This window comes from Streptomyces sp. NPDC001380, from assembly GCF_042895785.1.
Classification (GTDB): Bacteria; Actinomycetota; Actinomycetes; order Streptomycetales; family Streptomycetaceae; genus Peterkaempfera.
On sequence record NZ_JBIAWP010000015.1, the window covers coordinates 1 to 56,713 of the forward strand.

The window sequence follows — 56,713 nt, forward strand, 5'->3', positions numbered from 1 at the left end:
GGCCCGCACCCCTCCCGAACTGCACCGATGGCCGGAGAACACCCACTTCGATCCTTAAACACCCGATTCGCACGAAAACAGAGGTTTATCCGGGCTGCGGATGGGGCGCGGGGGTCTCCTACCGGGCGTCGTAATCCCCCACGGGCGTGTGAGCCTCTTCACGCGAAAACGGTCTTCTCTGGCACTTCAGGCACGAATCGGGCACGCTTTCGCAGTCCGCACAGCACCAGGAGGACCCGCATGACCCCGGCCCCGGAACGCACCGGTCCCCGGCACGCCCGCCCGGCCTCCGGACCCCGGCTGCTGAGCCGCACTCCGGGCCGCCGCGCGGTGCGGATCAACCCCGGACTGGCCGCCATGGCCGTCCTGGCCGCCGGTGCCATCGCCGCAGGCGCCCTGGCGGTGGGGAACGCCGCCGTCCCGGCCGGACCCTCGGCCGCCCGGCCGCCGCTGCCGCCGGACACCGCGTCCGCCGCCCCGAAGACCCCCGGCGGCCCGCTGCCCGCCGCCCCGGTCTCCGCGGAGGCGGCCGCACCGGGGCGGACCGGGTCGACGGCCGGGGTGACGGCCGCCGTGAGGGACGGCGGCTCCGCCACGACCGGCCCGACCGCCCCCGGGGCCCGGCGGGCGCATACCACCGCGCCGCCGAGCGTGTTCGACGCGACGACCCCCGCCCCGGCGGTGGACGCACCGCAGGCCCCCGCCCGCCCGGGGCACGCGCACCGTGCGGCCCTCGCTTCCCCCACGGCGGTACCGCCGCTTCCGCCCCTCGCGGTCCGCAGCACCTCGGTCGCCACGCCGGGGCCGGTCCGGCCCGCGCCGGGGACGGGCACGACCGCTCCGGGCCGCCCCCACCCGGCGGACACCCCGTCCGGCACGCCCGCGCCCGCGCCCACGGCCACGGCCGCCACGACACCGCCCGCGGCGTCCTCGCCGCCCGCACCGTCCTCCGCGCCCCCGTCGACAGCTCCTGCGCCGGAGCCCACCGCCGGCGCCCCCACCGGGCCCGCACCCTCGGATACCGCCTCCGGCCCGGCCGCGCCGTCGGCGGAGCGGTCATCCTCCGACGGCTGACCCGGGGGCGGCCGGGGGCCGCGGCAACGGCAGGCCGGCGGCACAGGGGACGGGGGCGGGGGCCGCTCCGGGCGGCAGGCCGGCCGGGGCGTGCGGCGGTGGCGTCCGGCGGGGGCGTGCGGCGGGGGCGTCCCCGCCGGACGCCCGGGGCGCCGGGCCTCCCCCGCCGCGGCCGTGCACGGCCGTCCCGGCGGCGCCCCCCGGCCGGGGCGGCCGCACCTCGCGTGCGGGCCGGCCACGGCGGGGGCGTGCGGCGTCCGCGAGGACGGCGGGCGGCGGGGCGGGCCTCCGCCGCCGGGATCAGGCGGGGGCGCCGTCCGCGGGCCCGGCCTCCAGCGCGGGAGCGGCGGACCGGATGCGGACCGACGGGAGACCGCGCCGGACCGGGTGGTGCAGCGCCAGGCGGACGGCGGCCACGAGGTCGGGAGCGGTCTCGTGGATGCGGTCGGCCTCCTCCTCGCGGGCCCCGGGCGCGGGCACCAGGATGCCGCGCGCGCCCGCCGAGGCGGCGGCCACGAGGTCGGCGCCTGTGCTGCCGACGACCACGGTCCGGACCGGGTCCGCGCCGAGGCGGCGGCAGGCCGCGAGGACCAGCCCGGGGTCGGGCCTGCGGCAGCCGCAGCCGTCGTGGGGGCCGTGCGGGCAGACGGCCCACACGTCGACGGGGCCGAGGAGCTGCTCCACGCGGCACTGGACCGCGTCGACCTGCTGCCGGGTCAGGATGCCCTTCGCCACGCCGGGCTGGTGGCTGACCACGCCCACCGGGACGCCGAGGCCCCGCAGTTCGGCCAGCGCCTCGCGGGCCCCGGGCAGGGGCCGGACCCAGCCGGGATCGCCGTTGCAGGGGACGTCGGCGACCAGGGTTCCGTCGCGTTCGAAGAGGACCGCGTCCGGGTGCGGCGGACGCCGCGGACCGGGGGCGGTGGCGGCGGTGTCGGCAGTGTCGGCGTCCGGCGAGAGCCACGGTTCCGGCACGGGGGGCCGGGCCGGGCCGTCCGGGGGCTCCGCCGCGGCGGGCGCGGCGGGTGCGGCCGGTATGGCGGACGGGTCGTCCCGGGTGGGCTCACCGGAGCTGGACATGGCGGTCACCTTCCGTGTCTGTCGACGGCCGCGGTGCGGCCGGCGGGTCGGGCGGCGGGGTGTCGGGGTCCCCGAGGGGGACGGGAGAGGCCGTGCAGGGCGCCGGCAGGCCGCCCCCGGGCCTCTCGGGCGCGGCGCACTTCGGGCGGTTCCGGGGTCGGGGACGGTCCGGGGTCGGGGACGGTCCGGGGTCGGGGGTGGGCCGGGGGCGGTCCGGGGTCAGACCCCGGCGAGCATGCCGCTGCGCAGGGTGGCGCAGGAGCGGGCGATCAGCCGGGAGACGTGCATCTGCGAGACGCCGACCACGTCGGCGATCTGGTGCTGGGTCATGCTGCGGAAGAAGCGGAGGAAGAGGATGCGGCGCTCCCGCTCGGGAAGCCCCTCCAGGAGCGGCCGCAGCGATATCCGGTCGACCACCAGGTCCAGGAAGCGGTCCTCGGCGCCCATGGTGTCGGCGAGCGAGCCGGCCTCCAGCCCGGGCACGGGCGCGTCCAGGGACACGGCCGCGTACGCCTGGTACGCCTCCAGTCCGAGGATGACGTCCTCCTCGGCGAGGCCGGTGTAGTCGGCGACCTCGGCGACGGTGGGGCTGCGGCCGCCCAGCGGCTGGAGCAGCTCCTGCTGGGCCCTCCGGACCTGGTTGCGGGCCTCCTGGACGCGGCGGGGCACGTGGAGGTCCCAGGCGTGGTCGCGGAAGTGCCGCTTGAGCTCGCCCACGATGGTCGGGACCGCGAAGGACTCGAAGGCGTGCCCCTGCTCGGGGTCGTAGCGGTCGACGGCCTTGACCAGGCCGACGGAGGCGACCTGCAGCAGGTCGTCGTCGCTCTCGCCGCGGTTGCGGAAGCGGCGGGCGAGGCGGCGCGCCATGGGCATGAGGGAGGCGATGACCTGTTCCCGGAGCCGGTCCCGTTCGGGTCCGGCGGGGAGGCCGGCCAGGCGCCGCAGGCGCTCGGGGAGGTCCGCCGGGGAGCGGTCGTCCGCCGCGCGGGCGGGGCGTCCGGCGTCTCGGGGACCGGGACGGGGGCGGGCGGAACCGAACCCGGGACGGGGCATGGCGGCCTGCTTTCCGTGCACAGCCGACGGCAGTGCGCACTCCGGGGGCGAGGGCGGGACCCGGCCTGCGGACCCGGCGGCGGACGCGGGGCGTCCTTCCGCCCGGGGCAGGCCGCCGGCCGTTCGAGCGACCGGGTCGGCCCGTGGGTGCCTTCTTCATCCGTGGCACTGGCTCGCGCCTTCCCGGGGCGCACCCCGGCAAACCCGCCCCGTGGGCCCCCGGCGGCACGGCCCGCGGCCCGCGGCGGACCGCAGGAGGCTCAGCCGCGGGGCACGGACCGGAACCAGGTGACGGTGCGGCGCAGCCCCTCCCGGAGGCCGGTCAGCGGCTCCCACTGGAGCTTGTCGCGGGCCAGGGCGGTGTCGGGGCGGCGCCCGGCGGGGTCGCCGGCGGGGCGCGCGACGTGGCGGACCCCGGAGGAGGAGCCGGTGAGGGAGACGACCAGGCGGGCCAGCGCGTTCATGCTGATCTCGTGCGGGCTGCCGATGTTCACCGGGCCGGCGAGGTCGGAGGCCGCCAGGGCGAGGATGCCGCGGACCGCGTCGTCGACGTAGGTGAAGGAGCGGGTCTGGCTGCCGTCGCCGGTGACGGTGAGCGGTTCCCCGGCGAGGGCCTGCCGGATGAGGACGGCGACGGCCCGGCCGTCGTGCGCCGGCATCCGGGGGCCGTAGGTGGAGAAGAGACGGACGATCGCGGCGTCGGTGCCGAGGGCGGCCGCGTGGGCTGCGGTGAGCGCCTCGGCGAACCGCTTGGCCTCGTCGTGGGCGCTGCGGGGGCCGACCGGGTCGACGCTGCCCGGGTGGTCCTCGCGCTGCGGGTGGCGCTGCGGGTCGCCGTAGACGCCTGCGGCGGAGGCGAGGACGAACCGGGCCCGGTGGGCGCGGGCCAGGTCCAGGGCGTTGCGGGTGCCGAGGGACGCGGTGCCCAGGGTGTGCAGGGGCAGCCGCAGGCAGTCGGCGTACGAGGCAGGGGACGCGAGGTGGAGCACCAGGTCGACGCGGCCGTCGACCTCGAAGGGCTCGCAGACGTCGGCGCGCAGGACGGTGAAGCCGTCGCGGCGGGCGAGGTGGGCGAGGTTGCCGGGCGCGCCGGTGGAGAAGTCGTCGACGCAGACGACGCGGGTGCCCCGGTCCAGCAGGGCGGTGCACAGGTGGGAGCCGACGAAGCCGGCCCCGCCGGTGACCACGGCGCGCCTCCAGCGGGCGGGAGTGGTGGGCATGCGGCCTCCGGAGGGTGCGCGGCGCGGCAGCCGGATGCGGTACCCCGGTCGGTGCGGTTCATGCCCGCGCGGACGGCGGGGGTGCGGGGCCGGCGCACGGGTGGGAGGGGACGGCGGAGCCCCGGCGGCACGGGGCCCGGGGACACGGACGGCCGGGGTGCGGCCGGACCGCGGTGCGGACCGGCGGGCCCCGGCCGGGCCCCGGAGGGCGGCGCGGGCGGACAGGCCGACGGGAGGGGTCGGCCCGGCGGGAGCGGCCGGTCCGGCGGGAGGGGTCGGCCCGGCGGGAGGCGCCGGTCCGGCGGGAGGGGCCGGTCCGGGAGGCCCGGGAGGGGTGCGGCCGGTCCGGTCAGGACAGGCCGCGCAGCGCGTCCGGGTTCATGGCGTCGGCGTGGCCCCGGGCGCGGGCGCCGAGGCGGGTGCGCCCGGCGGTGACCTGCCGTCCGGGGTGGCGGCGCAGGTACTCCGCCTCGAGCTCGGCCATCCGCGAGGTGTGCCGGTCGAGGGCCTCGGCGGAGCCGTGCAGGAGGGTGTCGTGGCGGGTGCGGTGGATCTGCTCCAGCTCGTGCATGAGCACGCTCTCGTCGAGCTGCCCGGGGTCGATGCCGAGGGCGTCGGGTGCTCCGTCCATCTGTCCTCCAGTCACACGCAGTCACACGCAGTCACGCACAGTCACGCGCGGTCACGCGGTCGGTGCGGCCCGGCGGGCGCCGGGCCGCACCTGCGGGTCACAGCTCCCGGAGCGCGGGCAGCAGGGACTTCTCCGCCCAGTCCAGGAACGGGTACTGGGCGTCGCCGCCGACCTGGACGAGGGCGACCTCGGTGAAGCCCGCCTCCGCGTACGGGCGCACCGCCTCGACGAACGCCTCCACGTCGTCGCCGCAGGGGATCGTCCCCGCGACGTCCTCGGGGCGGACGAACTGGGAGGCGGCGGCGAAGCCGGCGGTGCCGGGGAGTTCGGAGTTGACCTTCCAGCCGCCCGCGAACCAGCGGAACTGGTCGTGCGCGCGGGCGACGGCCGCGCCCCGGTCGGGGTCGTAGCTCACGGGGAGCTGGCCCACGCGGGGCTTGCCGGCGCCGCCGTGCCGGTCGAAGGACTCCAGCAGGGACCCCTTGGGCTCGGTGGCGATGACCAGGTCGGCGAGGCGTCCGGCCAGCGAGCAGGACTGCTCGCCGGAGACCGCGACCCCGATCGGCGGCGGCTGGTCGGGCAGGTCCCAGAGCTTGGCGGACTCCACGTCGAAGTGGGTGCCGTGGTGGTTGACGTAGCCGCCGGCGAAGAGGGCGCGGATGACCTCCACGGCCTCCTCCAGCATCTCGTGGCGGACGTCCACCGGCGGCCAGCCGCCGCCGACCACGTGCTCGTTGAGGTTCTCGCCGGAGCCCAGGCCGAGCCGGAAGCGGCCCTGCGAGAGCAGTTGCACGGTGGCGGCCTTCTGGGCGACCACGGCGGGGTGGTAGCGCATGGTCGGGCAGGTCACGTACGTCATCAGCGGGATCCGGGAGGTGGCCCACGCGGCCGCGCCCAGCACGCTCCAGGCGTAGGGGGCGTGGCCCTGGGAGTCCAGCCAGGGGAAGGAGTGGTCCGAGACCACGGAGAAGTCGAAGCCCGCCTGCTCGGCGCGGACGACGTGGTCCACCAGGTCCCGCGGCCCGGCCTGCTCGGTCATCATCGTGTACCCGATCTGCACCATAAGCCCCGGGTTCCCCGGTTGGGGAGGCGAAAACGGCGCGGCGCGGTGATCGTCGCGGGCCGGCGCCGCCGCGCTCCCCGGTGCTCCGGGTCCGGTGGAGGCGCCGGCCCGGCGGCGCCGCACCGGACCGCGGGGGCCGGCGCCGGGACAAGCAGGCGTCAGCACGGGGGACGGGACGTAGGATCACAGTCCTGATGACTGCGACACTCACCGCCAAGGACCTCGCCGCCGGGCACGGCGACCGGCCGCTCTTCACCGGGCTCGACCTGGTCGTCGCCCCCGGCGACGTCGTGGGCCTGGTCGGGGCGAACGGCGCCGGGAAGTCCACGCTGCTGCGCCTGCTCGCCGGCCTCGACACGCCCGAGCGGGGCTCGGTGCGGACCAGTCCGCCCGCCGCGACCGTGGGCCACCTCCCGCAGGAGACCGAGCGGCGCCCCGGCGAGACCGTCAGCGCCTTCCTGGCCCGCCGCACGGGCGTCGCCGCCGCGCAGACCGCGCTGGACGAGGCCACGCAGGCCCTGGTCGACGGCGCGCCCGGCGCCGACGACGCGTACGCGGTCGGCCTGGAGCGGTGGCTCGCCCTCGGCGGCGCCGACCTGGAGGAGCGGTCCGAGGAGGTCGCGGAGTCGCTGGGGCTGAAGGTCGGCCTGGACCGGCCGATGACGGCCCTGTCGGGCGGCCAGGCGGCGCGGGCGGGCCTGGCGTCGCTGCTGCTCAGCCGGTACGACGTGTTCCTGCTGGACGAGCCGACCAACGACCTGGACCTCGACGGCCTGGAGCGGCTGGAGGCGTTCGTCGCCGGGCTGCGGGCCGGGGCGGTCGTGGTGAGCCACGACCGCGAGTTCCTGGCCCGCACGGCGAACCGGGTGGTCGAACTGGACCTCGCCCAGCAGCAGGTCCGGGCCTACGGCGGCGGCTACGCGGCGTACCTGGAGGAGCGGGAGGTGGCCCGCCGCCACGCCCGCGAGGAGTACGAGGAGTACGCGGACACCCGGGCGGGGCTGGAGGCGCGGGCCCGCACCCAGCGGGGCTGGATGGAGAAGGGCGTGAGGAACGCCCGCCGCAAGGCCACCGACAACGACAAGATCGGCCGGAAGTTCCGCGCGGAGTCCACCGAGAAGCAGGCGGCGAAGGCCCGGCAGACCGAGCGGCTGATCGAGCGGCTGGAGGTCGTCGAGGAGCCCCGCAAGGAGTGGGAGCTGCGGATGGAGATCGCCGTGGCGCCGCGCGCCGGGGCGGTCGTCGCCACCCTGCGCGGCGCCGAGGTGCGGCGCGGCTCCTTCACCTTCGGCCCGGTGGACCTGCAGGTCGACTGGGCGGACCGGATGGCGATCACCGGCGCCAACGGCTCGGGCAAGTCCACGCTGCTGGCGGCAATGCTGGGCAGGCTGCCGCTGGACGCTGGGCAGGCGTCGCTGGGCCCCGGCGTGGTGGTCGGCGAGGTGGACCAGGCGCGGGGCCTGTTCTTCGGCCCGGAGGCGCTGCTGGACGCCTTCGGCGCGGCGGTGCCGGACACGCCCCCGGCGGACGTGCGGACCCTGCTGGCGAAGTTCGGCCTCAAGGCGCACCACGTGCTGCGCCCGGCGGCCACCCTCTCCCCCGGCGAGCGCACCCGGGCGGCGCTGGCGCTGCTCCAGGCCCGGGGCGTGAACCTGCTGGTGCTGGACGAGCCCACCAACCACCTGGACCTGCCCGCGATCGAGCAGCTGGAGTCGGCGCTGGCGTCCTTCCCCGGCACGCTGCTGCTGGTGACGCACGACCGGCGGATGCTGGAGGCGGTGCACACCACGCGGCGCATCGAGGTCGAGGACGGCCGGGTGCGCGAGCGCTGACGGCGCCGGGCGGGACCGCCCCGGCAGGTGCACCCGCCCCGGCAGGGACCTTCGGCCCGGCAGACGGGGGCCGTCCGGAGCAATCCCTCCGGCGGGCTGGTTCGTACCCGAGGTATGCACAGGATGGGCCTGCCTCTGGAGCGGCTGCCGGACGACGTCCTGCTGGACGGTCTGATGACCGGCGACCCGGAGGTCGCCGTGGCGTTCGTCCGCCGGTTCCAGCGGCGGGTGTTCGGCGTGGCGGTCGCGGTCGTCGGCGACGTCCAGCTGGCGGAGGACGTCGCCCAGCAGACCTTCGAACGCGCCTGCCGCCACGCCCAGGTGTACGACTCGCGGCGCGGCTCGGTGCCGACGTGGCTGATGTCGATCGCCCACAACCTGGCGGTCGACACGGTGCGCGCCCGCCGGTCCACGCCCGTGGACCCCGAGGACCTCTCCACCCTCCTCGACGCCGTCACCGACACGCCGGAGCGGCACGCCATCGCCGACGAGGCCTCCGCCGAGCTGCGGGCCGCGGTGTCGGAGCTGCCCCGGCCGCAGGCCCGCGCCCTGGTGATGGCGGGGATCTACGGGATGACCGCACAGCAGGTCGCCGACGCCGAGGGCGTGCCGCTGGGCACGGCCAAGACCAGGATCAGGACGGCCACGGGCAAGCTGCGGGCCGCGCTGGTGCCGGGGCGGGGGGGTGGGCGCGGTGGATGAGGACCGTTCCCTCACCTGCGCCGAGCTGCACGACGCCGCCGCCGAGCTGGCGCTGGGCGTGCTGCCCGCACGGGAGCGGGCCGCGGCCGTGCAGCACCTCGACCGGTGCCCCGGCTGCCGCGGGGAGGTGCACCGGCTGACGCTGGCCGGGGACGCCCTGCTGGACCTGGTGCCGGGCAGCGAACCGCCGGTGGGCTTCGAGGACCGGGTGCTGGTGCGGCTCGGAACGGTGCTCCGGCCGGTGCGGCAGCGGCACCGCAGGCGGCGCTCGGCCCTGCTGGCGGCGGCCGCGGCGGCGCTCCTCGCGGTGGGCGCGGGCGGCTGGGCGCTGGGCAGCAGCAGCGGGCCCCCCGCCGCCGCCGAGCCCGCCGTCTCCACCGTGGGGACGGGGCACACGCTGCGGTCGGCGGCGCTGCAGACCGGGGACGGACGGCTGGGGGACGTCTTCGCGTACGGCGGCGACTCGCCGTGGCTGTACGTGTCCGTGGACGCGGAGCAGGTCGGCTCGTCGGCGGGCGGCATGGTGCAGTGCGTGCTGCAGCGCAGCGACGGCTCCCGCACGTCGCTGGGGACCTTCCCGCTCCGGGACGGGTACGGCGCCTGGGGCGAGCCCTACCCGGCCGGGGCGCCGGTGAGCGGGGTGCGGCTGGTCACCTCCGGCGGGCGGGTGCTGGCCGCGGCGGTCTTCGACCCGCCCGCGCGCTGAGCCCGGCGGGATCCCCGCAGGCGCCGAGCCCGTCCAGGACCAGGCGGTGCAGCCCGGACCCGGGCCCGGGTCAACTCGGCGGGACGCCGAAGCCGCCGACCGGCACCTGGACGCCGAGAGCCGCAGGGAGAGCGCCGGGACCGCCGGCCACCTCAGGAACAAGGACGGCTGCCTGGGCTCCGACACCGCCCTGTCCCCAGTCGAGCGCGAGCCGCCCGCAGGAGCGCGCGCACCACCGGCAGATGCGTCACATGTGGGCGTTCTACGCGTTCGGGTCCCAGTCTGCGAGCTGCTCCATCGGCTCGGTGTCGCCGGTGGTCTCCAGGCCGTCGAGCGGGATGCGCTCGTAGAAGTAGAGGACCAGTTCGCTCGCTGCGCCTCGCATCGCCATGTCGCCCGGCTCCGCGTCGGCGGCGAGGTCGTCGCAGCGGACGCCGTCGGCGTTGAGGGTCAGGCGCCAGGAGCGGCCCTCGGTCGTGTGCAGGTCGATGGTCGCCGGCTTGAACGGCCAGGGGACGGTCGTCGCCGCGACGGTCGTCAGGAACGCGTCGACGCCCTCGACCGCGACGTCTGTCGGCAGCGGCTGTGCGGCCCCGTGGGTGAGCTGGGCGTCGTAGGTGTGGACGGCGAGCTCCTGGATCTGGTGCCGGGCCACGGCTCCGCTGGTCTGCGGGGCTTGCGAGCGGCCCCACCAGGTCCAGCAGCCGCGATCCGGGCCGGCCTCGCGCATCGCGTCGAGCATGAGCCCGGTCGACTCGGCGAGCCAGGCGTCCAGGGCTTCGCGGTCGCGGGGCGCGGTCGGGGCGCCCTTCGGGTCCGTCCTCGCCGGGGGCTCGGCGCCCGGGCCCGCCGCGACGACGGCGGCCTGGCGGCGGCGGCCGTCGCCGAGGTGCTGGGCCAGTTCGCGCAGCGTCCAGTCCGGGCAGGTCGGGACCTGGACGTCGAGGTCCGGGGCGGACGCGAGCGCGGCGCGGAACGCGGCCGAGCGGTCTTCGATCAGCCGCAGGACCTCGGGGAACTCCAAGATGTTTGGCACGTCGGTTGTGTATCACGGCGCTCCGGACGCCGGGTAGCGAATTTGCCGGACGAACGCGTCGACGGCCGGGCGGGGCGCCGACGTCCGGAGGACGGCGTCCGCCGGCCGGGGGCCTCCCTGCATGTCCCGGGGAGGCGCCGTGATCGCTCTGGACCGGGACCTGTCCCGCACCACCTGGACCTCCGCGCAGGCCGCCGCGGCCGCCGGTGTCACCCCTGAGGCGATCCACCCGTGGAAGGCCCGGGGGCAGGCTCGTCCCGGTGAACCCCGGGCGGGGCCGGCCGCGGTACCGGGCGATGGACGGCTGCGGGCCGAGGCCGCGGCCCACGAGCGGTCCGGCCGGGTCCTGTTCGACTCCCTTACCTTCCGCCCAAGGTCTGCAGCTCAGCGGTGAGAGCACCCGCCTCCAAAGCGGGGAGTCGCAGGTTCGAATCCTGCCGGGCCTGCTGGACCGTGGCTCGGTGGTGGAGGGCCGCCCTCATCCTGCGGATGCCGCCGGTTCGCACCCGGCCGGTCCTGCTCAGGGGTCGTCTCATCCGATGGTGCCTCAGCGCCTTCGGAGCCGGGCGCGCCCGGATTGAACGTCCTGCTGAGGGACAGGACACCGACGCATCCTGCCGTGGAGCACGAGGACGCCGGGACGCCTGCCCGTCCGCCGGCAGCCGGCGGGGGCCCGCCGGCGGCGCACATCGGCCAACGGTCCGGCACAAGCGGATGAGGGTCGCGGCGGTCCCTCACCAACCGCTCCACGACGGCCGGCCGCACAGACCGGGCCGGATGGGACGGCCTCTCAGTCGCCAGTGATGCGGTTCCCCTCGAAGACGCCGCGCTCCTCCCGGTACAGCTCCACGTTGACCCCGTTGGGGTCGCGCAGGTAGAGGCTGTCGTCGACGCCCCGGTCCGGGCCGAGGACGTCGACCCCGGCCGCCGCGAGCCGGTCGCGGGCGGCCGCGAACTGCTCGGCGTCCACCGAGATCGCCAGGTGCTGGAGGCCGCCGACGGTCTCGGTGAACGGCGGGTGGTCGTGGCCGGGGAAGTCGAAGAAGCCCAGCAGGTTGCCGGCGCCGAGGTCGAAGAAGAAGTGGCTGGAGCCCCGGTAGTCGCGGTTCTCCACCAGTTCGACCAGGGGGAAGCCCAGGACCTCCTGGTAGAAGCGGACCGTCTCCTCCACGTCGCGGCAGATGAAGGCCACGTGGTGGACGCCGCGCGCCGTGGTGGCGGGACGCGCGGACCGCGGCTTGAGGTGGCGGGCGCGCAGCTCGTCGCGGCGGGCCCGCACGGCCTCCAGCGCCTCGCCCTCGGGTTCCGGCATCGACTGCTCCCTGTCTCCTCGGCCCGGGGCCCTGCGGCCCACGGGCACGGTCACCCGGACCCTCCCCCTTCCCCGCCGCGGCACCGCCCAAGCGGGTTGCCCCAGCGGGTCGGCCGGGCAGGGCGGCCGGGCGGGCGCCGGGCGGGCCGGGCGTCCGGAGGGCGGGGTCCCGGGCGGCGGACGCCGGGACAGGGCGACGGCCGGACGCCGCCCCCTACCGGGCGGATCCCGGCCGGACCGGACCTGCGCGACCGGGCGCAGGCGGTGGTGTCCGCCGACGGGACGGGCCCGGTGGCGCCCGGCGGGGCCGGGACGCCTCCCGGAGGCCGGGTCAGCCCGTGCACCACCACAGGATGTGGGACCGGCAGGTGGGCGACGGCTTCGGGGTGGGCGCGGTCGGGGTCGGGGTCGGGGTGGCGGCCGGGGAGGTGCGGGAGGCGGTCGCGGTGGGGCGGGCGGTGGGACGGGCGGGGGTCTGGACGGAGCCCCCGGACGCGGTGGCCGCCCCGGAGGTGCTCCTGCTCCCGGACGGGGAGGGCCGCGCCGACACGGATCCGGAGGGGGACGGGGAGCCGGAGGCCGACGGGGCGCCGGAGGAGGCGGCCGCGCCGCGCGCCGGCGTCCCCGGGCCGGACGCGGCCCCGCCCGCGGGTGCGGTGGGGGCGGCGGACGGGTCGGACGAGCCCGGCCGGGCGGCGCCGCCGCCCTGGGCCGCGGGTTCGGCGCGGACGGCGGGGCCGGAGTCCTCGGAGGAGAGGACGGCGGCGGTGAGGCCGGTCACGACCAGGCCCGCGGCGGCGGCGACGAGCACCCCGCGGCCCCGCCGTCCGCGCGCGGTACGGCGGCGGGCGGCCGAACGGGAGCGGGAGCGGGGGCCGGCGGCGGGGCCGGCCGACGGCGGGGCGGGGTCCTCCGCGCCGGGGACGGCGGGCCCGCCGGGGGCGGCGTACTCGGCGGGGGCGGCGTACTCCGCGGGGGCGGCGTACTCCGCGGGGGCGGCGTACTCGGCGGGGACGGCGGGTGGCGGCGTCCCGGGTCCGTACGGTCCGGCGGCGGGGCCGGCCGGCGGGGCCGCCGCGGTCGGGTGCAGGAGGGTCGCGGCGGTGCCGTGCGGGGCCGCGCCCCCGTACGGGGCCGCGCCCGGGCTGCCGTACGGGGCACCGGGGTGGCCGTGCGGAGGGGCGGCGTCCCCGTACGCGCCGGTGTCCGCGTACGGGCCGGCGGGCGCGTACGCCTCGGCGGGGGCCTGCTGCGGTGACGGGGCCCCGTGCGACGGCGGGGCGGTGCGGGGCCGGGGCGCGGCGGGCCCGGTGCTGCCGCACCCCGGGCAGCTGAAGGCCCCGTTGAGGTGGCGTCGGCATGCCGAGCAGTAGTCCATCGCTCTTTCCGTGGGTCGCGCACCACCGGGGTCCGCCGGGGGCCGTGCATCGTCCGTGTGTTCACGGGAGCCTAGGCGGAGTGTGTGGGGAGAACGGGGAGCGCGGTGTGAGGCTTCTGGAAAGATCCGGGAGAACGGCCGTCGGCCGTGCCCGGAGCGCTGCGGGGCGCTGCCGGGCACGGCCGACGGTGGGGGACGGGTGGGGCCGCCGGGTGGCGGGCCGGGTCAGCGGCCCGGGCGCTCCGGACCGGCGAGTCCGGCCCGGCGCAGCGCGTCGGCCATGGCGCCGCCGGCGGGCGCGCCGCCGGAGCCCCCGCCGCGCTGCTGCCGGGGCGGACGCGGCCCGCGCCGCCCGCCGCCGTCGCGCCCGCCGCCGTCGCGGGAGCCGCCGTCCCGCCCTCCGCCGTCACGGCCGCCGCCCTGCTGCGGGCGCTGCCCGCCCCCGCCGCCCGCGGCCGGTGCGGCCTCGTCGTCCAGACGCAGCGTCAGTGAGATCCGCTTGCGCGGCACGTCCACGTCGAGCACCTTGACGCGGACGACGTCGCCGGGCTTCACCACGTCGCGCGGGTCCTTCACGAAGGTCCTGGACATGGCGGAGACGTGGACCAGGCCGTCCTGGTGGACGCCGACGTCGACGAAGGCGCCGAAGGCGGCGACGTTGGTGACCACGCCCTCCAGCAGCATGCCGGGCAGCAGGTCGGAGAGCTTGTCGACGCCCTCCTTGAAGACGGCGGTGCGGAAGGCGGGGCGCGGGTCGCGGCCCGGCTTCTCCAGCTCGCGGAGGATGTCGGTGACCGTCGGCACGCCGAAGGTGGCGTCGGCGAACTCCCCCGGCCTCAGCGAGCGCAGCAGCGTGCCGTTGCCGATGAGGGAGCGCAGGTCGCCGCCGGTGGCGCCGAGGATGCGGCGCACCACCGGGTACGCCTCGGGGTGGACGCTGGAGGCGTCCAGCGGGTCGTCGCCGCCGGGGATGCGGAGGAAGCCGGCGCACTGCTCGAACGCCTTGGGGCCGAGCCGGGCGACGCCCTTGAGGTCCTTGCGGGTGCGGAAGGGCCCGTGGGCGTCGCGGTGCAGCACGATGTTCTCGGCCAGTCCGGCGCTGATGCCGGAGACGCGGGTGAGCAGCGGCGCGGAGGCGGTGTTGACGTCGACGCCGACGGCGTTGACGCAGTCCTCGACGACGGCGTCGAGGGAGCGGGAGAGCTTCACCTCGGACAGGTCGTGCTGGTACTGGCCCACGCCGATCGACCGGGGGTCGATCTTGACGAGCTCGGCGAGCGGGTCCTGGAGGCGGCGGGCGATGGAGACGGCCCCGCGCAGCGACACGTCGAGCCCGGGGAGCTCCTGGGAGGCGTAGGCGGAGGCCGAGTACACCGAGGCGCCGGCCTCGGAGACCATGACCTTGGTCAGGCCGAGGTCGGGGTGGCGGGCGATCAGGTCGGCGGCGAGCCGGTCGGTCTCGCGGGAGGCGGTGCCGTTGCCGATCGCGACCAGGTCGACCCGGTGGGTGCGGGCGAGGCGGGCGAGGGCGGCGACCGCGTCGTCCCAGCGGCGCTGCGGCTCGTGGGGGTGGACGGTCTCGGTGGCGACGACCTTGCCGGTGGCGTCGACGACGGCGACCTTGACGCCGGTGCGGAAGCCCGGGTCCAGACCCATGGTGGCGCGGGTCCCGGCGGGCGCGGCGAGCAGCAGGTCGCGGAGGTTGGCGGCGAAGACGCGGACGGCCTCGTCCTCGGCCTCCTGCCGGAGCCGGGTGCGCTGGTCGATGCCGAGGCGGACGAGGATGCGGGTGCGCCAGGCCCAGCGGACGGTGTCCAGCAGCCAGCGGTCGGCGGGGCGGCCGCGGTCGGCGACGCCGAACCGCCGGGCGATGCGCTGCTCGTAGTCGCCGGGACCGGTGCGCTCCGCCGGGGCGGCCTGTCCTGCGGGCTCCTCCTCCGGCTCCAGGACGAGGTCGAGGACCTCCTCCTTCTCGCCCCGGAACATCGCCAGGACGCGGTGCGACGGCAGCTTCACGAAGGGCTCGGAGAAGTCGAAGTAGTCGGCGAACTTGGCGCCCTCCTGCTCCTTCCCCTCCCGGACCTTCGCGACCAGGCGGCCGCGGGCCCACATCCGCTCGCGCAGCTCGCCGATCAGGTCGGCGTCCTCCGCGAACCGCTCGACCAGGACCGCGCGGGCGCCCTCCAGGGCGGCCGCGGTGTCGGCGACGCCGCGCTCCGGGTCCGCGTACGGGGCGGCGGCGGCCTGCGGGTCCTGCGAGGGGTCGGCCAGCAGGAGGTCCGCGAGCGGCTCCAGCCCGGCCTCGCGGGCGATCTGCGCCTTGGTGCGCCGCTTGGGCTTGTAGGGGAGGTAGACGTCCTCCAGGCGCGCCTTGGAGTCGGCCGACATGATCCGCTCGCGCAGGGCGTCGTCGAGCCTCCCCTGCGCCTCGACGGACTCCAGGACGGCGGCCCGCCGCTCCTCCAGCTCGCGCAGGTACCGCAGCCGCTCCTCCAGGGCGCGCAGCTGGGCGTCGTCGAGCGTGCCGGTCGCCTCCTTGCGGTAGCGGGCGATGAACGGCACGGTCGCGCCGCCGTCGAGCAGGCCGACGGCGGCGGTCACCTGCCCCTCGCGCACGCCGAGCTCCTCGGCGATCCTCTGCTCGATGGACATGGTCGTCACGGTCGTCACGGTCGGGAACCACCCTTGGTCGCTGTGCCTAGGGTGCATTCTGGCAGGCCGGGCCGACAGCGCCGGGGAGGGCGCCCCGGGCGGGGCGGCGGCCGGCGGCCGTGCACGCCGCGCGGGGCCCGGACGGCCGGGCGGCGGGGCGGCCGGGCCGCGGGGCGGCCGGGCCGGGCGGGCCGCGCCGCCCCGCCGGGGTGCTCAGGCCGGGCCGGCGGGCTCCCCGGCGCGGGAGGAGCAGACCTGTGCGTACGCCCGCCGCAGCCGGCGGACGCCCTCCCGGAGCTGGTCGTCGCCCACGGCGCCGATGTAGCTGAGGCGCAGGTGCGGTGCGGACGCCTCGGCGGGGAAGTACGGCCTGCCGGGGGTGACGGCGACGCCGGCGTGGAGGGCGGCGGCGGCGAGGGCGGTCTCGTCGGTCCCGGCGGGCAGGCGCAGCCACAGGTGGTACCCGCCGTGCGGGACCTGCGCCCGCAGCGCGGGGAGCTCCCGGCCCAGGGCCTCGGCCACGGCGGTCCGCCGGCTGCGCAGGGCGTCGGCCAGTGTGCGGAGGTGGCGTCTCCAGGCGGGGGAGCCGACGAGTTCGAGGGCGGTCTCCTGCAGGGGGCGGGGGACGAAGAAGTTGTCGATCACCTGGGTCGCCCGCAGCCGTTCCATGGCGGGTCCGCGGGCGGTGAGGGCTCCGACGCGCAGGCTGGGCGAGGCGGCCTTGGTGAGGGAGCGCACGTGCACGACCACCCCGTCGGGGTCCTCGGCCGCGAGCGTCCGGGGAAGCGGCGGGGCGTCGGCGTGGACGAGGCGGCGGGCGAAGTCGTCCTCCACGACGAAGGCCCCCGCCCTGCGTGCGATCCGGAGGACCTCGCGGCGCCGTTCGGGCGGGAGGGTCGCGCCGGTGGGGTTGTGGAAGAGGGGCTGGCAGACGAACACCCGCGCCCCCGTGGCCCGGAAGGCGTCCTCCAGCAGGTCGGTGCGCACCCCGTCCGCGTCGAGCGGGACGGGGACCGGCCGCAGCCCTGCGGCCCGTGCGACGGCGAGCACGCCCGGGTAGGTGGGCGATTCGACGAGCACCGGGGCACCCGGGGCCGCCAGGGACCGCAGCGCGGTGCTGAGCGCGCTCTGGCCGCCCGCGGTGACGAGGACGTCGGCACCGCCGAGGAGGGAGTCCGGTCCGGCGATGTCCCGGGCGAACCAGGCCCTGAGGTCCGCGAGCCCCTCGACCGGCGGCCGCTCCCAGGTGCCCGGCCTGCGGCCCGCCCTGGCCAGGGCTCCGGCGAGGGCGCGCTCGGGCTGCAGGGAGGGGTGCAGGTAGCCGCCGTTGAGGTCGATCGAGCCGGGCGGCGGCACGGCGAGCGTGGCCAGCAGGCCGGAGGCGTCCGCGCGCCGGGGGGCGGGCGGCCCGTCGCCCGCCGGGCCGGGCGACGCGTCGGCGCTGAGGGCGGCCTCCTGCCACGAGAGGTCCCCCGGCGGCCGGGGCCCGGCCTGCGGCCCGGCGCGGAAGACGCCCGCCCCGGGGCGGGAGACCACCAGGCCCTCGGCGACCAGTGCGGCGGTCGCGCGCGACACGGTCACCGGGCTCACCCGGTACCGCTCCATGAGGGACCGGCTGGAGGGAAGCCTGCCGCCTTCCGGATAGCGCTCCAGCTCGCTGCGGAGGACACCCAGGAGGTGCGCCACACTGCTATCGTCATTCATGACAGCAGAAAATAGCGCTACTCCCGTCCGGTGGATAGCAGTGGACCGCGGGACCGTCCTCGCCGCGCTGGGAGTGCTCGGCTTCTCCTTCAGCTTCCCCGCCACGGCCTGGGCGCTGGACGGCTTCGGCCCCTGGACGGCCACCGGCCTGCGGGGCGTCCTCGCCGCCCTCGTGGCGGGGGCCTGCCTGGCCGTCGGCCGCGTCCCGGTCCCGGAACGACGGCACTGGCCCGGCGTCGCCGCCGTCGCCGGGGGGTGCGTCATCGGCTTTCCGCTGCTGACCACCCTCGCGCTGCGGACCTCCTCGACCGCCCACTCCGCCGTCGTCGTCGGCCTGCTGCCGCTGGCCACCGCCGTCGTCGCGGCCGCGCTCACCGGGGAGCGGCCCTCGCGGCTCTTCTGGTGCGGCGCGGTGGCCGGAGCGGTCGCCGTCGCCGGCTTCACCCTGCAGCAGAGCCACGGCGAGCCGACCGCCGCCGACGCCTGCCTGTCCGGGGCGCTGCTCGTGTGCGCCGTCGGATACGCCGCGGGCGGCCGGCTCTCGCGCCGCATGCCGGGGTGGCAGGTCATCGCGTGGGGGGTGGTGGCGGCGCTGCCGGCCACCCTCGCCACGACCCTGCTGGCCTGGCCGTCCGAGCCGGTGCACCTCACCGCCAGGGCGGTGGCGGGCATGGCCTACGTGGCCGCGGTCTCACAGTTCGGCGGCTTCGTCGTCTGGTACCGCGGCATGGCCGCCGTCGGGGTCGCCAGGGCCAGTCAGCTCCAGCTGGCCCAACCGCTCGTCACCCTGGCCTGGTCCGTGCTGCTCATGGGCGAGCGGGTGTCACCCGCCGCGCCGCTCACCGCGGTGGTCGTCCTCCTGTGCATCGCGGTGACCCAGCGTGCGCGCAGCTGACCCGCCACGCCCGGCGGGGCCCGGACCGCCGTCCGCGGCCGGGGCACGGCTCCGGCCGGCCCCCGGTCAGAGCAGGCCGAGGGAGGCCAGCTCGCCGTCGGTGAGCAGGCGGGAGCGGATGAGGAAGCGCAGGCCGGTGGGCGCCTCCAGGGAGAAGCCGGCGCCGCGGCCGGGGACGACGTCGACGGTGAGGTGGGTGTGCTGCCAGTACGCGTACTGGGCGCGGGCCATCCAGAAGGGGACCGGTCCGGCGCCGGGCACGTCGAGGTCCCCGAGGTGGACGTCGCTGCCGCCGGTGAGGAACTCCCCGGCCGGGTAGCACATCGGCGCGGAGCCGTCGCAGCAGCCGCCGGACTGGTGGAACATCAGCGGGCCGTGCTCGGCGTGCAGTTCGCGCAGCAGGTCGGCGGCGGCGGGGGTGAGGGCGACCCGGGCGGCCGGGGGCTCCGGTGGTGTCCGGAGCCCGGATGCGGCTGCGGGGTCGGGGTCGGGGGCCACGGGCGTCTCCGTCTCCGGCGGGGTCGGGCGGGGCGGTGCGGGGGCGCAGCGTGCGGGCCGCGGGGTGCGGGGTACGGGCCGCGGGGTGCGGGGCCGCCAGGGGTGGGACGGCCCCGCACCGCGCGGGGCTCAGAACAGGCCGAGGCCCTGGTCGGAGTAGCTGACCAGCAGGTTCTTGGTCTGCTGGTAGTGGTCCAGCATCATGCGGTGGTTCTCCCGCCCGATGCCGGAGTTCTTGTACCCGCCGAAGGCGGCGTGCGCCGGGTAGGCGTGGTAGCAGTTGGTCCACACCCGCCCGGCCTGGATGGCGCGGCCCGCCCGGTAGGCACGCGAGCCGTCGCGGCTCCACACGCCGGCGCCGAGCCCGTACAGGGTGTCGTTGGCGATGCGCAGGGCGTCGTCGAAGCCGTCGAAGCGGGTGACGGAGACGACGGGGCCGAAGATCTCCTCCTGGAAGATCCGCATGCTGTTGTCGCCCTCGAAGACGGTCGGGGTGACGTAGTACCCGCCGGACAGCTCGCCGCCGAGGTCGGCCCGCTCGCCGCCGGCCAGGACCTTGGCGCCCTCGGCGCGGCCGATGTCGAGGTAGGAGAGGATCTTCTCCAGCTGGTCGTTGCTGGCCTGGGCCCCGACCATGGTGTCGGTGTCCAGCGGGTTGCCCTGGCGGATCGAGGTCACCCGCTCCAGGGCGTCGCCCATGAACCGGTCGTAGATGGAGGACTGGACCAGGGCGCGGCTGGGGCAGGTGCAGACCTCGCCCTGGTTGAGGGCGAAGAGCGTGAAGCCCTCCAGGGCCTTGTCGTAGAAGGCGTCGCGCTCGTCGGCGACGTCCTCGAAGAAGATGTTGGGGCTCTTGCCGCCCAGCTCCAGGGTGACCGGGATGAGGTTGCCGCTGGCGTACTGCATGATGAGCCGGCCGGTGGTGGTCTCACCGGTGAAGGCGATCTTGCGGATGCGGCTGCTGGAGGCCAGCGGCTTGCCCGCCTCGACGCCGAAGCCGTTGACGACGTTGACGACGCCGGGCGGCAGCAGGTCGGCGACCAGCTCCATGAGGAGCAGGATCGAGGCCGGGGTCTGCTCGGCGGGCTTGAGGACGACCGCGTTGCCGGCGGCGAGGGCGGGGGCGAGCTTCCAGACCGCCATGAGCAGCGGGAAGTTCCAGGGGATGATCTGGCCGACCACGCCCAGCGGCTCGTGGAAGTGGTAGGCGACGGTGTCGTCGTCGATCTGGGAGAGGCCGCCCTCCTGGGCGCGGATCGCCCCGGCGAAGTACCGGAAGTGGTCGACGGCCAGCGGCAGGTCGGCGGCCAGGGACTCGCGGACGGGCTTGCCGTTCTCCCAGCTCTCGGCGACGGCGAGCATCTCGATGTTGTCGGCGATGCGGTCGGCGATCCGGTTGAGGACGAGGGCGCGCTCGGCCGGGGAGGTCCGGCCCCAGGCGGGGGCGGCGGCGTGGGCGGCGTCCAGGGCCTTCTCGATGTCCTCGGCGCTGCTGCGGGCGACCTCGCAGAAGGTCTGCCCGGTGACGGGGCTCGGGTTCTCGAAGTACCGGCCCTTCACGGGCGGGACCCACGCGCCGCCGATCCAGTTCTCGTACCGGGACCGGTAGGTGGCCGGGCTGCCGGGTCGGCCGGGCGGCTGGTAGACCGTCATGGGTGCGCCTCCTCGCGCTGTGGCACGCCCCCGGCCCGCCCGGGGACGGCGCTGCGGGGCGACGCTAGCCGCGGGGGGGTTGCGGGAGGGTTGCGGTGCGCGGCGGTGCCGCCCGGCGGCGGGACGGCGCCGTCGGGGACGGGGCCTTCGGGGACGGGGCCTTCGGGGACGGGGCCTTCGGGGACGGCGGTGCGGGAGGCGACGGCGCGGAGCCCCGGGGGCGGGGGACCGCGGCGGACGGGGCGGCGGGGGCGCCGGACGCCGGGCGGGGGCGCGGCGGGGCGGCGAGCGCGGCGAGGTCGGCCGCGAGCAGGGTGCGGCGGGGCGAGCCGGGCGGCAGGGCCCGCAGCGCCGCCTCCAGGACCCGGGGGTCGGTCCGCCCCTCGGGGCGCCGCGCCCACTCGGCGAGCAGTTCAGGTCCGGCGTGCCGCAGCAGGACGGCGCGGAGCCCGGCGGCGAGGGCCTCGCGCTCCTCGACGACGCCGGGCGCGCCGGAGCGCGGCAGCACCGGGCCCGGGCAGTGCCGCAGCGCCTGGCGGTGGGCGCCGCGGGCGAGCAGGCGGCGGACGTCGTCGGCGTCGGTGGCGAGGGGCGCGGTGAGCCGGTACGGGCGGGAGCCGAGCAGCGCGTCGCCGACGAGGCGGCGCAGCCGGGACATCTCGGCGCGGACGGTGACGCGGGCCGACTCCTCCTCGTGGAGCAGGGCGGCGAGGGCGTCGGCGCTGAGGCCGCCGGGGTGGCGGGAGAGAAGCAGCAGGATCTCGGAGTGGCGGGGGGCGAGTTCGCGGGTACGGCCGTCGGCGGTGGTGAGCAGGGCGCGGTCGCGGCCGAGGACCTGGAGCCGGGCGGTGCCCGGGGCGGTGGCCGCGGCGCCGGAGGCCGGGGTGCCGGTGGCCGCGGCGCCGGAGGCCGCGGCGCGGGGGGCGGCGGCGCGGGGGGCGCTCCGGGTCCGGCCCCGGGGCGCGGGGGCCGCGGCGCCCTGGCGGTGGCGCAGGAGCAGTTCGCCCTCGGCGGCGGCCGCGGCGGCCCGCACCAGGGCGAGGGCCTGCGGGGAGGCCACGTGGTCGCCGCCGGTGACGTCGAGCACGCCGAGGACCCTGCCGGTGGCGGGGTCGTGCACGGGGGCGGCGGCGCAGCTCCAGGGGTGGACGGCCCGGGAGAAGTGCTCGCTGGCGAAGATCTGCACGGGGTGGTCGAGGGCGAGGGCGGTGCCGGGGGCGTTGGTGCCCGCCTCCTCCTCCCGCCAGCAGGCGCCGGGGGCGAACCCCATCCGCTCGGCGCGGCGCAGCAGGCCGGGGTGGCCCTCGACCCAGAGGAGGTGCCCCGCAGCGTCGGCGAGGGCGACGACCTGCCCGGCGTCGGCGGCCGGGTCCACGAGCAGGTCGCGGACCAGCGGGAGGACGGCGGCCAGCGGGTGGTCCCGGCGGCGCAGGCGCAGCTGCTCGTCGGTGAGGGCGACGGAGGGAGAGGCGCGCTCCGGGTCGACGCCGCTGCGGGCGCAGCGGCGCCAGGAGTCGAGCACGACGGTGCGGATGCCGGGGGCACGGCCGGTGCACAGGAAGGACTCGTGGGCGCCGGAGGCGGCGCGGCGCACGGCGGCCGGGTCGGCTCCCTGCGGCCAGGCGATCCACGGGCTGGGCACGGCCATCACCCCGTTCGGCCGGTTGGCGGGCGGCTGGGCGGAGGGGCGGCGGGTGGGCGCGCTCCTCCGTGGCGCAGCGTAGTGCGGGTGGGGCCGGTCGGCCACGGTGCGTGCGGCGGCGGCTGCGGATGGCGGCCACGAAGGGGTGACCGTCCGGAGCGGGGACCGGACCTTTTGGCACGTCCTGCCTATATTCGCGGCTTGTCAGGGGATCGGGTGGGCCGGTACGGAGGCGACGGTGGCGGAGACGCGGGCAGCGGTCGGGCGTCAGGACGGGGGGCCGGACCACCCGGGTCCCGCCGGCGCGGCGGCCGCGGACGGCGGACGGAGCGGCGGGAGCCCGACGGGCCCCCGCACCCCGGCGCCCCGCACGGCGGCGGCGGCCCGGCCCGGCCCGGCGGACGCGGGGACGCCCGGCGCGGACACGCCCGGCGCGGGCCCGGCGCTCCCGGGGCCTGCGGGCGCGGTCCCGCCGGCCCGGGCGCGCTGGTACCGGCCGGACCGCTGGCCGCACGACGTCGCCGGGCTGGCCGGCTACTGGGCCTCCAGCCGGCTGGTGATGCTGGGCCTGGTGGCGACCGGCCGCGTCCAGCAGCCGGTGGAGGTGGTGGACCTCTACCACCGCTGGTACGAGGGCCTGCTCGCCGGGCACTTCCCGGTGGGCGACGTCTCCTGGCAGTACCCGCCCGGGGCGGCCCTGGTGATGCTGGGTCCGGGACTGCTGGCGCCGCTCGGCTACCTGGCGGGCTTCGTGGCGCTGAGCCTGGCCGCCGACGCGGCGGTGCAGGGCGCGCTGCTGCGGGCCGGCCGCCGCCCGGGCCGCAGCCGCGCCGGCGCCTGGCTGTGGGCGCTGGGCCTGCCGCTGCTGCTCGACCTCCCCTACATCCGGTACGACGTGCAGGTCACCGCGGTGGCGGTGGCCGCGCTGCTGGCGCAGCGGCGCAGGCCCGGCCTGGGCGGCGCGCTGGCCGGGGTGGGCGCGATGGTGAAGGTGTGGCCGGCGCTGACCGTGCTGGGCACCCCCCGCGGCCGCTCCACCCGCGACGCGTGGCTGGCGCTGCTCGCCTCGGCGGCGGTGCTGGCGGCGGTGGCGGCGGTGGCGTTCCGCGGCGCCTTCGGCTTCCTGACGGCGCAGCACCGCCGGGGGGTGGAGATCGAGTCGCTGGGCGGCAGCGCGCTGCAGGCGGCGCGGCTGCTGGGCTGGCCGGGCCGGGTGCACACCCGCTACGGCTCGGTGGAGTTCCAGGGCCCGTACGTGTCCCTGGTGGCGGGGGTGTCGCTGGCGCTGACCTGCGCCGCCTTCGGCTGGCTGCTGCTGTGGCGGCTGCGGGCGCGGCGCTGGACGGCGGCGACCCCGTACGACGCGGCGCTGGCGGCGGTGCTGCTCTTCACCGTCACCAGCCGGGTGGTCAGCCCGCAGTACCTGGTGTGGCTGGTGGGGCTGGCCGCGGTCTGCCTGACGGTGCGGGGGACGAGCCAGCGTCCGGTGGCGGGCCTGCTGCTGCTCGCGACGGCGGCGACCACCCTGGACTACCCCCTGTACTTCTGGAGGATGACCGAGGGGGACGGACCGGCCGCCGGGGTGGTCGTGGTGCGCAACGCGCTGCTGCTGGCGGCGGCGCTGCTCTCCTGCGTGCGGCTGTGGCGGGCGTCGCGGCCGCGGGAGGCCGGCGTGGGCGGAGCGGGCGCCGCGGCCGGAGCGGGCGTGGCGGGCGCCGCGGCCGGAGCGGGCGGGCCGGCCGAGGCGTAGCGGGGCCCGCGACCGGCGATAACCCCTGGGGAACCGCACCCCGGGGAGGCGCCGTGTGGATGGTCTTCGTGGACGACAGCAAGACCGACCAGGTGCCCCGCGCCGGGCTCGGCCAACTCGTCGCCCTGGGGGCGGTGTTCGTGCCCGAGGACGCGCTCGGGCCCTACGCCGCCGACCTGGCGCGGCTGTGCGCGGGGCTCGGGGTGCCCGAGGGGGTCGAGCTGAAGTGGAACCCGGGCCGGGCCGCGCCGCAGTTCTGGCGCGGCGCCGGGGGGCGGCTGCGCCCGGCGTTGCGCCGCGGGATGCTGGAGCTGGCCGCGGACCACGGCATCCGCTCCGCCGTCGTCGTCTGGGACCGCGGGCACCTGGACTGGCCCATGCGGGACCGGGTGGAGCCCGAGATCCTCGCCTACCTCTACGAGCGGATCGAGCGGTTCCTGGCCGAGCGGGACGCGCTCGGCGTGGTCGTCGCCGACGAGCCGGGGCACGCCGGCGGGTCGTGGCTGCGGGCGGCGAAGGAGCTCACCGAGTCCGGCACGCCCCACGTCGTCCCGGAGCGGGTGGTGCTGCCGATCCTCACCGCCCCCTCCCACCTGGTGCCGCACCTCCAGCTCGCCGACCTGGTCGCGGCGGCGACCACCGCCGCCGTGGCCGGGCGCCCGGCCGGGCTGGAGCTGCTGGAGCCCCTGGCCCGGCTGGCCCGGCGCAACGAGGCGGGGCGGATCGGCGGCGCGGGCCTGGTCCTGTGGCCGCCGCAGCTGATGGACCTGCACTTCTGGCTGTTCGGCGAGCGGGTCTACCGGCGGCGCGGCCGGGAGCACCCCCTCGGCCCGGCCGCCGCCCCCGCGGACCGGCCCGGCCGGACCTTCCAGCGCACGGACGGCCTGGGCCGTACGGCCTGACGGGCCGACGGCCCGGCGGTCTGATGAACTGACGAGCTGACGGACCGACCGCCCGACGGCGCCGTCGGCCTGTCGGCCGGGGCCGCCGGGACCGCCGGGACCGCCGGGACCGCCGGACGACCGCGACGCCGGACGACGGCGGGCCGGGAGCACTGCGGCGCCGCCGCCCTCACCCCGCCGCGCGCAGCGCCTCCGCCAGCGGGGTGTCGCCGGAGACGGCGAGGACGCCCTGCCGGACGGCCGCGCCGGGCGTGGTGTCGCCCCGCACGAGGGCGGCGACCGCGGCGTCGTCCAGGGCGAGGACGGCGTCGGGTGCGTCGGCGGGGCCCGGCAGCACGCGCAGGGCTGCCTGGAGGGCCTGAGCGTGCTCGCCGGGATGCGCCTGCGCCCGGCTGGACCCGGCGGTGCACCGGATCAAGGACGACGAGCGGTTCGTGCTGGACCTGCTGCTCCGGGAGAAGATCCACGTCGTCCAGGGCACCGGCTTCAACTGGCCGCGGCCCGACCACTTCCGCATCCTCACCCTGCCGCGGGAGGACGACCTGGAGGTCGCCGTCGGCCGGATCGGCCGCTTCCTGGCGGGCTACCGGCAGTAGGGGCCCGGCGGGGCCGGGAGGCGCGGCCCGGCGGACGGCCCGGCGGGCGGCCGCGCAGGGCGGACCGGCGGACGGCCCGGCAGGCGGCCGCGCAGGGCGGACCGGCGGACGGCCCGGCAGGCGGCCGGGCAGGGCGTGGCGGACCCGCCCGGGAGCTGGGGCCGGGCGCGGCATCGCTGCTACTCTCGTCCAACCCGTGACCGGGAGCCGAACCCCCTTTCGCCGCAGCGGAGTTCGGCGGTCCGTCCGGCCCGGACGGCCGCCGGGCCGCACGCGGTCCCGGCGGCCCCGGGCGGGGCGGGTGAGGGCCGGCCCGGGTCCGCGGCCCACCACCGCGGGCGGGCACGGAGGGAGGGCGGACATTCCCCAGGACACAGCCGGCGCGGAGGAGTTCCACGCGTTCTTCGAGCGCCACCACGCGGAGCTCTCCCGCCTCGCCCACCTGCTCACCGGCGACCCCGACTCCGCCGACGACCTCGCCGCCGACGCGCTCGTCGAGGTGTGGCGCCACTGGGACCGGGTCCGTGCGGCCGACTGCCCCGCCGCCTACGCCCGGGGGATCGTCGCCAACCTGGCCCGCAGCCGCATCCGCTCCCTCAGCAGGGAGCGGCGGCGCGTCGGGGTGGCGGCCGCGCTGTGGCGGGACCGCTCCGACGACCCCGACGTGCCCGCCGTGCTCGACGTGCGCACCGCCCTGGACCGGCTGCCGTTCCGCAAGCGGGCGTGCGTGGTGCTGCGGCACGCCTTCGACCTGTCCGAGCAGGAGACCGCGCGGGTGCTCGGCATCTCGGTCGGCACCGTGAAGAGCCAGACCTCGCGCGGCGCCGCGCAGTTGGAGGCGCTGCTGAGGCCGGCCGCGGCCGACGCCCCGTACGATGCGCGGGTCCCGGCGGGCGCGGCGGCCCCCGGCCGCGGCGGCGGACCGGGCGGCACGGCCGGCGGCGGGGCGGACGGCGACCCGTCGGCACCGCGGCGGGCGGCGCGGCGCCGCGCCCGGCGGTCGCCGGCGGCCGTCGGCGGCGTCCGGGAGGAGGAGTGATGCCGGGGCGGGACCACGGAGGCAGAGCCGACCGGGACGGGGCGCTGCACGCCGCGCTGCACGCCGAGGCCTCTCGGCACGCCCCGGACCGGGAGTACATCCTGCGGCGTGTGCGGCAGGCGCAGCGGGAGGGCCGTCCCGAGGAGGCCCCCCTGTGCGCCTCCCCCCCGGCGCGCCGGGAGCCGGAGGGGGACCGGCCGGAGGAGCCGGACCGGTGGGCGCCGCGCCGGCCGCCGGGGCGCGCCTCCGGCGCGGCGGCGGCGCTGGGCGCGCTGCTGCTGGCCGGCGGGGCGGCGGCCTGGGCGGCGGCGGAGGCCCGGTTCGACGACCGGCCCTCCATCCGCATCTCCGACGGGCCGCTCGCCCCGCCGCCCGCCGCACCGGTGACGCGGAGCGCGGCCCCCGGCGGCGGCACGACGGGCCCCGCGCCCGACCGGACCGGCGGCGCCGCTCCCCCGCCGGCGGACGGCCGGCAGGCCCGGGACGGCGGCCCGGGCGCGGGAACGGAGGCGTCCGCCCCGCTCCCGGTCCGCACCGTCCCGGACAGCGGGCCCCTGGAGGCGCCCGCCTGGGGGACCGCCGACCCGGGAGCGGCGGATCCGGCGGCGCCGGGGGCGGTCCCGGCGCCGGACGCCTCGGGGGCCGCCGTCGAGGACCGCTTCCTGCGGGCGGCCGGCGCGGTGGACCCGCACTCCACGGACACCTGGGAGCAGGGCGACGTGACCGTGACGACGGACAGGGCCCTCCGGTCCCTCCGGGTGGAGGTGCGGATCGCCCGCACGGCGGGCGTGGCCGCGCCGACCACCTGGACCGGGCCCGGACCGGACGCCGTCGGCACGGCGGTCGAGGAGAGCGGCAGCGAGATCGTCTACCGCTTCACCCTGCGCGGCGGCACGGTGCTCCAGCCGGGCGCGTACGTCTTCGCCGTCAGGTTCGACCACGCGCGGGGGGCGCGGGACCCGGGGCAGGACCGCTGGACGGCCTCCGCCTCCGCGGTGGACGGCACCGCCGGATCGGCGTCCGTGCACGGCGTGTTCCGCTGAACCGCCGCCGGGCAGCGGGCGGGGGGGCACCCGGCCCCGTCCCGCTCCTGCCCCGCTCCCGCCCGCCCCGTCCCGCTCCACCACGACCCATCGGATCCCAGGGGGGACCCCACCGTGACACCTCGTCGCAGGAACCGGCCGGCCGGCCTGGTCCTGGGCATCGTCCTGGCGGCCGCGGCCGCCCTCACCGGGGCGGCCCCGGGCCGCCCCGCCGGACCGCCGGAGCCCTCCGCACCGGCCCAGGCCCCCGCGGAACCGGCCGAGGCCGGGGCGCCCGCGCCGGGCGGCCCGGCCGGCGGGCGGCCCGCCGACGGCCCGTACGCCGACGGCCTGTACGTCGTGCAGCTCGCCGACGCGCCCGTCGCCTCCTACGGCGGCGGCACCGCCGGGCTGCCCGCCACCCGGCCGCAGCCCGGCGTGCGGCTCGACACCGGCTCGCCCGCCGTCCGCGCCTACCGGGAGCGGCTGCGCGAGCGGCGCGGCCGGGTGCTGGCCCGGGTGCCCGGGGTCCGCCCGGTGTACTCCTACGACTACGCCCTCGACGGCTTCGCCGCGCACCTGACCGGCCGTCAGGCGGCCGAACTGGCCGCCGCCGACGGGGTGGCCTCGCTGGAGCGCAGCGAACTGCTGCCCGTGGAGAGCGTCTCCACCGCGGGCCTCCTCGGCCTGTCCGGGTCGGGCGGCGTGTGGGAGCGGCGGTTCGGGGGCGCCGCGCACGCAGGCGAGGGGGTGGTCATCGGGGTGGTGGACTCCGGCTTCACCCCCGAGAGCCCGCTCTTCGCCCCGCTGCCCGAACCGCGCCCCGACGCGGAGGTGGTCGCGCGCCACTGGAAGGGCTCCTGCGACCCCGGGGAGGAGGCCCCGGTCTTCTGCAGCAACAAGGTGATCGGCGCCCGCTACTACCACCAGGGCGTCACCCCGGTCGCCGCCGAGTACCTCTCGCCCCGCGACCACGGCGGCCACGGCACCCACACCGCCTCCAGCGCCGCCGGCGACGCCGGGGTGGAGGCCGTGGTGAACGGCACCCCGGCGGGCGAGGCGGGCGGCGTGGCCCCGGCCGCCCGGCTCGCGGTCTACAAGGCCTGCTGGACCGTCGACGCCGACGGCAACCAGGCCTGCGCCACCGCGGACGCCGTCGCCGCCGTCGACCAGGCGGTCGCCGACGGCGTGGACGTCCTCAACTACTCGGTGTCCGGCTCCACCTCCTCGGTGGTGAACTCCGTGGAGGCCGCCTTCTACAACGCCGCCCACGCGGGCGTGTTCGTCGCCGCCGCGGCCGGGAACTCCGACACCGGCAGGGCGGGCACGGTCGCGCACGACGCGCCCTGGGTGACGACGGTCGCCGCCTCCACCCACGACCGCCGGTACCGGACCGTGCTCACCCTCGGCGACGGCAGCACCCTCACCGGTGTCGGCACCGGCGCCGCCGTCCCCTCCGCGCCGCTGGCGGACGCCGCCGCGGCGGCCGCGGACGGCGCCGACCCGGCCCTGGCGGCCCAGTGCCGGCCCGGCTCGCTGGACCCGGGGCGGACCGCGGGCCGGATCGTGGTCTGCGAGCGCGGCGGCAACGACCGCACCGACAAGTCCCGCGCGGTGCGGGAGGCCGGCGGCGTCGGCATGGTGCTGCGCAACACCGCCGACGGCGACACCCTGGAGACGGACTTCCACCACGTGCCGACGGTGCACCTCGACCGGGCCGACGGCGACCGGGCCGCCGCCTACGCGCGCACCCCCGGCGCCACCGCCGCCCTCTCCGCCTCCGAGGCGTGGTCGGCGCCCGCCCCCGCCATGGCGCCGTTCTCCGCGGTCGGACCGGCCGTCGCGGGCGGCGGCGACCTGCTCAAGCCCGACCTGACCGCGCCCGGCGTCGACGTGCTCGCCGGCACGGCCCCCGACAGCGCCGACGGCAACGGCTTCGGCACCATGTCCGGCACCTCGGTCGCCGCCCCGCACGTCGCGGGCATCGCCGCCCTGCTGCTGTCGCGGCACCCGAAGTGGTCGCCCGCCGAGGTGAAGTCGGCGCTGATGACCACGGCGTACCGCACGGACAACCGGGGCGCCCCGATCCCGGACACCAACGGACGGCCCGCCACCCCGTTCGCCTACGGCGCCGGGCACGTGGACCCGGGCGCGGCCCTCGACCCCGGACTGGTCTACCGGGCGGACTGGAAGGACTGGCAGAAGTACGTCTGCGCCATCGGGCAGCGGCTGCCCGGCGGCACCGGCGCCGAGGGCTGCGACGGGGTGGAGCGGATCCAGGCCTCCGACCTCAACTCCCCCTCCGTCGCGGTGGGGGCGCTGGCCGGCACCCGGACCGTGGTGCGCAAGGTGTACAACGTCGGCGCCGCCGACGCGGTCTACACCGCCCGGGTCGAGGCGCCGCCCGGCTTCACCGCGTCGGTCTCGCCGCCGGTGCTCGCCGTGGGGGCCGGGGAGGGCGCCCGGTACAAGGTCGTGCTGACCCGGACGACGGCGCCGCTGGACACCTGGGCGTTCGGCTCCCTCACCTGGACGGACGGCGTCCACGCGGTGCGCAGCCCGGTCGCGGTGCGGCCGGTGGCGCTGGCGCCCGCGCCCGAGGCGTCGGCGGCGGGGCGCAGCGGCTCCGTGCTGCTCCAGCCGCAGGCCGGCTACGCGGGGACCCTCAACGCCCGCGTGCGCGGGCTCTCCCCCGCCGAGGTGACCGTGGAGGCGCTGCACGGCGCGACGGGCGCCGCCTTCGACACCGCCCGGCCGGCGGCGGGCGGCCACACGGCCGTCCGCACGGCGGCCGTGCCGGCCGGGACGCGGCTGCTGCGGTTCACCGCCGCCGCCCCGGGCGGCGCGGACGTGGACCTGTACCTCTACCGGCGGTCCGCGACCGGGGCGCTGACCCTGTGGACCACCTCCGCCGTCCCCGGGGGCGGCTCCGAGACCGTGCAGGTCCGCAGCCCGGCCGCCGGGACGTGGGTGCTCTTCGCCGACCTGCGCGCCGCGCCGGGCGGCGGGGGCGCGGCGGACGCCACCGTGGCCGGCTGGCTGCTGGGCGACGGGCCGGCGGGCAACGCCGTCCTCGTCCCGGCCTCGGCGGCGGTGGGCACCGGCGACCGGCCGGGCTTCCGGCTGGACTGGGCGGGCCTGGGACCGGGCCGCCGCTACCTGGGCTCGGTGGTGTGGGACGACGGCGCCCGGGTGCTGGGCTACTCCGAGGTCGAGGTGGCCGCGGACTGACGGGGGCCCCGGAGCGGTGGCCCCGAGCGGTGGCCCCGAGCGGCCTCCCCCGCCGCGCCCGGGGTGCTGCTCCGGGCGCGGCGTCCCGGTCGGGCGCTGCGGGCGGGCGCCCCGGGCGGGATGAGTTCCGCCCGCCCGGGGCGTCTCCCCCTCGTGGGGACCGCGGCCGCCGCCGGGTGCGGCGGCGCGGCCCCGCCCGCGCCGCCCGGCGCGGACCAGGGCAGGAGGACGGTGTTGGACGCATCCGCGGGAGCTCCCCCGGGCCCCTCCCCGCACGTCCCCCCGGACTCCGGCCCGCCCGCACCACCGGACTCCGGCCCGGCGCCCGGACCGGGGCAGGCGCCGCGGGCGGACACCGCCGTCCTGGTCCTGGCCGGACCGCTGACCGCCGCCGACGTGCCCGGCCTGTGCGCGCGGCTGGAGGGACTGCTGTGCGGTGGCGCCGCGCGGGTCGTCTGCGACGTGGGCAGGCTGGACGCCCCGGACGCGGTGGCGCTGGAGGCGCTGGCCCGGCTCGGCCTCACCGCCGCGCGCCGAGGCCGGCACATCGGGCTGCGGGGAGCGGGCGGACGGCTGCGGGCCCTGCTGGCGCTGACCGGTCTGGACGAGGTCCTGGCACTCCGCTCCTCTCCGCCGCAAGGATGCTGACGGTCCGTCGGCCGCGGCACCCGCCCGATGCGGGGACCCCGCGTCGTGGAGCGTGCCGGGCCGGGGAGCCGGGCCGCGTCAGGGACCAGGCCGGGTCGGGCGGGGACCGGGCCGGGTCAGAACAGGGACCGAACCGGGGCGGGGCGGAGTCGCGTCAGGACCGGCTCACGGGTCGAGGCGGTCGGGCAGGCCGAAGAGCGGGAAGAGCGCCGCGGTGTCGAGGAACGAGGTGAGCCCGGTGACCACGCCGTCCCTGGTCTCCAGCACCTGCAGGGCCCACGGCGTGAACGAGCCCCCGGGCCCGCCGGGACGGTACTGGCCGAAGGCCGGGGAGCCGTTGGCCGCCGTCGCCACCAGCCGCGACCCGCGGCACCCGTGCCCGGTCCCCAGGAGCCAGGCCCGTATGTCGGCGTGCCCGCGCAGCCAGAGTGCGTAGGGCGGCATGGAGAGCGTGGCGTCCTCGTGGAGGACGGCGGTCAGCGCGTCGAGGTCGTACCGCTCGAAGGCGTCGACGTAGCGGGCCAGCAGGGCGCGCTGCGCCCCGTCGGCGGGGGCGGCGGGGGCGTCCCGGGCGACCCGGCCGTCGGCGACGGCGGCGCGGGCCCGCTGGAGGGCGCTGTTGACGGAGGCGACGCTCGTCCCCAGCAGCTCGGCCACCTCCGACGCACGCCAGCGCAGCACCTCCCGCAGGATGAGCACCGCCCGCTGCCGGGGGGCGAGGTGCTGGAGGGCGGCGACGAAGGCCAGGCGGACCGTCTCCCGCTGCACGGCCACCTCGGCCGGGTCCCCCCCGGACTCCAGGACGCGGCCGTCGGGCACCGGGCCGATCCAGGCCGCCTCGGGCAGGCCGGGGGCGAGTGCGGTGTCCGCCGTGGCGGGGGACGACAGGTCCATCGGCCGGGCGCGCCGCTCGCGGCCCCGGACCATGTCGAGGCAGACGTTGGTGGCGATCCGGTACAGCCAGGACCGCAGCGAGGAGCGCCCCTCGAAGCGGTCGTGGGACCGCCAGGCGCGGACCAGCGTCTCCTGCACCGCGTCCTCGGCCTCGAAGGCGGAGCCCAGCATGCGGTAGCAGTACCCGGTCAGCTCCCGGCGGTGGTGCTCCAGGAGGGCGTCCAGGCCGGGCGCCGCAGCATCGGCGGCGGGGGCCGCCGCGGGGGCCGTCGTCGTGGTGGGGTCGCTCATCGGGGACACCTCTGTCGCCTCGGGGACCGGCACCACGCACCCTACGCGCGCCCACCGACAACGGGCCGCCGCCGGACGGGTGACCGGGGGGAGCGCGGGCCCGGCCGGGGGCGGGCACGGCACAGGGCGCGCGGTGCGACCGGGGGGAGGCGGGCCGGGGAGAGGCGTACCGGCCGGGGGCTCGGGACGGGGCGGCGGTCCGGCGGGGAGACGGTACGGCGGGGAGACGGTACGGCGGGGAGACGGTACGGCGGGGAGACGGTACGGCGGGGAGACGGTACGGCGGGGCGGGGTCCGCCCCGCCGGACCGGTCACCGGACCTGCCGCGGCACCGCGGCCTCGGCGGTGACCACGGTCTCCTCCCCCGCCCGCAGCCCGATCCGCACGGCGCCGTTCGCGCCCCGCGGCAGCGGCGGCCCGCCGGCGACGCGGATCGCGGCCGCCGGGCGGCCGACGCGCAGGGCGACCGTGCGGTCGGCGTCGGCGCGCAGCACCGCCCGGACCCTCCCGGCACCCAGGTCCCAGGCCAGTTCGGCGACGGTGGCGCCGAAACGGGTCCGCACCCCGGTGAGGGTGCCGGTCGGGAGGGTGTCGGGCAGCGCGGGCAGCAGGGTGAGCCGGGCCGCGCCGTCCGGGCGCCCCGGGCGCGAGCGCACCAGCATCTCGACGAGCAGCGCGGGCAGCCCGTGGGCGACGTCGGCGCCGAGGGTGTCCCGGTAGGGGCGGCGGCTGCTCATCAGGGAGCGGAAGAAGAAGTCCCGGTCCAGGAGGCGGGAGAGGTGCCGGGCGGCCAGGGCCGCGTCCTCCAGGCGGGCGGCGGCCAGGGCCCGGTGCAGGTGGCCGTGGCCGGACTCGTCCCCGTCGCCGCCCAGCCGCAGGGCGGTGCGGGCGGCCGCGGCGAGCGCCGGGGTGTCCTCGGGGGTGATCTCGTCCAGCGGCCAGACGGGGTGGAGGTGGCCGGTGCCCCGGCGGTCGCGGACGTCCCGGTGGGCGGGCCAGGCCCACTCGGACAGCGCCCCGTCGCCGTCGACCCGGTAGTCGGGCAGACGGGCGGCGAGCTGCCGCCACAGGGTGGTGCGCTCGGGCGTGATGCCGTCGGGCCGGTACCGGGTGCAGAGCGCGGCGGCGGTGGTGAGGGCGTGCCGGGCGGCGGCGATGTCCGCGGTGGCGTTGACCGACACCGCGGGCCCCCTGCCGCCGGCCTCGGCCTCCCCGGGGCGGTCACCGGGCTCCCCGGGGAGGCTGCCGGGCGGGCACGACGGGACGACGACGACCCGGCCGTCGGGGCCGGTGCGGGTGAGGAAGTCCTCGTAGAAGACGGCGGTGTCGATCAGTGCGGGCAGCAGCCGCCCGCGCAGGAAGCCCTCGTCGCCGGTGGTCTCCGCGTGCTCCAGCAGGGGCAGGAGCAGCCAGTCGGCGGCGGCGGTCCAGACGGGGTGCTCCCACGGGTCGCCGCCGGGGCCCAGGAGGCCGTCCTCGCCGTCGGTGCGGGCGGGGGCGACCGCGCCGCGGGTGCCGAAGAGCCGGCGGGCGTTGCTCCGCCAGTCGTCGAGCTGCCCGAGGACCAGTTCGGCGTGGGCGAGGGAGACCTCGGGCAGGCCGGCGGCCGCGGCGGAGGCGGTCTGCAGGCCGAGGTGGGGGCCCGCGGCGAAGCCGCCCGCGCCCTCGGCGTCCCACGTGCCGGTCCACAGGCCGCACAGCCGGGGCGGCCGGTGGCCGGCGGCGGAGAGCAGGTGGTGGCGTCCGGCCGCGAAGAGCAGCTCCAGCAGCGCGGGGGTGAGGCGGCCGGGCGTGGCGGCCTGGCGCTCCAGCAGCTCGGCCACGGGCAGGGCCCGTTCGGCGGGGTCGCCGCCCAGGTCGAGGGCGACCCGGTCGTACGCCTCGCGGTGCAGCCGGACGTGGCGGGCGAGCAGGGCGGCCGGGTCGTCGGGGATGGCGTACATCCCGGTGTCGAGCCCCGCCAGCTCGGGGCAGTCGGCGGTGACGGGCCCGCGGGCGGTCCGGGTGACCAGCAGGAGCTCGCGGGCGCCGGTGACCCGGATGCGGGGGCCGTCGCAGACCACCTCGCCGCCGACGGCGACGACCCGGGTGGCGCCGCGGTAGCCGGTCTCGCTGTCGGGGTAGCGGGCGCGCAGCCGCAGCAGGGCGGAGTCGCGCGGGGCGGGCGGCGAGGCCGGGGCCCCGGGGGCGGCGGGGGCCGCGAGGGGGCCGGGCCGGTACACCGAGCGGACGGCGAGGCGGAGCTCGGGGGGCGAGCCGGGGAGGCGGCCGTCGAGGTCGACGACGGCCTCGACGGTGCGGCCGGGCGGAGCGGCGAGGTGCTGGACGACGGCGTCGTCGGCACGGGAGGTGAAGCAGGACGCGTACCACTCGCCCTCACCGGGGTCCTCGCGCCAGGCGGCGGAGGTGACGCCGGTGCGGAAGTCGAGCCGGCGGCGGTAGTGGGTGGCGGGGCGGGCGTCGGTGCGGTGCCAGCGGACGGCGAAGGCGGGGTGGAACGGCCGGGGGCCGTCCGGGCCGTCCTGCGCGGCGGCGGGGGCAGGAGCGGGGGCGTCCTGCGCGGTGGCGTCGGGGGCGGCCGGGGCCCGGCGGACTCCCGCGACCAGCGCGTCCTGGAGTTCGCGCAGGGCGGCGGCCGGGTCCGGGAGGGGCGGTTCGGGGGAGGCGGCGGCGCGGGGGCGGACCATGGCGTGGTGGGTGACCACGACGGTCTCGTCGGCGGTCGCACCGTGCACCAGGGCGCCGTGGCGGCCGTTCCCGGTGAGGTGGCAGTCCTCCCACCGGGCGGCGGGGGCCGTGTCGTGGATGCCGTGGGCGCCGCGGGCCGGGACGGCCTCCGGCCGGGCGGGGGCGGGCGGTGCGGTCCGGTCGGGGACGGTCCGGGCGGCCGAGCCGGGCCGGTCGGCCGAGCCGGACTGGGCGGGGACGGGCAGCCGGGGCACGCCGGGGGCGGCGTGCCCGCCGTGGTCCGCCGGGGTCCTGGAGGCCGCACGGGACGACGACGTCCGAGCTGCTTCGTGGGGGGACATGGCGGCTGGTCCTCTCATGAGCGGCAGGTGGGGGTGGCTCGCCTCTCAGTGGTCGCCATGTCCACGATAGGTTGCCGCCTTCCGGCGGAATGTTCTGGTCCGGTGGACGGGTGTTCACCCCGCCTCCACGGACACCCCCGCCCCGGGACCGCCCCCGCGCCCGCCCCCGGAGCCGAGGACCCGCAGGTACCCGGACACGACGGGGCCCGGCGGACCGCCGTGGTCCGCCGGGCCCGTGCCGCAGGGGGTCAGGCGTTCAGCACACCCGTGCCCAGCAGGCCGAAGAGCAGCAGGCCGACCAGGATGCGGTAGACCACGAAGACGTTGAAGGAGTGCTTGGCGACGAACTTCAGCAGCCACGCGATCGAGGCGTAGGCCACCACGAAGGAGATCACCGTGCCCACGGCCAGCGGGGCCGCGCCGACCCCGGCGCCGAGCGCGTCCTTGAGCTCGTACAGGCCGGCGCCGGTCAGCGCGGGCAGGCCGAGGAAGAACGACAGGCGGGTGGCGGCCACCCGGTCCAGGTCGCGGACGAGCGCGGTGGAGATGGTGGCGCCGGAGCGGGAGAAGCCGGGGAAGAGCAGCGCGAGGATCTGCGAGCTGCCGACGTACATGGCGTCCTTGAAGGTGACGTCGGCCTCGCCGCGCTTGAAGCGCGCCATCTGCTCGGCCACCCACATCACGGCGCTGCCGCCGATCAGCGAGCCCGCCACCACCCACAGCGAGGCCAGCGGCCCCTCGATGAGCGGCTTGGCCGCCAGGCCGACCACCACGATCGGGACGGTGGCCCAGATCACCCACCAGGCGAACTTGTAGTCGTGCTCCTGGCGCAGCTCGCGGTTGGCGATGCCCCGGCCCCAGGCGGAGACGAACCGTACGATGTCGCGGAAGAAGTAGACGAGGACGGCGGCGATCGCGCCGACCTGGATCACCGCGGTGAAGGCGACCACCGAGGCGTCGTCCACCGGAATGCCCATCAGCCCCTCGGTGATCTTGAGGTGGCCGGTGGAGGAGACCGGCAGGAACTCGGTCACCCCCTCCACGACCCCCAGGACCACGGCTTGGCCGACACTGATCGCGCTCACTGAAATATCCATCCCTGCGGTGTGTGACGTGACGGGCGCCGGACCGCGTGCGAGGTCCCCCCTGGCGGGTGTCGGCGAGCGACCGGGGAGAGGGTGCGGACCGGAACGTGCACAGCGTAGGGGTACCGGGTGAACACCCGCGCACCGGCCGCCGCCCGGGTCGCCGCGCAGCCCGCCGTACTAGGGCGCGTATCGAGTCGTGATCAATGAGCACCGCAGCTTCCGGGCCGGGTGCCCCGTCGGGGGTATGGGGCCGGCGATCTGCGGCTGCGCCGTGCGGGCGCGAGTGACCGGAAGTGATGCCGCAGGCAGGCAGCGGCGGGGCCCGAGGACCCCGGCCGTGTGCCATCCGGGACGGTGCGTCAGAGCATGGCGAGCCGGTCCACCAGCAGCTCCGCCCTGCGCTCGGTGTCCTCCGGCGGGAGCCGTCCCGCCCGGGTCAGGGTGGCCAGTCCGTGCAGGGACGCCCAGAACGTCTCGGTGAACAGCTCCGGGCGCACGCCGTCCCCGGCGACCTCGCTGAGGCACTCCAGCAGCGCGGCGAAGGCGTCCTTCAACGGTTCGGGGGTGTCCTCCTGCGCGTACGCCAGGCCGCCGTCGAGCTGGAACAGGGCGTCGTAGACCGCCGGATGGCGTTCGGCGAAGGCGAGGTAGGCACGGGCCAGCGCGGTGACCCGGGCGCGGGGGCCGTCGGCGGCGGCGGTCGCGGCCCGCATCGCCACGGCCATCTCGGAAGCGCCCTGCAGAGCGACGGCGCCGATGATCTCGCGCTTGCCGCGGAAGTGGCTGTAGAGGACGGGCTGGCTGTATTCGATGCGTTCGGCGAGCCGCCGGGTGGTGACCGCGTCCCAGCCCTGCTGCTCGGCGAGTTCGCGGGCCGTGGCCACGATGAGGCGCTCGCGGCTGACCCGTTCGCGCTGCTTGCGTTCCTGTACCGACATGATTCGATCCTAGCACCGCTAGACAATCGGGCGACAGCAGCGATAGCGTTGCGTCATCATCTAGCAGCGCTAGATCCCAGGAGGGGTCATCATGCTCAATGCACTCGAGGTCGTCACCATCGTGGTCGTCGGCGTGATGGTGGGGGTGGAGTTCTCCGTCCCCTTCTTCAGCAACCCGATCCTCAACGCACTGCCCGGCGACAACGGCCTGCGCGGCCGCGTCCACGGGGCCCGACTGGGCGGCGCCGTGATGCCGTTCTGGTACATCGGCTCGCTCGTCCTCGTCGGGGTCTGGGCCGTCGCCGGATGGGACGACGACGGCACCGGCCTCGTCGTGACCGCCGCCGCGCTGCTGATCGTCAGCGTGCTCATGTCGATCCTGGTGCTCGTCCCGATCAACAACCGGCTCAAGACGTGGACCGCCGGCAGCCGGCCTGCCGACTGGAAGGAGCAGATGAAGCGCTGGGACCGCTGGCACTACGTCCGCGTCGCCGTCATCATCGCCGCCTTCGCCTGCCTGGCGGCCGCCCTCACCTGAGTCCGCGGGCCGGCGCGGCGCCGGTGGCGCACAATCCCCACTCCCCGGGCGGCAGCGGGCCACCGAAATCCCGACGTCCAGGCATGCAGCTGCCGCTGAGAGTCCACACCTGCGATCCCGACAAGCTACGCCCCTCGATCACCTGCGCGGCTCTCGGCTCTGGTTCGGGTGAGGTCTTTGATCCAGATCACCGAGGCACGCAGGTGAAGCCCGGCGAGGTAGCTTTCCGGGGTCTTGTCGTAGCGCGTCGCGATGCCCCGCCACGCCTTCAGTTTGTTGATCAGGCGCTCGACGGTGTTCCTCTCCTTGTAGAGCTCGGCGTCATGGTCGACGGGGCGTCCCCCTTTGCGGCCCCTCCTCTTCCGGTTGGCGGCCTGGTCCCGTTTCTCCGGGATGACGGCCTTGATGCCGCGCCTGCGCAGGTGGGCGCGGTTGCCGCGGGAGGAGTACGCCCAATAGGCATCGAGGTCGGTGGTTGCCGGCCTCGGCAGGGGCCGGGCGAGACGTCTGTTCTGCATGCCGCACCTGGAGTGCTTCGACAAGAGGGATGCGTGCACGGCCCCTGCCCATGTGACCGCGGCGGCCGTACCGTGCCGTGGTTCGAGCCATTTCCAGGGCCACCTCCCGATCAGCCGGAGCCGTGGAGCTCTTCACGAGAACGAGGACCCCGGGCATCGCCGGGACCACGGACGGCTGATGGGGTGTCTTGTCCCCGGCGACCGCGTCCGGCCTGGTGCGGGGACGGCCGACCGGACCAGGGACGCGAACCTTGCTCAGCACGGGGATGAACCGGGGGCTGTCCGCGGCCTGTCCTGCGGTCAGTACGATCGCCAGCGGGCGGCACCTACGGTCGGCGGCAAGGTGGATCTTGCTGGTCTGCCCGCCCCGTGAGCGCCCGAGCAGGGCGGCCTTCAGCCGGACTCTGTGCCGGCGCCGGATGCGTCTTCGGTCTTCTCGCGCGGGGGCGTCCTCGGTGCACTGCCCCTTCCTTCCTTCCGAAGTGCCCCTTTTTGCCGGGCCTTCTCCTCCTCGGCGGCGACCTTCTCCAGAGCGGTCAGGACATCGTCATCGAGGTGCATCCCGGCGGCGTCATGGTGGGCCCGTGCGGTGGTGGAGTCCACGCTGACCAGCGACAGGTCCACCTCGTCCCGCTTCGCGGCCTCGGCGATCAGGCCCCCCAGCAGGGCCTCGAAGACACCGGCGTCGCGCCACTGCCGGAAACGGTTGTGGACGGTCGACCAGGCACCGAACTCAGCGGGCATTTCCCGCCACTGCCCGCCCGTCCGAAATCGCCACAGCACCCCCTCGAACTGCTGCTGCAGCCGCACCGGGTATGGGCCATACTCGCCGATCGGCAGGTACGGCTCGATGAACTCCCATTCCACGTCGGCCAGTTGCGCACGTGTCATGCAAGACGATCTACCGGATCGAAGATCAGGACGAGGGGAAAACCCGCTCATTGATCACGCCCCGATACGCGCCCTAGGGTGCCCCTCCGGCGGCCGCGGGGGCCGCCGGGGACCCGGGCGGGAGCAGGCGTGGACGGGACACCGCGGGAGGCGGCGGCGCAGGAGGGCGCGCTCCGGCGCGGCCTGGGACTTCGCGACGCGGTGGTGGTCGGGCTGGGCGCGATGCTGGGGGCGGGCGTCTTCGCGGCCTTCGCCCCGGCGGCGGCCGCGGCGGGCTCGGCGCTGCTGCCCGCCCTGGCCGCCGCGGCCGTGGTCGCGTACTGCAACGCGACGTCCACCGCCCGCCTGGCCGCCCGCCATCCGGAGTCCGGCGGGGCGTACGTGTACGGGCGCGAGCGGCTGGGCCCGTTCTGGGGGTACCTGGCGGGCTGGGCGTTCACGGTGGGCAAGACGGCCTCCTGCGCGGCCATGGCGCTGACCGCCGGCTCCTACCTGTGGCCGGGGCAGGCGCACGCGGTGGCGGTGGCCGCGGTGGCGGCCGTGACCGCCCTGGACTGCGCGGGGGTGCGGAAGGCGGCCTGGTTCACCCGGGCGGTGGTCGCCGCCGTGCTGGCCGTGCTGGCGGCGGTGGCCGCGGCCTGCCTGGCCTCGGGCGCGGCGGACGCGGGGCGGCTGCTGCCGGGCGCGGACTCCTCCCCCGGCGGGGTGCTGCGGGCCGCGGGCCTGCTCTTCTTCGCCTTCGCCGGGTACGCGCGGATCGCGACCCTCGGCGAGGAGGTGCGCGACCCGGGGCGGACGATCCCGCGGGCGGTGCCGCTGGCCCTGGGGATCGCCCTGGCGGCGTACGCGGCGGTCGCCGCGGCGCTGCTCGCGGTGCTGGGCCCGGAGCGGCTGGCGGCGTCGGCCGCGCCGCTGGCGGACGCGGTACGGGCGGCCGGGGCGCCGGCGCTGGCGCCGGCCGTGCGGGCGGGGGCGGCGCTGGCGGCCCTGGGGTCGCTGCTGGCGCTGGTCCTGGGCGTCTCGCGGACGGTGCTGGCGATGGCCCGCGACCGGAACCTGCCGCACGCGCTGGCGGCGGTGCACCCGGGCGCGCGCGTGCCGCGGCGCGCTGCGGCGGCGGTCGGCGCGGTGGTCGCGGCGGTGGCCGCCGTCGCGGACGTGCGCGGCGCCATCGGCTTCTCGTCGTTCGGGGTGCTCGCCTACTACGCGGTGGCGAACGCGTCCGCGTGGCGGCTGGGTCCGCGGGAGGGGCGGCCGCCGCGGGCGGTGCCGCCGGTCGGACTGGCCGGCTGCCTGCTGCTCGCCCTCGCGCTGCCGGGCGCGTCGGTGGCGGCGGGCGCGGGGGTGCTGGCGCTGGGGGCGGCCGTGTACGGGGTGCGGCGGGCGGTCCGCCGCTGACGCGGGGCGGCCCGGCGGCCGCCCGTCCGGGGTCGGCGGAGGCCGTCCGGACGTCCGGCGGCCCGCCGGCAGGGGTCCCGGCGGGCGGGGTGCACATCGCGTGGAGGTTCCTCGCGACCCCCGTGCAGAGGTCGGGGAGCCCGGCGGCCGGCCGCGGGGCGGAAAGCCGCGAAAGGGGGCGAAGCCAGCACTCCGCTCCGCCCTTATGCCGCCTTCGCCTCGATATGACGGGACCGACCGGACGGTCGGACGCCCTCTGGGCAGCGCCCCGGAGCCGGGGGTAACTTGCGGTAACCCCACTGGCTCCGGAAGGGGATTCAGGCAGCATGCACGAGTTCGGCGTCCCGCCCCTGGTCGAGGCACCGCGGACGGGCGGCCTGGCCGACTCCGTCTACCTGGTGGCCGAGGAGGACCCCCACCTGGTCCAGCTCCGCCGCCGCGAGCACGCCCGGGACGGGGAGTGGCTGGAGGTCACCGCGGCGGTCTTCCGCGACGAGGTCCTGGCCCTCGCCAAGGGCCTGCTCGCCAACGGCATCCGGCTCGGGGACCGGGTCGCGCTGATGTCGCGCACCCGCTACGAGTGGACGCTCTTCGACTACGCCCTCTGGTCGGTCGGCGCCGTGCCCGTGCCCGTGTACCCCACCTCCTCGCCCGAGCAGGTCCGCTGGATCCTCGCCGACACCGGGGCGGTCGCCTGCGTCGTCGAGCACGAGGACCACGCGATGACGGTCGGCGCGGTCTGCGACTCCCTGCCGTCGCTGCGGCGGATCTGGCAGCTCGACAGCGGCTGCACCACCGAGCTGATGGGCGACGGCGTCGCCGTCGCCGACGAGCTGGTCCACCGGCACCGCAGGTCGGTCACCCCCGGCTCCGCCGCCACCGTGATCTACACGTCCGGGACCACCGGCCGTCCCAAGGGGTGCGTGCTCACCCACGCGAACTTCGCCGCCGAGTGCGACAACCTGGTGACCGGCTGGAGCGAGGTGTTCGCCGGCCGGGGCGGCGAACAGGCCTCCACGCTCCTGTACCTGCCCCTCGCCCACGTCTACGCGCGGATGGTGCAGGTCGCCTCGCTGCGCGGCGGCATCGCCCTCGGCCACCAGGCGGAGACGTCGCCGGAGCAGCTGCTGCCGGCCCTGGCCTCCTTCAGGCCCACCTTCCTGCTGGCCGTCCCCTACATCTTCGAGCGCATCCACCGCCGGGCGAGACAGGCCGCGGAGGAGGCCGGCCGGGGCGACCTCTTCGCCAAGGCCGCCGACGTGGCGGTCCGCTGGGCCGAGGCCGCCGAGCGGCGGGCGCTGGGCGAGGGGGCCGGGCCGAGCGCGGCGCTGCGGCTCCAGCACCAGCTGTACGACATGACGGTCTACGCGCGGGTGCGGGCGGTGCTGGGCGGCCGGATGCGGCACGCCGTGTGCGGCGGCTCGGCGCTGAGCCGGGAGGTCGCCCTCTTCTTCGCGGGCGCCGGCATCACGGTGGTCGAGGGCTACGGGCTGACCGAGAGCACCGCGGCGGTGACGGTGAACCCGCCGGGCCGCGTCAGGTACGGCACGGTGGGGCGCCCGGTGCCGGGCTGCACGGTGCGGATCGCCGAGGACGGCGAGGTGTGGGTCCGGGGCGGCACGGTCTTCGCCGGGTACCTCGACAACCCCGGCGCCACCGCCGAGGTGCTGCGCGGGGGCTGGCTGGCCACCGGCGACCTCGGCGAACTGGACGACGAGGGCTACCTCACCATCACCGGCCGCAAGAAGGACATCATCGTCACGAGCGGCGGCAAGAGCATCGCCCCCGGCGTGCTGGAGGAGCGGGTCCGCGCCCACCCGCTGGTCTCCCAGTGCCTGGTGGTGGGTGACGACCGGCCGTACGCGGGGGCGCTGGTCACCCTGGACCCGGAGGCGCTGGCGCACTGGCAGCGGGTGCGGCACAAGCCCCAGGCCGAGCCCCGGCAGGTGCTGCGCGACCCGGACCTGCAGGAGGAGATCCAGCGGCTGCTGGTGACCGCCAACACCGCGGTGTCGCGGGCGGAGTCGATCCGGGCGTTCCGGATCATCCCCGAGGAGTTCACCGAGGAGCGGGGGCTGGTGACGCCCTCGCTGAAGCTGCGGCGCGGCGCGATCGTCAAGGCGTACGCGGCCGACATCGAGGAGCTGTACACCGCCTGACCGGGCCCCTCCCCCGCCGGTCCCGCAGCGCGGCCCGCCGCTCCGTCGGCGCGGCGGCACCGGCGATCCCCGCGGACCCGGCGGCCCCACGGATCCGGCGGCCCCACGGGGGCGACGGGTCCACGCATCCGACGGATCCACGGACCCGGCCGTCCGTCAGCGCAGGCCGAGGCGGCGGTAGCGGTCCCGCCGGGCGGCCGTGCGGGCGGCGGCGTCCATGTCCGCGAGGGACGCCAGCTCCTCCGCCACGGCCGCGCCCGTCCGGGCGAGGAACGCCGCCGGCGCGTCGGCGGCGTCCGGCTCCTCCGCCACGACGCGGTCCGCGATCCCCGCCGCCAGCAGGTCGTGGGAGCGCACGCCCTGGCGGGCGGCGACCTCGTCGGCCCGGGCGGTGGTGCGGTACAGGATCGCCGACGCGCCCTCGGGCGGCAGCGGGGAGAGCCAGGCGTGCCGGGCGGCGACCACCCGGTCGGCCGGGAGGAGCGCGAGCGCGCCGCCGCCCGCGCCCTCGCCGAGCAGCAGGCAGACGGTGGGGCACGGCAGCGCGGTGAGCTCGGCGAGGCAGCGGGCGATCTCCCCCGCGAGACCGCCCTGCTCGGCGGCGGGCGACAGGGCCGCGCCGGGGGTGTCGACGACGGTGACCAGGGGCAGTCCGAGCTCCGCGGCGATCCGCATGCCGCGCCGCGCCTCCCGCAGCCCGGCCGGGCCGAAGGGGCCGCTGCGGGTGCGGGCCTCGCGGTCGTGGCCGACGACGACGCAGGGCCGCCCGCCGAAGCGGGCCAGCGCCAGCAGCAGGCCGCGGTCGCGCTCCCCGGCGCCGGTGCCGCTCAGCGGCGTCACGTCCTCGGCCGCGGCGACCAGCAGCGCGCGCAGGCCCGGCCGGTCGGGGCGACGGGAGCGGCGGATCGACTCGGCGGCGGACGGCACGGGAGGAGCGGACGGCACGGGGGCCGGCGGCGCGGCGGCCGTCCCGGGTCCGGGCTCCGCGGCGGGCGGGGCGGCGGGCCGCGGCCGGGCGGCGGCGCTGCCGGCGTCGAGGACCCGCAGGGCGCGGGCGGCCGCCCCGGCGAGCAGGCCGGGCTCCAGGACGGCGTCGACCAGGCCGTGCGCCAGCAGGTTCTCCGCGGTCTGGACGCCCTCGGGGAACGGCTCGCCGTTGAGCGCCTCGTACACGCGCGGGCCGAGGAAGCCGATGAGCGCCCCCGGTTCGGCGGCGGTGAGGTGGCCCAGCGAGCCCCAGGAGGCGAGCACCCCGCCCGTGGTGGGGTGGCGCAGGTAGACCAGGTACGGCAGCCCGGCCGCCTTGTGGTCGGTGACGGCGGCGGCCACCTTCACCATCTGCAGGAAGGCGACCGTTCCCTCCTGCATGCGGGTGCCGCCGGAGGCGGGCGAGGCGATCAGCGGCAGGCGCTCGCGGGTGGCCCGCTCCACGGCCCGCACCAGGCGCTCGCCCGCGTCCACGCCGATGGACCCGGCCAGGAAGCCGAACTCGCAGGCGACCAGCGCCACCCGGTGCCCGTGGACGGCGCCCTCGCCGGTGACCACGGACTCGTCCAGGCCGGTGCGGGCACGGGCCCGCAGGACGTCGGCGCGGTAGGCGGGGTCCTGCGGCAGGGCGGTGACCGGCTCGTCCCAACTGCGCCAGGTGCCGGGGTCGACGACGGACCCGATCAGCCGGACCGAGGGCGCCCCCGCGGGGCGGGCGGAACCGTCCATGCGCCAGTCACCACTCCGTCGCTCGGGGCCCGTCCACGGGGTCGCCGCCCGGGGCCGGGCGGCCCCGGCGGGGTGCGGTCCATGATTCCGGGGGCGGGGGCGCCGTGTCGACGTGACCTTGCTCGCAGGCGCCCGCGGGGCGGTCCCGCCTGGGCCCGTCAGGACCTCTCGGGGCGGCGGCCCTCAGCCGCCGCCCGCACAGTCCGCGCCGCCCGCACAGTCCGCGCCGCCCGCACCGTCCGCGCCGCCCGTCCCGTCGGCGCCGCCCGTCCCGTCGGCGCCGACGGCGCCGACGACGACCTCCAGCTCGAACCCCTGGGAGTCGAGCAGGTGGACGGCGGTGCCGGTGTCGGTGCGCACCGTCCACCCGGCGCCGAGGGCCGCGGCCACGGCGTCCCGGGAGCCGTGCACGGCCAGGTGGTTGAGGCCCGCCCGCAGGCGGTCGTGGCCGCCGGGCCGCAGGGCGGGCGACTGCTCGACGACCAGGTAGCTGCCGCCGAGGCGCCAGCTGCGCCCGGCCTCCCAGTGCTGGAAGGGCTCGCAGCCGAGCGCCAGCAGGACGGGGCCCCACTGGCGCTCGGCGGCGGCCAGGTCGTCGACCCAGATCTCGACGTGGTGGAAGAGGTCGCGGTGCACGCGGCCTTCCTACCGGGTCCGCCGCGCGCCGGGCAACGGCCCGGGGACGGCGGACGCGGCCGCCCGGGGGTGGCCGGGCGGCCGCGCGGCACCGCGGCACGCGGTGGGCCGGTGGTGGTGCGCCGGGCGGCGGGAGGTGTCAGGCCGCGGAGGAGAAGGACGGGAGGTAGCCGTAGGCCTGGCCGGAGCTGTTGGGGTGGTAGCTCTCGAAGACCGTGAGCTTGGTGCTGTTGAGCCAGGCGGAGCCGGAGCAGATCTCGTGGTTGGTGAAGATCCCGCGGACGTCGACGAAGGTGAAGCCGGCGTCGGCGGCCCGCTTGGCGGTGACCGAGGCCAGGTCGTCGGCGGCCGCGTTGATGGCGCTGCGCTTGGTGTCGCCGATCCCGAAGAGGCAGGAGCCGCCGATCTTGTACATGTGCGGGTACCCGAGGACGACGACGTGGGCGTTGGGCGCCTTGGCGCGGATGTCCGCGTAGACGGTGTCCAGCTTCCCGGGGAGGGTGTTGTTGATGTACGTGCGGGAGGCGGAGACGGCGCTCAGGCAGGCGCTGTCGGAGGAGAGCACACAGGTCGTCATGGTGTCGGCGAAGCCGGCGTCGTTGCCGCCGATGCTGATGCTCACCAGGGTGGTGGCGGAGCTCAGCGAGGAGAGCTGACCGCTGATCACGTCGTCGGTCTTCGCCCCGGAGCAGGCGACGAAGGCGAAGGACGACGGGGCGTGGGCCGCGTTCCAGAGGTAGGGGTAGGACTTGGTGCTGCGGTAGCAGCTGCCGCTCGCGCTGATGTAGCTTCCGGCACCGACCCCGGAGGAGTACGAGTCGCCCAGGGCGACGTACTGGACGCCGGCTGCGCCGGCGGCGGGGGCGGTGAAGAGGGTTGCCAATGACAGGATCAGAGCCGCCAGGACGGCGGACGCGACTCGGTAAGGACGCACGGGGGCCTCCATGGATCCGGATTGGACACCCCGTTGATAGCAGCGCCGCCCGCGGTGAGACAGTGACCATGACAATGGTCATCCTCGAAATCTTCGGAACTTCACCTCTGAGGGGGAAAATGCTCCGCCGAAGGGGCGCAGAGGCCGCCGTTCCTGAACGGAACTGTGTGCCGGGCGCAGGGCGGAGTGCGCGGGCCGCCGTGTACGGGATGCCCCGCGGCGGGGCCCCCGATGCCGGACGCGCGCCGGGCGGCGGGGGCGGACGGCCCGCAGGGCGCGGGCCGGGCGGCGGGGGCGGGCCGGGCGGCGGGGGCGGGGGCGGGCCGGACGCCCCGGGCCGGGCGCGGGGCGCCGCGGGTCAGGCGCAGGGGCGGAAGGCGCAGCCGCCCGCCGGCAGCTCCTCTATCGCCTCGTCGGCCCGCGCGGGCACCCGCAGGTGCGCCACCGCCGTCCGCACCGCCTCCCGGGCCTGCCGCACCCCCGGTTCGCCCCAGCCGAGCAGCTCCACCGCGAGCCCGGGGGCGACCAGCAGCCGCCGGTAGTGGCGCCCGGAGGCCGGGTCGGGCGCGGTGGGGCCCACCGAGCGGAGCGCCGCCGCCATCCGCACCCGGGCGCAGGGGCGGCCGCCGTTGGTGGCGCCGACGCGGTCGTACAGGTAGCCCAGGTAGCGGGGCCCGGCGATCACCGCCTGGGCCTCCTCGGCCGCCTCGCGGGCCAGGGCGGCGGCCGGGTCGCCGCGGTCCTCCGGCTCCAGCGAGCCGCCGGGCAGGCCCACCACGCCGTCGCGGGGGTTGACCAGGGTGAGGACGCGGCCGTCGGGGGCGAAGAGCCAGCCCCAGCACTGCTTGACCGGCAGCCGGCCCGGCACGGGCTCGCCGGGGTGCCACGGCCACTCCGCGGCCGCCCGGCGGCGGACGCGGCCGAGGAGGTCCGCTATCTCGGCGCTGTACCGTATGCCGCCCACGCGTTCCCTCCTGACCTGGCCCTCTCCGCACCTCCGGTGTGGTGATCTTCCCGGATGACCGGGGCGTTGACCAGCCCCGGCGTCCGTTCCGGGGCCACTCGGGGCCCTACACGGGCCCGTAGGGGGCGGCGGTCGGGCCCGGGGGCGGCGGCCGGGTCGGGCGGCCGGGTCCGGCGGTCGGGCGGCCGGGTCCGGCGGTCGGGCGGCCGGGTCCGGCGGTCGGGCGGCCGGGTCCGGCGGTCGGGCGGCCGGGTCCGGCCGGGGTCCTGCCGCGGGAGGTCGGCGCACGGCAGGGGCGGGGGCGCGCCTGCGGGAGGGCGGGGCGCGCCGCAGCGGAGTGCGCCCCGCCGCCCCTGCGGCCGCCGCCCGGGACGCCGCCCGTCGGCGGCCCCCGCTAGGGTCGGTTCCCATGCGCCTGCTGCACACCTCCGACTGGCACCTGGGCCGGTCCTTCCACCGGGAGGGCCTGCTCGACGCCCAACGCGCCTTCCTGGACCACCTGGTGGAGACGGTCCGGACCGAGCGGGTGGACGCCGTGCTGGTCGCCGGCGACGTGTACGACCGGGCGCTGCCCTCGCTGGAGGCGGTGGCGCTCTTCGACGACGTGCTGCACCGGCTGGCCGACCTCGGCGTGCCGGCGGTCTTCATCAGCGGCAACCACGACTCGGCCCGCCGCCTGGGCGTGGCCGCCGGGCTGATACGGCGGGCGGGGATCCACCTGCACACCGACCCGGCGGGCTGCGCGGAGCCGGTGCTGCTGGAGGACGGGCACGGCCCGGTGGCCGTGTACGGGCTGCCCTATCTGGAGCCCGCCCTGGTCCGCGAGGAGCTGGGCGTCGCGCGCGGCGGCCACGCGGCCGTGCTGGGCGCCGCCATGGACCGGGTCCGCGCCGACCTGGCCGCGCGCCCGGCGGGCACCCGCTCGGTGGTGCTGGCGCACGCCTTCGTCACCGGGGGCGAGCCCAGCGACAGCGAGCGGGACATCACGGTCGGCGGGGTGGCGTCCGTGCCCGCCTCCGTCTTCGACGGGGTGGACTACGCGGCCCTGGGCCACCTGCACGGCTGCCAGACGCTCACCGAGCGGCTGCGCTACAGCGGCTCCCCGCTCGCGTACTCCTTCTCCGAGGCCCGGCAGCGCAAGTCGGTGTGGCTGGTCGACCTCGGCGCCGACGGCTCGGTGGACGCCCGGCGGGTCGACTGCCCGGTGCCCCGGCCGCTGGCCTGCCTGCGCGGCCGCCTGGAGGACCTGCTCGCCGACCCGGACCTGACGGAGCACCAGGACTCCTGGGTGCAGGTGACGCTCACCGACCCCGGCCGCCCGGCCGATCCCATGGAGCGGCTGCGGCAGCGCTTCCCGCACACGCTGCAGCTGCTCTTCGAGCCCGACGGGCCCACCGGCGACGGCCTGCCCTCGTACGCCGCCCGGACGCGCGGCCGCAGCGACCTGGAGGTCGTCGAGGGCTTCGTCCGGCACGTGCGCCCCGGCACGGAGGTCGACGCGGCCGAGAGCGGCTGGCTGCGCGAGGCGTTCGAGGCGGTGCGGCAGGACGCCGACCGCAGGGAGGAGGCGGCGCGGTGAGACTGCACAGCCTGACCGTCACCGCCTTCGGCCCGTTCGCGGGCACCGAGCGGGTCGACTTCGACGCGCTGGGCGCCTCCGGCCTCTTCCTGCTGCGCGGCGCGACCGGCGCGGGCAAGACCAGCGTGCTGGACGCGGTCTGCTACGCCCTGTACGGCTCGGTGCCCGGCGCCCGGCAGGACGGGGCGCGCCAGGGCGCCCGCCTGCGCAGCGACCACGCCGACCCGGAGCGGATGACCGAGGTGGTGCTGGAGGTCACCCTCGGCGGCCGCCGGCTGGAGATCACCCGCCGCCCCGAGCAGCCGCGGCCCAAGAAGCGCGGCGGCGGCTTCACCACGGAGAAGGCGCAGACGCTGCTGCGCGAGTGGAGCGCGGGCGGCCCGCCCGGCTGGAGGGCGGCCAGCAGGTCCCACCAGGAGGTCGGCGAGGAGGTCGCCCGGCTGGTCGGCATGAGCCGCGACCAGTTCTGCCAGGTGGTGCTGCTGCCGCAGGGCGACTTCGCGCGCTTCCTGCGGGCCGACGCCGCCCAGCGCGGCGAGCTGCTGGGCCGGCTCTTCGAGACGGGCCGCTTCGGCCGGGTCGAGGAGTGGCTGGCCGAGCGGCGGCGGTCCGGCGAGGAGCGGATGCGCACCGCGCACGACGGCCTGCGGGAGCTGACCGCCCGGCTGGACCAGGCCGCGGGCGAGGGCGCCGAGCCCGCCTCGGGGTGGCTGCCCGAGGAGGGCGGCCCGGCCGCCGTCGCCGACCTCGCCAGCCGGGCGCCCCTCTGGGCCGCTGTGCTGCGCTGCGGCGCGGAGGAGCGGCGGGCGGCGGCCGCGTCGGCGCTGCGGCTCGCCGAGGAGGCCCAGCGGGAGGCCCAGGACGGGGCCGGGCGGGTCCGGCGGCTGGCCGAGCAGCAGCGCGGCCACCGGGAGGCGGAGCGGCGCGCCGCGGAGCTGGAGGCCGAGGCCCCCGCCCGGGAGGCCGACCGGCTGCGGCTGGCCGCCGCCCGCGCCGCCGCCCCCGTGGCGTCGGCCCTGCGCCTGCGCCGGACCGCGGACGACGCCCACCGGCGGGCCGAGCACGACGAGCGGCAGGCCAGGGCCGCCCTCGGCGCCGACGCCGACGCCCCCGCCGAGCGGATGGAGGAGGCCGAGCGGCAGGTGCGGGCCGACCTGGTGCGGCTGGAGGCCGCCCGGGACGACGAGCGACGCCTGGCGGAGGTGGCCGCCGGACTGCGGCGGCTGGAGGCCGAGCAGCGCGCCGTCGACGAGCAGCGGGGCGAGGCCGGGCGGCGGCTGGCCGCGCTGCCCGCCGAGGAGGAGGAGCTGGACCGCCGGCTGGCCGCAGCCCGCGAGGGTGCGGCCCGCGCCGAGCAGGCCGCCGCCCTGCGGGAGGAGGCCGGGCGGCGGCTGGACGCCGCCCGGCGCCGGGACGGCCTGCGGGAGCGGGCCCGGCAGGCCGGGGAGGAGTCGGACCGGCTGCGGGAGGAGGCCGCCGCGGCCCGCACGGCCTGGCTGGACCTGCGCGAGCGGCGCCTCGACGGGATGGCCGCCGAACTCGCCGAGCGGCTCCGCGACGGCGAGCCCTGCGCCGTCTGCGGGTCGCCGGAGCACCCGGCGCCCGCCCGTCCCGCCGGGGGCCGCGTCACCCGGGCCGACGAGCAGGCCGCCGAGGCGGCCTTCCGCCGGGCGGAGGAGGCCGGCCGCGGGGCCGCCGACCGGCTGCGGTCGCTGCGCGAGGAGGCGGCCGCCGCCGCGGCCCTCGCCGGCGAGGACCCGGTGGAGGCGGTCGCCGCCGACCTGGCCGCCCGGGAGGGGGAGCTGGCGGCGGCGCTGCGGTCCGCCGAGGACCTCGCCGCCGCGGGACAGGCCCTGGAGCGCCTGGCCCGGCAGCGCGCCGAGTGCCTGGAGCAGCAGCAGGACGCGGACCGGCGGGAGGCGGCGTGCAGCGCCCGCCAGGACGCCCTGGCCGCCGAGGAGCGGACGCTCGCGGAGCGGCTGGCCGCGGCGCGCGGCGGCGCGCCGTCGGTCGCGGCGCGGGAGGCCGCCCTGGCCGTCCGCGCGGGCCGGCTGGCCGCGGCCGCCGCCGCCGCGCGGCGGACCGCCGACACCGCCGCCCGGCTCAAGGAGGCCGACGCCGCGGTGGCCGAGGCCGCCGTCCGGGCCGGCTTCCCCGACGCGGCGGCCGCCGAGGACGCCCTGCCGTCCCCCGAGCTGCGCGGGGCCGAGGAGCGCCTGGAGCGCTGGGAGGGGGCGCGGGCCGCGGTCCGCGCGCTGCTCGCCGACGGCGCCCTGGCCGCCGCCGCGGCCCTGCCCCCCGCCGACCCCGCCGCCGCGGACGCCGCACTGGAGCGGGCCACGGCACGGCTGCGCGCCGCGGCCGCCGCCGAGGACGCCGCCCGGCGGCGGTGCGCCGAGCTGCGGCGGCTGGGCGGCCTGCTCGCCGAGCGGGCCGCCGCCCTCGGCCCGGCCCTCGCGGAGCAGGCCCGGCTCTCCCGGCTGTCGCAGCTGGTCTCCGGGACGAGCAGCGACAACCGGCTGCGGATGCGGCTGGAGTCGTACGTGCTGGCGGCGCGCCTGGAGCAGGTGGCGGCGGCGGCGAGCAGCCGGCTGGTCCGGATGTCCGGCGGCCGGTACACGCTGGTGCACAGCGACGGGAAGGCGGCGGGCAACCGGCGCTCGGGGCTGTCCCTGCGGGTCGTGGACTCCTGGACCGGCACCGAGCGGGACACCGCGACGCTCTCCGGCGGCGAGAGCTTCATCGCCTCGCTGGCGCTGGCGCTGGGGCTGGCGGACGTGGTGACCGACGAGGCGGGCGGCATGCCGCTGGACACGCTCTTCATCGACGAGGGCTTCGGCACGCTGGACGAGCAGGCGCTGGAGGAGGTCCTCGACGTCCTGGACGGGCTGCGGGAGCGGGACCGCGCGGTGGGCATCGTCAGCCACGTCGCCGACCTGCGGCATCGCGTCCCGGCGCAGCTGCTGGTCCGCAAGGGCCGCCGCGGGTCCACGCTGGAGCTGACCGGGCCGGACGCGCCGTGACCGGGCCGTCCCCGACCCGGGGGGGCACCCCGTGACCGCCGCAGGCCCCTCCGGTCCCGTCGCCGGCCCCGCCGCCGGGTAGGAGGCGGGGGCGGTGCGCCCGGGCTGAGCGGGCCCCGGGGCGGGACGCACCCCCCGGACGGCCGGGACGACGGCGCGTCAGCCCGTCGGTGCGCCCGCCGGAGGAACGGCCGGGCGGTCCGGCGCCTCAGTCCACCGCGTAGTCGAACCAGACGCGGTGGGTGCCGTCGGCGTCGACCGTGATCCCGCCGGTGCCGGAGATCCCGGCCAGCTCCCCGGTGCCGCTCGACGGCACGATGACGAGGAACTCGGCGGTGCGGTCGGCGCCGGTCGTCGTCGCCGAGTGGGCGAAGGCGAAGGCGCCCGCCCTGCCGTTCAGCGCGCCCTCGAAGGACTCCATGGCCACGTAGGTGCCGACCCCGGCCGCCTGGTCGTACGCGGCGGTGAACAGGGTCGCCGAACGCCCGGCGACCCCGCCCTCGAAGTGCTTCTCCATCGTCGCGACCCCCACCGGAACCCCCGTCGGCACCGCCGGGTCCGGCACCAGCTCCGCCGGGGTGAAGGACTTCACGGCGAACGTCCCGTCAGCTCTCATGCGGCCGAGCGTAGCGGCGCGGCACGCCCGCGTCCGCCCGGCGGGCCGCCGGCGCACCCGGGGCGGCATGCGGAGCCGGACCGGCGGCCGGAGCCGCACGTCGTGTCAGGCCGCCGTGGGTGCGAAGGGGCGCATCTCGTCGGCGCCCGGCCGGACGACGGCGTAGGTGCTCTCCGGCACCTCGTTCCACGCGCCGGGCAGGTCGCCGAGGGGCTCGGAGACGATGAGGCGGGTCTCCTCGGAGACGTCCCGCAGGAACGCGACGTCCGGGTGCAGTCTGCGCAGCGCGTCGACGCGGCTGCTGTAGAACAGGGACCGGGACGCGTGCCCGCTGGAGTAGCGGAAGGCCCAGGTGCTCTCGCCGTCGGTGACGGCGAGCGTCATCTGGAGGGGGGACTCCACGCCGTGCTCGCGGCCGACGCGCTCCACGGTCCACGCCATCCGGGCGACGGCGGCGGGCGGGTCCTGTTCGAGGCCGAAGGTGAGGGCCAGGTGGAACATCACCTCGGAGTCCGTCGTCCCCTCGATGTCCGCGTACAGTGCCGGGTCGACGAGCAGGGTGAGGTCGCGGCGCACCAGGTGGAATCCCGCGATGGCGCCGTTGTGCATGAACATCCAGCGGCCGCGCCGGAACGGGTGGCAGTTGGACTGCTGCACCGCCGTCCCGGTCGACGCCCGGATGTGCGCGAAGAACAGCGAGGAGCGGACGTGGTCCGCCATCTCCCGCAGGTTGCGGTTGTTCCAGGCGGGGCCGACGTCCCTGAAGAGCGCCGGGGAGTCGTTGCCCTCCGTGTACCAGCCGACACCGAATCCGTCACCGTTGGTGGTCTCCACGCCGAGCTTCGCGTGCAGGCTCTGGTCGATCAGGGAGTGCGAGGGTTTGTAGAGGATGGTGTCGAGCAGGACGGGGGTGCCCGAGTAGGCGAGCCATCGGCACATACGTCACCACCTGGATGCCTGCCGTGTTGCGGGGGGGACCGGACGGTCCTGCCGGTGACCGCTCCGTCGCCGGGCCGTGGCCGGTCCGCGTGCCCGGCGGGGCCTTCCGAGCTCCCGCGCCGTTCCACGGGTGGCGCGGGGGCGGTCCCGTCCAGGCCTCCCATTGTCGGCCTCCTCGGCAGGGGGCGCCACGCGTACGCCCGGCGGTGCCGGACGGCCGCGGTCGGCGGGCGGTGCCGCCCGGACCGCGCGGGCCGCGCCCGGGTCGCCCGTCCCGGGCGGCCGGGCACCGGGGGCGGTGCCGGTGACGAGGGGCGCGGCGGGCCGTCCGTGGCCCCGGGCCCCGGGCCCCGGGCCCCGGGCCCGTCCGACCCGCTGCAGGAGGGGCCGCGAGATGCCCCGTCTGCCGCGCGCCGTCCGCGGCCACCCGGGACACGGGTCAGAAGCGGCCCCGCCTCAATGAGTCCCTGACGCCCCGGGCGCGCTCACGGGCGTTCATCGCCGCTCTGCGGATCCCGGCCTTCGCCTGATCCGTCCTGCCTTCGGCCTCGAGCCGCTCACTGCCGACGGCCTTTCCGGCGATCTCCTTGATCCTGCCTCTGAACCTGTGCACGGCGAGGCCCATGGCGGCGTCCCTTCCTTCGGATCGGCCCGTCCGGCCCCGATGGGCCGGGGGCAGGGTCTCCTCCGGTGCGGCCGGGCGGGTGCCGGACCGCGGACCGGGATCAGGACGGCTCGGCGGGGCGCTTCGCGGACGTGCTCCCGGGGGTGCCGGGGCCGGCGCGCCCCGACGCGGGATCACGCGGGGAGCCCTTGCGCCGGACCGCCTTCTCCTCCCTCCCTCCGACGGCCTTGCGTGGCGCCGGGCGAGGGTCCGTGGTCGACCACTCCAGTTCGATCTCCAACTCCACCTTGCCCTCCCCCACCTCGATCTCGACCTCGCTCTGCAGTTCGCCCGGGACGCGCAGGGTCAGCCGGCCGTGGCCGGTGTCCCACTCGATCTCCCCGTCGCCCTTCAGGGCGTTCGCGAGCGCCATGAGCCGCTCCGCGGCCTCGAGGCGTGAGACGGGACGCTTCTGCGTGAATTTCAGGTCCTTCATGTTCCTCCTCCGCTTCGGGCCTCGGGGCGGACGGCGGCCGAGCCGGGTCCCGGGCCGGGGTTCCTGACCGGCCGCCGGCGAGGTCCGGCCGCCTGCGCCGGCGGATGGTGTCCGCCGACGGGCCGGGGAAGAGAAGAGGAGGCCCCCACCGGGTTTCGGTCGGCGGGCGTGGGAAGGCGAGGGGACGGCGCGGCCGGGCCCGGTCGGCGCGGACCGGACCGACCGCAGGTCTGCGTCGCACAGGAGGCCAAGGCCGCGGTCCCGGACGACCGCCCGTCCCCGACCGGCGGGCGGCCCGGGGCTCCCGGGGACGTCTCCCGCGGCGCCGGACGGCGACGAGGCCCTGCCCCGGACACGGACCGCAGACCGACGGTCCGGCCGCACCCGGTGTCCCGTCCGTATCCAGAGTGCGCCGGAGTCGTGCCGACCGCACTTCGGGCGTGCTGGGCCGGCCTCCCGGGAGGCCGGCGAGGCCCCGGCTCGACGGCCGGCCGCCGAGGAAAGGGAGGCGGACGGTGCGGCGCTGCCCGGCGCGGTTGGTGTCGACCAGCACGACGGACTGCCAGGCGGCCCTCCACCACGGGCGGTGCGGGGGGACGAGGGCGGGCAGCACGTGCTCGCGCCCGGGTCGGCGACGGCAGGCGGTGGGCCGCGTCCACGGCGGCGACCGCAGTTGCGGGAAGTCGGAGCTCCGGTGGTCCGGGGCGACTTCGCGGGGCCGCCCGGCCCGACCGGGCCTTCGCTGTGGCCGTGACGATCCGGGCACGGACCCGTCGCAGCGCTGCGGCCTGCGAACGTGCATGATTGTCGCGACTTCGGATCGCCCGGACCGCCGGGGCCGGCTCGGGCAGGGACGACGATGCGGTCGGGACGGACGAGGAGGAAGTCCGTGACGAAGCAGGCGACCTCGCCGGCGGCGTCGCGGCCGATCCAGGTCGGGTAGCAGCCGTCGCACCGGTCGGAGGAGAAGACGGCGGCCGTATGGCCGTCCTCGCCCTCGACGACGAAGTCCGCGGGGCCGTTCCCGCCGGCGTCCAGCGCCTCCCACACCGGTCCCGTGCCGTCCTGGGTGCCGGGGAAGGCCTGGTGGGCGGCAGCGTCGAGGAAGCAGCCGACGCCGGCGTCCACGCCGCATCCGTGGAACTCGTCGTCGCTGAGGTCGGCGGCGTCCTGCCCGGCCACCAGGGCGGGCTCCCAGCGGACCACGGGGGCCTCGCGGACCATCAGGCCGGCGGCGATCGATGAGACGGGACCGAGGCCGGCGGCGCGCGGAGCCGGACCGGCGGCCGGAGGCCGAGGGGGGAGGCGGTGTCCCGGTCCGTGGTCACCGGGGAGGCGGTCCCGGGCGGCGCGGCGCCGGGCGGTGCGCGGGGACGGTGAGGACGGCGGGGACGGTGAGGACGGCGGGGACGGCGAGGACGGCGAGGACGTGACTGCGCGGGGCCGGACGGGCGGTGCGGGACGGGCGGCCGGATCGGTCAGGAATCGAGAAGCGCCGGTCACCGGGCCGCACCTAGCGTGAGGGCCATGACCTCCATCGCATCCGTCACCCTCGGCGTGGCCGACCCCGCGGCCGCCGACCGCTTCCACACCGCCGCCTTCGGCCTGGGCACCCGGATAGGCCTGCGGGCCTCGGAGGAGCCCACCACCGGCTTCCGCGGGTTCACGCTGGCGCTCACGGTGTCCCAGCCGTCCACCGTCGACGGCCTCGTCGGCGCCGCCCTCGACGCAGGCGCCACGCTGCTGAAGCCCGCCACGAAGTCGCTCTGGGGCTACGGCGGTGTCGTCCGGGCCCCGGACGGGACGATCTGGAAGGTCGCGACCTCGGCGAAGAAGGACACCGGCCCCGCCACCCGGCGGATCGACGAGGTCGTGCTCCTGCTGGGAGTCGCCGACGTGGCCGCGAGCAGGCGGTTCTACGTCGACCGGGGCCTTGCCGTGGCGAAGAGCTTCGGCCGCGTGTACACCGAGTTCGCCGCCGGGCCGAGCCCCGTCAAGCTGGCGCTGTACAGGCGCCGCGCCCTGGCCAAGGACGTCGGCGTCTCCCCCGACGGCACCGGGTCGCACCGGCTCACGATCGGCGGCGACGCCGGGCCCTTCACCGACCCGGACGGGTTCGCCTGGGAGGCCGCGGCGCCGGCCC

The 56,713-nt window shown here is 77.8% G+C and carries 43 protein-coding genes, 1 tRNA gene and 4 pseudogenes (1 of these 48 cut by a window edge); 19 read left to right on the forward strand and 29 right to left on the reverse strand.

Features of this window, described 5'->3' with window-relative positions:
• The first annotated feature begins 240 nt into the window (after positions 1-240).
• On the forward strand, positions 241-1,074 hold the full coding sequence (locus ACFY07_RS19015) for a hypothetical protein (protein WP_390869875.1): 834 nt from the start codon (positions 241-243) through the stop codon (positions 1,072-1,074).
• A gap of 300 nt (positions 1,075-1,374) precedes the next feature.
• Here ACFY07_RS19015 and ACFY07_RS19020 read toward each other — a convergent pair whose 3' ends face one another.
• From ACFY07_RS19020 to ACFY07_RS19040, 5 genes are all read right to left on the reverse strand, one after another.
• Positions 1,375-2,154, reverse strand: a complete 780-nt coding sequence (locus ACFY07_RS19020; RefSeq protein ID WP_390869877.1) for a D-glycero-alpha-D-manno-heptose-1,7-bisphosphate 7-phosphatase — start codon at positions 2,152-2,154, stop codon at positions 1,375-1,377.
• Between the two features lie 219 nt (positions 2,155-2,373).
• Positions 2,374-3,207 (reverse strand): SigB/SigF/SigG family RNA polymerase sigma factor, encoded by an 834-nt coding sequence (locus ACFY07_RS19025; protein ID WP_390869879.1) that lies wholly within the window; start codon positions 3,205-3,207, stop codon positions 2,374-2,376.
• 260 nt (positions 3,208-3,467) lie between these two features.
• The gene (locus ACFY07_RS19030) at positions 3,468-4,427 is read right to left on the reverse strand and encodes an NAD-dependent epimerase/dehydratase family protein (RefSeq protein ID WP_390869881.1); all 960 of its coding nucleotides are present in this window, start codon (positions 4,425-4,427) and stop codon (positions 3,468-3,470) included.
• A gap of 349 nt (positions 4,428-4,776) precedes the next feature.
• On the reverse strand, positions 4,777-5,058 hold the full coding sequence (locus ACFY07_RS19035) for a DUF6158 family protein (RefSeq protein WP_230748147.1): 282 nt from the start codon (positions 5,056-5,058) through the stop codon (positions 4,777-4,779).
• 97 nt (positions 5,059-5,155) lie between these two features.
• Positions 5,156-6,121, reverse strand: a complete 966-nt coding sequence (locus ACFY07_RS19040) for an LLM class F420-dependent oxidoreductase (RefSeq protein WP_390869883.1) — start codon at positions 6,119-6,121, stop codon at positions 5,156-5,158.
• Between the two features lie 194 nt (positions 6,122-6,315).
• Between ACFY07_RS19040 and ACFY07_RS19045 the strand changes: the two genes are divergently transcribed.
• The 3 genes from ACFY07_RS19045 to ACFY07_RS19055 all read left to right on the forward strand — a co-directional run bounded on the left by ACFY07_RS19045 (position 6,316) and on the right by ACFY07_RS19055 (position 9,361).
• On the forward strand, positions 6,316-7,953 hold the full coding sequence (locus ACFY07_RS19045) for an ABC-F family ATP-binding cassette domain-containing protein (protein ID WP_390869886.1): 1,638 nt from the start codon (positions 6,316-6,318) through the stop codon (positions 7,951-7,953).
• A gap of 114 nt (positions 7,954-8,067) precedes the next feature.
• Complete coding sequence (locus ACFY07_RS19050; RefSeq protein ID WP_390869887.1) at positions 8,068-8,655, forward strand: RNA polymerase sigma factor; 588 nt, start codon at positions 8,068-8,070, stop codon at positions 8,653-8,655.
• Positions 8,648-9,361, forward strand: a complete 714-nt coding sequence (locus ACFY07_RS19055; protein WP_390869889.1) for a hypothetical protein — start codon at positions 8,648-8,650, stop codon at positions 9,359-9,361. The genes ACFY07_RS19050 and ACFY07_RS19055 overlap by 8 nt, the downstream gene beginning before the upstream one ends.
• Positions 9,362-9,623: 262 nt before the next feature.
• Here the strand turns inward: ACFY07_RS19055 and ACFY07_RS19060 are convergent, their stop codons facing one another.
• On the reverse strand, positions 9,624-10,397 hold the full coding sequence (locus tag ACFY07_RS19060; RefSeq protein ID WP_390869891.1) for a maleylpyruvate isomerase N-terminal domain-containing protein: 774 nt from the start codon (positions 10,395-10,397) through the stop codon (positions 9,624-9,626).
• Positions 10,398-10,770: 373 nt separating this feature from the next.
• Between ACFY07_RS19060 and ACFY07_RS19065 the strand changes: the two genes are divergently transcribed.
• Positions 10,771-10,843, forward strand: a tRNA-Trp gene (locus ACFY07_RS19065).
• A 344-nt stretch (positions 10,844-11,187) separates the two neighbouring features.
• Here ACFY07_RS19065 and ACFY07_RS19070 read toward each other — a convergent pair.
• From ACFY07_RS19070 to ACFY07_RS19085, 4 genes are all read right to left on the reverse strand, one after another.
• A complete protein-coding gene (locus tag ACFY07_RS19070) occupies positions 11,188-11,709 on the reverse strand; it encodes a VOC family protein (RefSeq protein WP_390869892.1) in 522 nt (173 codons plus the stop codon).
• 331 nt (positions 11,710-12,040) lie between these two features.
• Positions 12,041-13,087: a hypothetical protein gene (locus tag ACFY07_RS19075; RefSeq protein ID WP_390869894.1), complete on the reverse strand. Its 1,047-nt coding sequence runs from the start codon at positions 13,085-13,087 to the stop codon at positions 12,041-12,043.
• A gap of 225 nt (positions 13,088-13,312) precedes the next feature.
• Positions 13,313-15,739 (reverse strand): Tex family protein, encoded by a 2,427-nt coding sequence (locus ACFY07_RS19080; RefSeq protein ID WP_390870105.1) that lies wholly within the window; start codon positions 15,737-15,739, stop codon positions 13,313-13,315.
• A 213-nt stretch (positions 15,740-15,952) separates the two neighbouring features.
• Positions 15,953-17,443 (reverse strand): PLP-dependent aminotransferase family protein, encoded by a 1,491-nt coding sequence (locus ACFY07_RS19085; RefSeq protein WP_390869896.1) that lies wholly within the window; start codon positions 17,441-17,443, stop codon positions 15,953-15,955.
• Between ACFY07_RS19085 and ACFY07_RS19090 the strand changes: the two genes are divergently transcribed.
• The gene (locus tag ACFY07_RS19090; RefSeq protein WP_390869898.1) at positions 17,442-18,338 is read left to right on the forward strand and encodes a DMT family transporter; all 897 of its coding nucleotides are present in this window, start codon (positions 17,442-17,444) and stop codon (positions 18,336-18,338) included. The two genes, ACFY07_RS19085 and ACFY07_RS19090, sit on opposite strands and share 2 nt — an antisense overlap.
• A gap of 66 nt (positions 18,339-18,404) precedes the next feature.
• On the opposite strand, the gene ACFY07_RS19095 is transcribed toward ACFY07_RS19090, so the two are convergent.
• The 3 genes from ACFY07_RS19095 to ACFY07_RS19105 form a co-directional block, all read right to left on the reverse strand.
• Positions 18,405-18,836 carry a DUF779 domain-containing protein gene (locus tag ACFY07_RS19095; RefSeq protein ID WP_390869900.1) on the reverse strand — a complete coding sequence of 144 codons (432 nt, stop codon included), beginning with the start codon at positions 18,834-18,836 and terminating at the stop codon, positions 18,405-18,407.
• 129 nt (positions 18,837-18,965) lie between these two features.
• On the reverse strand, positions 18,966-20,489 hold the full coding sequence (locus ACFY07_RS19100; RefSeq protein WP_390869902.1) for an aldehyde dehydrogenase family protein: 1,524 nt from the start codon (positions 20,487-20,489) through the stop codon (positions 18,966-18,968).
• Between the two features lie 64 nt (positions 20,490-20,553).
• The gene (locus tag ACFY07_RS19105) at positions 20,554-22,131 is read right to left on the reverse strand and encodes a GAF domain-containing protein (protein ID WP_390869904.1); all 1,578 of its coding nucleotides are present in this window, start codon (positions 22,129-22,131) and stop codon (positions 20,554-20,556) included.
• A 238-nt stretch (positions 22,132-22,369) separates the two neighbouring features.
• On the opposite strand from ACFY07_RS19105, the gene ACFY07_RS19110 reads away from it, so the two are divergent.
• Together ACFY07_RS19110 and ACFY07_RS19115 are read left to right on the forward strand one after the other, a co-directional pair.
• Positions 22,370-23,881, forward strand: a complete 1,512-nt coding sequence (locus ACFY07_RS19110) for a glycosyltransferase 87 family protein (RefSeq protein WP_390869906.1) — start codon at positions 22,370-22,372, stop codon at positions 23,879-23,881.
• Positions 23,882-23,949: 68 nt separating this feature from the next.
• Positions 23,950-24,783 (forward strand): DUF3800 domain-containing protein, encoded by an 834-nt coding sequence (locus ACFY07_RS19115; RefSeq protein WP_390869908.1) that lies wholly within the window; start codon positions 23,950-23,952, stop codon positions 24,781-24,783.
• Positions 24,784-24,952: 169 nt separating this feature from the next.
• Here ACFY07_RS19115 and ACFY07_RS19120 read toward each other — a convergent pair whose 3' ends face one another.
• Positions 24,953-25,120: an SCP2 sterol-binding domain-containing protein gene (locus ACFY07_RS19120; RefSeq protein WP_390869910.1), complete on the reverse strand. Its 168-nt coding sequence runs from the start codon at positions 25,118-25,120 to the stop codon at positions 24,953-24,955.
• Positions 25,121-25,163: 43 nt separating this feature from the next.
• On the opposite strand from ACFY07_RS19120, the pseudogene ACFY07_RS19125 reads away from it, so the two are divergent.
• The 5 genes and pseudogenes from ACFY07_RS19125 to ACFY07_RS19145 all read left to right on the forward strand — a co-directional run.
• Positions 25,164-25,379: pseudogene (locus ACFY07_RS19125) on the forward strand (aminotransferase); the annotation flags it as partial.
• Between the two features lie 361 nt (positions 25,380-25,740).
• Positions 25,741-26,316, forward strand: a pseudogene (locus ACFY07_RS19130) (SigE family RNA polymerase sigma factor); the annotation flags it as partial.
• Between the two features lie 101 nt (positions 26,317-26,417).
• A complete protein-coding gene (locus ACFY07_RS19135; protein WP_390869912.1) occupies positions 26,418-27,461 on the forward strand; it encodes a hypothetical protein in 1,044 nt (347 codons plus the stop codon).
• A gap of 114 nt (positions 27,462-27,575) precedes the next feature.
• A complete protein-coding gene (locus ACFY07_RS19140) occupies positions 27,576-30,671 on the forward strand; it encodes a S8 family serine peptidase (RefSeq protein ID WP_390869913.1) in 3,096 nt (1,031 codons plus the stop codon).
• 234 nt (positions 30,672-30,905) lie between these two features.
• A complete protein-coding gene (locus ACFY07_RS19145) occupies positions 30,906-31,319 on the forward strand; it encodes an STAS domain-containing protein (protein WP_390869915.1) in 414 nt (137 codons plus the stop codon).
• Between the two features lie 165 nt (positions 31,320-31,484).
• On the opposite strand, the gene ACFY07_RS19150 is transcribed toward ACFY07_RS19145, so the two are convergent.
• From ACFY07_RS19150 to ACFY07_RS19165, 4 genes are all read right to left on the reverse strand, one after another.
• Complete coding sequence (locus ACFY07_RS19150; RefSeq protein ID WP_390869917.1) at positions 31,485-32,504, reverse strand: sigma-70 family RNA polymerase sigma factor; 1,020 nt, start codon at positions 32,502-32,504, stop codon at positions 31,485-31,487.
• Positions 32,505-32,815: 311 nt separating this feature from the next.
• On the reverse strand, positions 32,816-35,533 hold the full coding sequence (locus ACFY07_RS19155) for a glycoside hydrolase N-terminal domain-containing protein (RefSeq protein ID WP_390869919.1): 2,718 nt from the start codon (positions 35,531-35,533) through the stop codon (positions 32,816-32,818).
• Between the two features lie 248 nt (positions 35,534-35,781).
• Entirely contained in the window at positions 35,782-36,618 is an 837-nt protein-coding gene (locus tag ACFY07_RS19160; protein ID WP_390869921.1) for an undecaprenyl-diphosphate phosphatase, read from the reverse strand.
• A gap of 362 nt (positions 36,619-36,980) precedes the next feature.
• Positions 36,981-37,559, reverse strand: coding sequence for a TetR/AcrR family transcriptional regulator (locus ACFY07_RS19165; RefSeq protein ID WP_390869923.1), 579 nt, complete (start codon positions 37,557-37,559; stop codon positions 36,981-36,983).
• 91 nt (positions 37,560-37,650) lie between these two features.
• Between ACFY07_RS19165 and ACFY07_RS19170 the strand changes: the two genes are divergently transcribed.
• Positions 37,651-38,097 carry an anthrone oxygenase family protein gene (locus ACFY07_RS19170; RefSeq protein ID WP_390869925.1) on the forward strand — a complete coding sequence of 149 codons (447 nt, stop codon included), beginning with the start codon at positions 37,651-37,653 and terminating at the stop codon, positions 38,095-38,097.
• A 125-nt stretch (positions 38,098-38,222) separates the two neighbouring features.
• On the opposite strand, the gene ACFY07_RS19175 is transcribed toward ACFY07_RS19170, so the two are convergent.
• The gene (locus ACFY07_RS19175) at positions 38,223-38,615 is read right to left on the reverse strand and encodes a transposase (RefSeq protein ID WP_390869927.1); all 393 of its coding nucleotides are present in this window, start codon (positions 38,613-38,615) and stop codon (positions 38,223-38,225) included.
• 187 nt (positions 38,616-38,802) lie between these two features.
• Positions 38,803-39,506: pseudogene (locus ACFY07_RS19180) on the reverse strand (transposase); the annotation flags it as partial.
• Between the two features lie 129 nt (positions 39,507-39,635).
• On the opposite strand from ACFY07_RS19180, the gene ACFY07_RS19185 reads away from it, so the two are divergent.
• Together ACFY07_RS19185 and ACFY07_RS19190 are read left to right on the forward strand one after the other, a co-directional pair.
• A complete protein-coding gene (locus ACFY07_RS19185; RefSeq protein ID WP_390869929.1) occupies positions 39,636-40,904 on the forward strand; it encodes an APC family permease in 1,269 nt (422 codons plus the stop codon).
• Between the two features lie 326 nt (positions 40,905-41,230).
• Positions 41,231-43,063, forward strand: coding sequence for an AMP-dependent synthetase/ligase (locus tag ACFY07_RS19190; RefSeq protein WP_390869931.1), 1,833 nt, complete (start codon positions 41,231-41,233; stop codon positions 43,061-43,063).
• A gap of 156 nt (positions 43,064-43,219) precedes the next feature.
• Here the strand turns inward: ACFY07_RS19190 and ACFY07_RS19195 are convergent, their stop codons facing one another.
• From ACFY07_RS19195 to ACFY07_RS19210, 4 genes are all read right to left on the reverse strand, one after another.
• Complete coding sequence (locus ACFY07_RS19195; protein ID WP_390869933.1) at positions 43,220-44,779, reverse strand: carboxyl transferase domain-containing protein; 1,560 nt, start codon at positions 44,777-44,779, stop codon at positions 43,220-43,222.
• A 183-nt stretch (positions 44,780-44,962) separates the two neighbouring features.
• Positions 44,963-45,415, reverse strand: coding sequence for a glyoxalase (locus tag ACFY07_RS19200; protein WP_390869935.1), 453 nt, complete (start codon positions 45,413-45,415; stop codon positions 44,963-44,965).
• A 139-nt stretch (positions 45,416-45,554) separates the two neighbouring features.
• Complete coding sequence (locus ACFY07_RS19205; protein WP_390869937.1) at positions 45,555-46,349, reverse strand: SGNH/GDSL hydrolase family protein; 795 nt, start codon at positions 46,347-46,349, stop codon at positions 45,555-45,557.
• Between the two features lie 358 nt (positions 46,350-46,707).
• Positions 46,708-47,313, reverse strand: coding sequence for an NUDIX domain-containing protein (locus ACFY07_RS19210; RefSeq protein WP_390869939.1), 606 nt, complete (start codon positions 47,311-47,313; stop codon positions 46,708-46,710).
• Positions 47,314-47,722: 409 nt separating this feature from the next.
• Here ACFY07_RS19210 and ACFY07_RS19215 point away from each other — a divergent pair, with 409 nt between their 5' ends.
• Complete coding sequence (locus tag ACFY07_RS19215) at positions 47,723-48,892, forward strand: exonuclease SbcCD subunit D (RefSeq protein WP_390869941.1); 1,170 nt, start codon at positions 47,723-47,725, stop codon at positions 48,890-48,892.
• Positions 48,889-51,915, forward strand: coding sequence for an AAA family ATPase (locus tag ACFY07_RS19220; RefSeq protein WP_390869942.1), 3,027 nt, complete (start codon positions 48,889-48,891; stop codon positions 51,913-51,915). Before ACFY07_RS19215 ends, ACFY07_RS19220 begins: the two co-directional genes overlap by 4 nt.
• Before the next feature lie 208 nt (positions 51,916-52,123).
• On the opposite strand, the gene ACFY07_RS19225 is transcribed toward ACFY07_RS19220, so the two are convergent.
• From ACFY07_RS19225 to ACFY07_RS19245, 5 genes and pseudogenes are all read right to left on the reverse strand, one after another.
• Positions 52,124-52,531, reverse strand: coding sequence for a DUF3224 domain-containing protein (locus tag ACFY07_RS19225; RefSeq protein WP_390869944.1), 408 nt, complete (start codon positions 52,529-52,531; stop codon positions 52,124-52,126).
• A gap of 105 nt (positions 52,532-52,636) precedes the next feature.
• On the reverse strand, positions 52,637-53,470 hold the full coding sequence (locus ACFY07_RS19230; RefSeq protein WP_390869946.1) for a class II glutamine amidotransferase: 834 nt from the start codon (positions 53,468-53,470) through the stop codon (positions 52,637-52,639).
• 439 nt (positions 53,471-53,909) lie between these two features.
• On the reverse strand, positions 53,910-54,095 hold the full coding sequence (locus tag ACFY07_RS19235; protein ID WP_390869949.1) for a CsbD family protein: 186 nt from the start codon (positions 54,093-54,095) through the stop codon (positions 53,910-53,912).
• A gap of 100 nt (positions 54,096-54,195) precedes the next feature.
• Positions 54,196-54,570 carry an amphi-Trp domain-containing protein gene (locus ACFY07_RS19240; RefSeq protein WP_390870107.1) on the reverse strand — a complete coding sequence of 125 codons (375 nt, stop codon included), beginning with the start codon at positions 54,568-54,570 and terminating at the stop codon, positions 54,196-54,198.
• Between the two features lie 948 nt (positions 54,571-55,518).
• A pseudogene (locus tag ACFY07_RS19245) lies at positions 55,519-55,794 on the reverse strand (DUF4241 domain-containing protein); the annotation flags it as partial.
• A gap of 303 nt (positions 55,795-56,097) precedes the next feature.
• Here ACFY07_RS19245 and ACFY07_RS19250 point away from each other — a divergent pair.
• A protein-coding gene (locus tag ACFY07_RS19250) for a glyoxalase (RefSeq protein WP_390869951.1) crosses the window boundary here: on the forward strand, positions 56,098-56,713 show its 5' portion. Its footprint extends 11 nt past the window's final position; the window shows 616 of its 627 coding nt (coding positions 1-616); its start codon is at positions 56,098-56,100; its stop codon lies beyond the right edge, outside the window.

What these genes read in the sequence shown, in the direction of transcription:
- ACFY07_RS19235 (WP_390869949.1), bottom strand. Translation starts at nt 54,095, where the DNA reads ATGGGCCTCGCCGTGCACAGGTTCAGAGGCAGGATCAAGGAGATCGCC.
- ACFY07_RS19050 (WP_390869887.1), top strand. Translation starts at nt 8,068, where the DNA reads ATGCACAGGATGGGCCTGCCTCTGGAGCGGCTGCCGGACGACGTCCTG.
- ACFY07_RS19150 (WP_390869917.1), bottom strand. Translation starts at nt 32,504, where the DNA reads ATGAGCGACCCCACCACGACGACGGCCCCCGCGGCGGCCCCCGCCGCC.
- ACFY07_RS19240 (WP_390870107.1), bottom strand. Translation starts at nt 54,570, where the DNA reads ATGAAGGACCTGAAATTCACGCAGAAGCGTCCCGTCTCACGCCTCGAG.
- ACFY07_RS19020 (WP_390869877.1), bottom strand. Translation starts at nt 2,154, where the DNA reads ATGTCCAGCTCCGGTGAGCCCACCCGGGACGACCCGTCCGCCATACCG.
- ACFY07_RS19030 (WP_390869881.1), bottom strand. Translation starts at nt 4,427, where the DNA reads ATGCCCACCACTCCCGCCCGCTGGAGGCGCGCCGTGGTCACCGGCGGG.
- ACFY07_RS19175 (WP_390869927.1), bottom strand. Translation starts at nt 38,615, where the DNA reads ATGCAGAACAGACGTCTCGCCCGGCCCCTGCCGAGGCCGGCAACCACC.
- ACFY07_RS19155 (WP_390869919.1), bottom strand. Translation starts at nt 35,533, where the DNA reads ATGTCCCCCCACGAAGCAGCTCGGACGTCGTCGTCCCGTGCGGCCTCC.
- ACFY07_RS19045 (WP_390869886.1), top strand. Translation starts at nt 6,316, where the DNA reads ATGACTGCGACACTCACCGCCAAGGACCTCGCCGCCGGGCACGGCGAC.
- ACFY07_RS19165 (WP_390869923.1), bottom strand. Translation starts at nt 37,559, where the DNA reads ATGTCGGTACAGGAACGCAAGCAGCGCGAACGGGTCAGCCGCGAGCGC.
- ACFY07_RS19135 (WP_390869912.1), top strand. Translation starts at nt 26,418, where the DNA reads ATGCCGGGGCGGGACCACGGAGGCAGAGCCGACCGGGACGGGGCGCTG.
- ACFY07_RS19230 (WP_390869946.1), bottom strand. Translation starts at nt 53,470, where the DNA reads ATGTGCCGATGGCTCGCCTACTCGGGCACCCCCGTCCTGCTCGACACC.
- ACFY07_RS19085 (WP_390869896.1), bottom strand. Translation starts at nt 17,443, where the DNA reads ATGAATGACGATAGCAGTGTGGCGCACCTCCTGGGTGTCCTCCGCAGC.
- ACFY07_RS19025 (WP_390869879.1), bottom strand. Translation starts at nt 3,207, where the DNA reads ATGCCCCGTCCCGGGTTCGGTTCCGCCCGCCCCCGTCCCGGTCCCCGA.
- ACFY07_RS19015 (WP_390869875.1), top strand. Translation starts at nt 241, where the DNA reads ATGACCCCGGCCCCGGAACGCACCGGTCCCCGGCACGCCCGCCCGGCC.
- ACFY07_RS19070 (WP_390869892.1), bottom strand. Translation starts at nt 11,709, where the DNA reads ATGCCGGAACCCGAGGGCGAGGCGCTGGAGGCCGTGCGGGCCCGCCGC.
- ACFY07_RS19215 (WP_390869941.1), top strand. Translation starts at nt 47,723, where the DNA reads ATGCGCCTGCTGCACACCTCCGACTGGCACCTGGGCCGGTCCTTCCAC.
- ACFY07_RS19225 (WP_390869944.1), bottom strand. Translation starts at nt 52,531, where the DNA reads ATGAGAGCTGACGGGACGTTCGCCGTGAAGTCCTTCACCCCGGCGGAG.
- ACFY07_RS19035 (WP_230748147.1), bottom strand. Translation starts at nt 5,058, where the DNA reads ATGGACGGAGCACCCGACGCCCTCGGCATCGACCCCGGGCAGCTCGAC.
- ACFY07_RS19040 (WP_390869883.1), bottom strand. Translation starts at nt 6,121, where the DNA reads ATGGTGCAGATCGGGTACACGATGATGACCGAGCAGGCCGGGCCGCGG.
- ACFY07_RS19080 (WP_390870105.1), bottom strand. Translation starts at nt 15,739, where the DNA reads ATGTCCATCGAGCAGAGGATCGCCGAGGAGCTCGGCGTGCGCGAGGGG.
- ACFY07_RS19195 (WP_390869933.1), bottom strand. Translation starts at nt 44,779, where the DNA reads ATGGACGGTTCCGCCCGCCCCGCGGGGGCGCCCTCGGTCCGGCTGATC.
- ACFY07_RS19075 (WP_390869894.1), bottom strand. Translation starts at nt 13,087, where the DNA reads ATGGACTACTGCTCGGCATGCCGACGCCACCTCAACGGGGCCTTCAGC.
- ACFY07_RS19100 (WP_390869902.1), bottom strand. Translation starts at nt 20,489, where the DNA reads ATGACGGTCTACCAGCCGCCCGGCCGACCCGGCAGCCCGGCCACCTAC.
- ACFY07_RS19170 (WP_390869925.1), top strand. Translation starts at nt 37,651, where the DNA reads ATGCTCAATGCACTCGAGGTCGTCACCATCGTGGTCGTCGGCGTGATG.
- ACFY07_RS19190 (WP_390869931.1), top strand. Translation starts at nt 41,231, where the DNA reads ATGCACGAGTTCGGCGTCCCGCCCCTGGTCGAGGCACCGCGGACGGGC.
- ACFY07_RS19090 (WP_390869898.1), top strand. Translation starts at nt 17,442, where the DNA reads ATGACAGCAGAAAATAGCGCTACTCCCGTCCGGTGGATAGCAGTGGAC.